Here is a 54,759-nt window from a genome sequence, read left to right as displayed (position 1 = left end):
CCAGGAACGCCGCGCGCGGCCACGCCGACGCCGCCCTGTTCGAGATCGGCCCCATCTATCTGGGCGACGGCCCGGCGGATCAGCGCACCGTCGTCGCCGGTCTGGTCGCGCCGCATCCCGCCCGTCACTGGGCCGGCGCGGGCGAGGACGCCCTGTTCACGCTCAAAGGCGATCTGACCACCCTGCTGGAAGAGATCGGCGCCCCGGTCGCCGCGCTGCAACTGGTTCAGGGCCAGAACCGCGACTGGTGGCGCCCGGGCCGTTCGGCCCGGCTGCAACTGGGCCCCAAGAATGTGATGGTCGAGTTCGGCGAACTGCATCCGCGCGTGTTGAAGGCGCTGGACGCCGACGGCCCCATGCTGGCCTTCGAGATCGTGCTGGACAATGTGCCCGAACCGCGCGGCAAGGGATCGAAGGCGCGGGGCTCGGCCGACCTGGCGACCCTGATGCCGCTGACTCGCGACTTCGCCTTCGTGGTCGAGGAGGGCAAGCCCGCAGGCGACCTGGTCCGCGCGGCCGCCGGCGCCGACAAGGCCCTGATCGCCGAGGTCCGCGTCTTCGACGTCTATCGCGGCAAGGGCGTGGAAGACGGCTTCAAGTCCGTCGCCTTGGAAGTCGTGATCCAGCCGCGCGACGCCACCCTGGCGGAAGCCGAGATCGAGGCCCTGACCAGGAAGGTCGTGGCCGCGGTCGAGAAACAGGGCGGCAAGTTGCGGGCGTGACTATCAGAGCGGCTTTGAGACGCGATGTCGAAGCCCGCTTTCGATCCATCGGAGACATTCTGAATGTCGGCTTCGTGATGGCCCATGCTGAAACGCGCGTAGCTTAACGATCGCGCTGACCGAAACCCATGCGCTGGCTTGAGGGAAGATTGAGCGACACGGACGCCTCTTCGATTACATGATTTCGTGAAGCGATAAAGACCCCCATTCCTGAGATCGCCAACACGACCACAAGCCCGAGAACAGGTTCGCCAAAGACAACAAGCGCAAGACCTGCTGGAAGGATACCAGCAGCAAGCGTTGCTGAAATAAGCAGGATAAGCCGCGATGGGCCAGAGGTCGAGTTGGCGCGCTGGACGATGAGCCAAGCACCGAACGAAACAATGGCAGCTATCGCGAGAACCATGAACCAACCAAGCGTAAGTTGCTTGGCAATGATACCGAGAGATTGTTCGACCAATTCCGGCGTGAAGCCACGAAGCAGACAAGTCGCGAGAAACGCGACGATGTGTATCGCAGCGAGGTTCGCCAGAGGGACAGCGAGAGAAAACAAAAGCCCGCGCGCGAACGGCATGCAAAGACTCCCTAGCGGTGGGTTTCAAATTCGCGCGCCTTAGTTACATTTAGGTTTAGACTGCAAACATTTGCGGGCTAATCGCCCATGGCGAATCCACGCAACATTGCATGCTGTTGGCTGGGTGGTGCCTGTTCGGTAAGTTCCCGTTAACCTTGAAGCCGCAAGGCTGCCGCAAAGGTCGGGGACGGTGCGACAAGGACCGGCGCGCCGGCCGGCCGTCCTCTCGCCGACTTTGGAGCGCCCCCCATGCATCGTCGCCAACTGATCCTTTCGGGCCTCGCCACCGCCGCCGGCGCGTCGTCGCTGGGGGCCTGCGCCTCGACCCCGGCGCGCGATCCCAACTATCCCATCGCCTCGGATCAGACGGCCCAGGCCTATAGTTTCGACGAGCTGGTGGCGGCCGGTTCGCGCGAGCTGGGCATCGCGGCCGAGGTCGTGGGCGGCGCCATCGAGCGCGTCTTCGCCGACCAGGGCGACCGTCCGACCGCCTATATCGCGGGCGAGGAGGGGGCCGGCGCCGTCGTGGTCGGCGCCCGCTACGGCCGCGGCGCACTGCACATGAAGGACCTGTCGGCCTCCCAGGAGGTGTTCTGGCAGGGGGCGTCCATCGGCTGGGACTGGGGCGGCAACGCCAGCCGGGTCTTCACCCTGGTCTATGGCCTGTACCACCCCGACATGATCTATCGCCGCTATCCGGGCGTCGAGGGGTCGGCTTATCTGGTTGCGGGCCTGGGCGTGAACTATCAGCGCGCCGACGGCATCGTCCTGGCGCCGATCCGCACGGGCGTCGGCCTGCGCCTGGGCGCCAATGTCGGCACCATGAGCTACAGCCGCCAGCGGAATCTGCTGCCGTTTTAAGCGCGCTATGCTCGCGACGCGGTCGCTCGCGGCTTGAGCGCGCGATCATCGCTTTACGTCAGCCGACCAACCGCAACGGCGGCGGGGCGTCCAGCAGGGCCGCCAGTCCCTCGCGCCAGGTCGGATAGCGCGGCCGCCAGTCCAGTTCGGCCTTGGCCCGGGCGTTGGAGACGCGCTTGGAGTCCAGGTAGAAGCGGCGCATGGCCTCGCTGACGCTGTCGTCGGTCCAGTCGACTTCGGGCGGGCGGGGCAGGCCCATGCGCGCGGCGGTCCATTCCATCACCACGTCGGACGCCGCCGGTTCGTCGTCGGTCAGATTGTAGGCCGCGCCCGGACGCGGCCGGGCCATCGAGGCGAACAGGCCCGAGACGACGTCGTCGACATGGATGCGGTTGAAGATCTGGCCGGGCTTCCTGACCAGCCGTGCGCTTCCGTCGCGCAGCCGCTCGACCACGTTGCGGCCGGGGCCGTAGACGCCGGGCAGGCGGAAGATCTGGACCGTCAGGCCCATGCCCTGCGCCCCGTCCAGCCAGTCGCGCTCGGCCCGCACCCGGCGCGCCCCTTCCAGATTGGCGGCGTTCAGCGGCCCGTCCTCGAACACCCAGCCCCCCGCCCGGTCGCCATAGACGGCGGTGGAGGAGACATAGCCGATCCAGTCGGGCCAGGCGTCGCCGGCCAGAGGGGCCAGCGCGCGCAGGGCAGGGCACCCCTGGGCGTCGGGCGGAGCGGTGATCAGGACGGCGCTGGCCGCCTCAAGCGCCGTCTTCAGGGCGGCGGCGTCGGCGGGGTCCAGGGCGGCGATCCCTTCGGCCTCCAGCGCGCGCCGCCGTTCGGGATCGCGCGCTGTCGCCACGGCCCGCCCGCCGCGCCGGACGGCTTCCAGCGCCGCCGCCTCCCCCAGATAGCCGCCGCCGAAGACCAGCAGATTCAGGGCGGGGGCGTCGGGCATCGGACGGGAACTCAGGCGGCGGAGGAACGGGCGGAAGCGATCGGAACGGGCGCGGCGGCGGCCGATGGCGTCTCGTTTTGCAGCGCCTCGGCCCGGCGTTGGTTCCAGGCCGAGACGCAAGGGACGCGGTCGAGGTCGGCGCGGTCGGCGTAGCGGCGGGCGATGTCGGTCACGTCCTGCATCAGCCCCTCGGCAAGGGTGATGGGCTTCAGCCCCAGTTCGCGGAATTGGTCGTTGGCGACGACAAGGTCGTTCTCGTCGGCCTCCTGGCGCGGATTGGGCACGTTGTGGATTTCCGCCCCGGTCATGTCGGCGACCATCCGGGCCAGGTCGCGCACGCGCCGGCTCTCGGTCATCTGGTTCAGGATCTTGACCCGCTCGCCGCGTTTCGGCGGGTTCTTCAGCGCCAGTTCGACGCAGCGCACCGTGTCCTGGATGTGGATGAAGGCCCGCGTCTGGCCGCCCGATCCGTGCACGGTCAGGGGATGGCCCAGGGCCGCCTGCATCAGGAAACGGTTCAGCACCGTGCCGTAGTCGCCGTCATAGTCGAAGCGATTGATCAGACGCTCGTCCGCCCGAGTCTCGCGCGTCTGGGCGCCCCAGACGATGCCCTGGTGCAGGTCGGTGATCCGCAGCTGGTCGTTCCTGGCGTAGAACTGAAACAGCAGGGCGTCCTGGGTCTTGGTCATGTGATAGATGCTGCCCGGATTGGGCGGGAACAGGATTTCCTGCTCGGCCGGGCCGTGGTCGGTGTCGACCGTGACCTTCAGATAGCCCTCGGGGATGCGCAGGCCGGCGGTGCCGTAGCCATAGACCCCCATCGTCCCCAGGTGGGTCAGATGCACGTCCAGGCCGCTCTCGACGATGGCGGCCAGCAGATGGTTGGTGGCGTTGATGTTGTTGTCGACGGTGTAGAGCTTGTGCCGCGCCGACTTCATCGAATAGGGCGCGGCCCGCTGTTCGGCGAAATGGACGACGCTGTCGGGGGCCAGGTCGCGGATCAGGGCGACCAGGCGGTCGAACTCCTTGCCCGCCGTCATGTTGACGAAACCGATGTCGCGACCGGAAATCTCTTTCCACGCCCTGATCCGCTCGCCCATGGTGCGGATGGGCGTCAGGGACTGGACCTCCAGCTCGTTGTCGATGTTGCGGCGGCTGAGGTTGTCGACGACGGTCACGTCCCAACCTTCGGCCGACAGATGCAGGGCCGTCGGCCAGCCGCAGAAACCGTCGCCGCCCAGAACCAGAACGCGCATGGAATGAAAGCCTCTTCGTCGTCTCGAAGGCCATGCCTAGCCCACCCGCGGGCCCTCGGCAAAGCGGCGCCGTTGACAGGCGGGTGCGACGCTTTGACGAATCCCCCTTGGAAAGGCGTCTCACACAGGCTAAGTCTCGCCTGTCTCCCACTCAAACGCAGCTTTACGGGCGCATACCCGGCTGTTCGCGGCTTGAGCCGATCATGACGGTCGGTCCCGAAAGGACCGGCGCACCATGCGGGCGGCAAGGCATTCCGACAGATCGACAATCGGGGATCGGCCCCGGGCGAAACGGAACCACGAAACGGACGGCGCCGGCCCCAGGGCTCAGGCCCGCCCCTGCACACGGTAGCGCGAATGAGAGATTTCAAGGGCATGAAGCGTCAGCGCGGACGCAATCGGAACAAGGCGGGCGCCAACAACGCCAACAACGCCAATCCGAATCGTTCGTGGGATTCGCAAGGCCCCGAGAACATCAAGGTCCGGGGCAACGCCCAGACCGTCTACGAACGCTATCAGCAGCTGGCCCGCGACGCCTCCTCCGGCGGCGACCGGGTGCTGGCCGAAAACTATCAGCAGCACGCCGAACACTATTACCGCGTGTTGAGGGCGCTGCAGCCCCAGCGGTCCTTCTCCGACATCGCCGCGCGCGAACAGTCGAACCAGGGCTTCGACATCGACTTCGAGGACGAATCCGGCGTCCAGGCCGCCGCCTTCCTGGCCGCCCAGCAGGCCGCCGAACGCCAGGCCCAGGACGCCGCCGAACGCGCCGAGCAGAACCAGGCTCAACCCCGCGACCGTGACCGCGACTACAACCGCGACCGCGATCAGAACCGCGAACCGCGCGAACCCCGCGAGCCGCGCGAGGATGGCGAGGCCCGCGCCGAGGGCGAGGGCGGTCGTCGCGAAAGCCGCCGCGAACGCTGGGAGCGTCGCCGTGAGGAACGCAACCGCCGCTTCGACAACCGCGAGGAGGGGGGCGAGGATGTCGCCGCCCGCGTCGATGCCGCCCGCGCCGATGCCGACAGCGCCGAGACGGCGGCGCCCGCCGTCGAAAGCCCTCCGGCCGAGCCCGTCCCGGAGGCCGGCGAGCCCGTCGCCGAGACGCGCCCGGCCCGCCGTCCGCGCCGCGCCGCCCTGGCCGCTGCGGACGAGGGCGAGGTCCCGACCGCCCTGCCCGGTTTCCTGACCCGTGCGCCCGCTCCCGCCGCCGCGGCGGCCCCGGACGGCGAGGCCGAGCCGCCCGTCCGCCGCCGCGCGCCGCGCCGCAAGGCCGAGGCCGCGACCACCGAGGATTGACGACAACCCAAGCGCGCGTTTTACGATATCGCAACTCTGACGTGTCATCGGTGGCGCGTGGGAGGCGTCATGGATATCGTCTTGCTGGTTCTGTCCCTGGCCCTGGCGGCGATGTGCGCGGGCCTGTGGCTGTGGCTGCACGCCCATGCGGCGGTCGTCCGGCTGACGCAGGACAGGGCGCGGCTGGAGCGTCGCCTGGCCCAGGCCGCAGAGACCCAGCGCCAGGCCCTGGCCGCCGCCGAGGCCGAGGTTCGCCGCCTGACCGCCGAGGACGCCGCCAAGGCCGAGGTCGCCCACGCCCTGGCGCGCGAACTGCGCACGCCCCTGACCACTGTGACGGGCTTCGCCCAGCTGCTGCAGACCCATGCCGAGGCCGATCGGCTGACGCCGCGACAGTCGCAGGGGCTGCGCCGGATCGAGGCCGCGGGCGCCGTGCTGCTGGCCCTGGTGGAGGAGGCGGACGATTTCGTCGCCTCGGGCGACGCCGGCGCCGCGCCCTTCGTCCAGCGCGTCGATCTGCGTCTGGCCCTGCGCCAGGCGTGCGACGGACTGGAGCCTCAGGCGCGGCGGGCGGGGGTGACGCTGGATTGCCCGGCGGCGCAGTGGGGGCTGGCGGTCATGGCCGATCCCGTCGCCGTGCGACGCATCCTGCGCCGTCTCGTCGAAAACGCCTTGGTCCATTCGCCGCGCGGCGGCGCGGTGCGGATGACGGCGACGCGACAGGACGACCATGTCGTCGTCGCCGTGCACGATCCCGCCAAGCCGCCTGAAGAGCCGGCGACCGCGCGGCCGTTTCAGCCCCTTGACGGCCAGGACGCGCGGGGCGGCACGCGCCTGGGCCTGTCGACGGCGCGAAGACTGGCCGAGCGGATGGGCGGGCGGCTGGACGCCGCGCGCGACGCCTGGGGCGCGACGACCTATTCCCTGGCCTTGCCGGCGGCGGGCGCGGGCCTGGCGCCCGATCCCCCGGCGCGGGATCGGCCGACGGCGACGGCGCTCTATGTCGAGGACAATCCGGCCAATGTCGCCCTGATGCGCCAGGCGGCCGGGGCGCTGGGCCTGACGCTGCACGCCGCGACCACGGGGCCGGAGGGGCTGGAGCTGGCGCGGGCGCTGGGGCCGGACGTCATCCTGCTCGACCTGGGCCTGCCCGGCATGGACGGCTATGAGGTCAAGGCGGCGCTGGACGCCGATCCCGTCACGCGCGACACGCCGGTCCTGGCCCTGACGGCGGCGACCACGCCGGCGGATCGCCGGCGCGGACGGGCGGCGGGGTTCGGCGCCTATCTGACCAAGCCGCTGGATCTGAACGCCCTGGCCGACGCCCTGACCCGGGCGTTGTCCGCCCATTCGCCGCGTGCTGGGAACGGCCCCGGCCTTGACGCGCACCCGCGACGAAGGGCCTAAGGGAGCGGTCCCGCCGTCAGGTCCGCCCAAGGTCAGCGTTCTATGCGTCAGTTCGTCCGGTTGGTTTCGTCCCCTCTGCGCGCCCCCGCCCTGCTGCGCCTGGCGGCTCTGGGCGCGCTGGGCGGGGTCGCGGCCTGCGCCGCCACGCCTCCGCCGCCTCCGCCGCCGCCCGCATCGACCGGGACGGCCCTGATGGATTGGCGGGGCGTCATCACCTCGGCCGACCGGGACCGCCACCGCCGCGTCGCTGCGGCCTGGACCCTGGCCCTGCAGCAGGCGCGCCGCCAGCCCGGATCGGGCGACCTGAACGCCCTGGGCGAACTGATCCAGCCCCAGGCGGCCCGGCCGGGCGTCGCCCCCCCGCCCGGCGACTATCGCTGCCGCACCGTCAAGCTGGGGTCGCAGGGCGGCGAGGACGGCCTGGGCTATGTCGTCTACGGCTGGTTCGCCTGCCGTATCGAACAGACGCCGCAGGGGCTGAAATTCTCCAAGCTGACCGGCTCGCAACGGCCGTCGGGCCTGCTGTTCCCCGAGGACGACCGGCATATGGTGATGCTGGGCTCCATGGCCCTGGCGCAGGAGCCGGCCGCCAGCACCTATGGCCGCAATCCCGAGCGCGACCTGGTCGCGGTGCTGGAGCGGATCGGCGAGGCGCGCTGGCGGCTGGTCCTGCCCTGGCCGCAGAACGAATCGAACCTGGACCTGATCGAACTGGTCCCCGGCCGCAGGCCCGGCTGAACCGGCGCCGAGGTCTGAACCCAGGCAGGGGGCGCGGCGTTCATCCTTTGGAACCGAAGGAGACGCCCATGCGCCGCATCCCATCCATCCTGACGCTGACCACCGCTGCCGCCCTGTCCGCCGCCGTGGCGGCGTGCGGGGAAAACAGTCCGTCGACCCCGGCCGAGAGGTCGCCCGCCGTCTCGGCGCCGGCCGAAGGCGTGCCCGGCCAGGCGGCGCCCGAGGCGGCGGCGACGCCCGAGCAGCAGAGCGCCCCGCCGAGGGCTTCGACCCAGGACGGACGGGGCGGGTCTCCCGACTGATCCAGGCCCGCCAGGCCCGCCCTATACCCGCGTCAGCCGCAGGTCCTGATAGTCGTAGGAAAAGTCGATGTCCGGGCTGACCCCCTTCATCGTCGCGGTGGCCGGCTTGGCCGTCTGGATGGCGAAGGTGACGAAGGCGTCCTCCTCGCGCTTGTCCGGGAAGCGGGTGCGGAAGGTTTCGCCGTCATACGGCTCCAGCCAGCCCTGCAGCGCTGGCGTATGGGTGAAGCGCAGCCACAGGCCGCTTTTGCGCCTGCGGCCCCGCCCTTCGGTCCGGGGTTCGACGACGATGTCGCCGTACCAGGGGTCGCGCCAGGTCCCGGCGTAGGCGTCCAGCGGCATGGCGGGCGGGGCGCCGGCCGCCTGTTTGGCGTCGATCTCTATGGCGGCCGCCTGGGACCTGGCCTCGCCCTCGGCCTCAAGCCGCTTGGAATCGGCGATCCAGTCGACGTCGACCTTGCCCATGCAGATGTCGGAGATTCCCGAGCGGAGGGCGCGTAGCAGGAAACTCTCTTCCGCGTTGGAGAAGATGCAGAATCCGGTCTTGCGGCCGGGGATCAGCACCGTCGCCGATATGCCGCCGGGCGAGCCGCCGCCATGGCTGGCGATCCGCTCGCCGCGATAGTCCTGGACCTGAAGCCCCATCGCATAGGTCGAGGCGATGGCTCGGTTGGGCAGTTCCGCCGTCGGCCCCGGCGACGATCCGACGATGATGTTGGGGCGATACATCTCGCGCGCCGCCTCTTCGGAGAACAGGCGCGAGCCGTCCGGCAGCTTGCCGTCGTCCAGGCGCACGGCGATCCATTTGGCCCAGTCGGTCGGGGTGGTGCAGACGCCGCCCGCCGCCGCCGCCGAATCCCAGTTCCAGACCTCGGCGATGGACTGGGCGATCTGGACCATCGGCCCGTGGGTGCGCAGCGGCGGTCCGACGCGGGCGTGGGGCAGGGCGGACCGGCCAGCGTCGGCCAGGCGCGCCAGCGGCACGGTCTCGGTCATGCCGACCCGGTCCAGGATCCGGGTCTGGACGAAGGCTTCCCACGGCATGCCCGACACCGCCTCCAGCACAGCGCCCGCGACCACGAACATCAGGTTGCAGTAATGATATCGCGCCCGGAACCCGTCCTCGATGGGCACGAAGGCGGCCTGGGCCAGCACCTCGGCCCGGGTCCGGTCGCTGTTGGGCCAGAACAGCAGGTCGCCGGCGCCCAGGCCGAACCCGGCCCGGTGGCTGAGGGTGTCGCGCACCGTGATGTGGTCGGCGACATAGGGGTCGGACAGCGCGAAGCCGGGCAGATAGGTCTTGACGGGTTCGTCCCACTTGACCTTGCCCTCGTCGACCAGGATGGCCAGGGCGGCGGCGGTGACGTTCTTGGTGTTGGAGGCGATGGCGAACAGGGTGTGTTCGTCGGCCCGCGCCGGCCGGCCCTGAACCTTGACGCCGTATCCGCGCGCCAGGACGGTCGCCCCATCCTTGACCACCGCGACGCCCAGGGCCGGCTGATCCGGCCAGGCCGCCATGCATTTCGCCACATAGGCGTCCACCGCCTGCGCCAGCGAGGCGTCGTCGTTCGCGGCCGTCTGGGCGAACGCCGGCCGCGCCGCCAGCGCCGCCGCGCCTCCCGAAGCGAACAGGGAACGGCGCGAAAGGCGAACGGTCATGGGGCAGGCTCCGGCGAACGGGAAAGCGCGACGCTAGCGCCCGGAAGAGACGCGGCCAAGGGGCGCGTGGTGCGGACCGACGACAAGCAACCTTTTCGCCGGCGTCAGAGTTGGGGATGGGCAGCCGGAGACCGCGACCATGTCCTCTTCCGTCCTCATCATCGGCGAAGATCCCAGCCTGATCGACTTCGACGCACCTGACGCCCCGCCTGACATGTCGGCCGCAAAGGTCATGGAGGGGTTGGAGGGATCGCGCGATCGATTGCGAGCGCGGGGTTTCGAGGCCGACATCCTGTTGACCGGCGAGGAGGACGCTCTGGAGACCCAGGTCGGCGCCGCCCTGGCCAGGCGCGATTGGACCGTCATCGTCATCGGCGCAGGGCTGCGGGTCCTGCCGCCCATGGCCCAGCGGTTCGAGCAGCTGATGAATCTGCTGCACGAGCAGGCGCCGGCCGCGCGTTTCGCCTTCAACTCCCAGCCAGACGATTCCGACATCGCGGCTTTGCGGCGGCTCTGATTTCCGCCGGACGCTCTTGTGCGGCAAATAGGCGACACCATCTCGTTTGCGAAAGCTCAAGGCGCCGCTTCCTGAAAGGACGCATTGAGAGACCATCCGCCTTACGAGGGGAATCGAACAAGTGAATCTCGAACTCTATTCCGACCGCGCCAAACAGGCCGTCCAGTCGGCCCAGTCGCTGGCGCTCGCCCGCCGTCACCAGCAGTTCGCGCCCGAGCATCTGTTGAAGGTGCTGCTGGAGGAACGCGACGGCCTGGCCCGCAATCTGATCGCCGCCGCCGGCGGCGACGCCCGCCGCGCCGAGGCCGACGTCGAAACCGCCCTGAAGAAGCGCGCCCAGGTCACGGGCGGCTCGGGCCAGCTCTATCTGGACGGCGACACCGCCCGCGTCTTCGCCGCCGCCGAGGAAGCGTCCAAGGCCGCCGGCGACGCCTTCGTCACCACCGAACGCCTGCTGGCCGCCCTGGCCAAGGAGGGCGGGGTCGCCGCCGAGGTGCTGAAATCGTCCGGCGTCACGGCCGACAAGCTGGACGCCGCCATCGCCGAGGTCAGGAAGGGCAAGACCGCCGACTCGGCCGGCGCCGAGGACGGCTACGACGCGCTGAAACGCTACGCCCGCGACCTGACCCTGGCCGCCCGCGACGGCAAGATCGACCCGGTCATCGGCCGCGACGAGGAGATCCGCCGCACCATCCAGGTCCTGGCCCGCCGCACCAAGAACAACCCCGTCCTGATCGGCGAACCCGGCGTCGGCAAGACCGCCATCGTCGAGGGCCTGGCCCTGCGCATCGTCAACGGCGACGTGCCTGAATCCCTGCGCGACAAGACCGTCATGGCGCTGGACATGGGCAGCCTGATCGCCGGCGCGAAGTACCGCGGCGAGTTCGAGGAGCGGCTGAAGGCCGTCCTGTCCGAGGTGTCGGCCGCTGAGGGCGGGATCATCCTGTTCATCGACGAGATGCACACCCTGGTCGGCGCCGGAAAGGGCGACGGGGCTATGGACGCCTCCAACCTGCTGAAGCCGGCGCTGGCGCGCGGCGAACTGCACTGCGTCGGCGCCACCACCCTGGACGAATACAGAAAGCACGTCGAAAAGGACGCGGCCCTGGCCCGTCGCTTCCAGCCGGTCTTCGTCTCCGAGCCGACGGTGGAGGACACCGTCTCCATCCTGCGCGGCCTGAAGGAGAAGTACGAGGTCCACCACGGCGTGCGCATTTCCGACAGCGCCATCGTGGCGGCCGCCACCCTGTCGAACCGCTACATCACCGACCGCTTCCTGCCGGACAAGGCCATCGACCTGATCGACGAGGCCGCCAGCCGCGTGCGCATGGCCGTGGACTCCAAGCCCGAGGCCCTGGACGAGATCGACCGCCGCTTGGTCCAGCTGAAGATCGAACGCGAGGCCCTCAAGAAGGAGACCGACACGGCCTCTCAGCACCGTCTGGAGAAGCTGGAGGACGAGATCGCCGACCTGGAAGGCCAGTCCGACGACCTGACCGCCCAGTGGAAGTCGGAAAAGGCGAAGGTCGGCCAGGGGGCGCAGCTGCGCGAGACCCTGGACCGTCTGCGCCTGGAACTGGCCAACGCCCAGCGGGCCGGCGACCTGGGCCGTGCGTCCGAAATCGCCTACGGCCAGATTCCGCAGATCGAGAAGCAGCTGGAAGAGGCCGAGGCGAACCAGACCTCGGCCAAAGGCCCGTTGACGCCGGAAGTCGTCGACGCCGAACAGATCGCCGCCGTCGTCAGCCGCTGGACCGGCGTGCCCGTCGACAAGATGCTGGAGGGCGAGCGCGAGAAGCTGCTGAAGATGGAGGACGCCCTGGCCGCCCGCGTCGTCGGCCAGGACGAGGCCCTGGCCGCCGTCTCCGACGCCGTGCGCCGCGCGCGCGCCGGGCTGAACGACCCGAACCGTCCCCTGGGCAGCTTCCTGTTCCTGGGGCCGACCGGCGTGGGCAAGACCGAACTGACCAAGGCCCTGGCCGAGTTCCTGTTCGACGACGAGGCCGCCATCACCCGGCTGGACATGTCGGAATATATGGAGAAGCACTCGGTCAGCCGCCTGATCGGCGCGCCTCCCGGCTATGTCGGCTATGACGAGGGCGGCGCCCTGACCGAGGCCGTGCGCCGCCGTCCCTATCAGGTCGTCCTGTTCGACGAGGTCGAAAAGGCCCACCCCGACGTCTTCAACATCCTGCTCCAGGTGCTGGACGACGGCCGCCTGACCGACGGGCAGGGAAGGACCATCGACTTCCGCAACACCCTGATCATCATGACCTCCAACCTGGGCAGCCAGTATCTGGCCGATCAGGGCGAGGGGGACGACGTGGAGGCCGTGCGGCCCTTCGTCATGGAGGCCGTCCGCGCCCACTTCCGGCCCGAGTTCCTGAACCGGATCGACGAGATCATCCTGTTCCGCCGCCTGGGCCGCGACCAGATGGGCGGCATCGTCCGCATCCAGCTGTCACGCTTCGAGAAGCTGCTGGCCGACCGCCGCCTGACCCTGGACCTGGACGACGCAGCCCTGGCCTGGCTCGCCGACCGCGGCTACGACCCCGCCTATGGCGCACGGCCGCTGAAGCGGGTGATCCAGAAGGACCTGGTCGATCCGATCGCGCGCAAACTCCTGGCCGGCGAGATCGAGGACGGCGGCGTGATTGCCGTCACCGCCGGCGAGGGCGGATTGGAGATCGGGAAGGTGCGGGTGCATTGAGATTATTCTAGCTGCAGCGATAGAGGCCACCCTCTGCCTATGGGCTTTAGGGTGGCCCACCCGCTCGTATGGTCCAAATTCTCAAGTTTGCAGTTATTGAACTGAGCCCAGGCATCGATCATTTGACCCATCATAAACCGCTCCATTTCCGAGCGACGACCGGCACGCCAGATGCACAGCTCGGGATAACCTAGTTGACCATCTGGCAGCGCGACCTGATGTGCTTCAATAGAAACCCAAACACAGTCGATTTCTCGTAGAGCAGGTTCGTTGGCCTGAAGAGCGACTCGGACCGCGTAAGCCGCGACTGACGCCTCGATCTTTTGAGGTTCGTCGATCAGAACAATCGCTAAGCCGACCGCATTCGGAAGCCCAATTTTTGAACGAGTAGCGCCGATTTGCGGATCTGCTAGTTGAAGCATCTTTCTTACGGGACGACCGCCTATCGTCACCATCATTTCATTGATTTCGATGCCGTTTTTGCGATCCGCTAGGATGCGATTAATTCCCACGGTGCCAAAAACCACTATGCGAGGTTCTTGGCGGAGCGCGTCGTCTAGCAGACGTGTCATTCGTTTGGCGGGATATCCCTCAATCTGTTTGAGTTCCGCGATGAACTGACGGTTCCAGAGAAGATAGTCGGCTATCTTCCCAGTCCTGTGGTGAGCAGAAAACCGCTTGTCGTCGAGAGGCTCAGTCCCTTCTCCGGTCAGAAGGAAATTCTTCATTCTAAGATCAAGGGATTGATTCGGTTTGCTACTTGCAGGACGCACGAAAACAAGGATTCTGCAGTCGTCGCTAGGTTCACCCACGCTTGATGATCTCCCTTTCGTCATCCTCGGCAAGCCGCGTCTTCGCGGCGCAGACCGGGGAACCCAGCGGCGCCGAAGGCGAAATCTGTCCGACTTCCGATCAACACTTCGTCCCGGCAGGTTCGCGCTCTCGCGCGCCACTTGATCCCCCGGTTCCGCTGCGCGGCCCGGAGGATGACGAAAGGAGAAGCGGGTTTGTCGGATAGAACCGCTTACGAGTTTTTGGTGTCCCTGCCGTCCGGCTCTTTCGCGACGCCTTTGAACGGTCCCGGAGACGATTTTCGCTCCATGAACTGACCATTGCCTTCGTTGCGCTTTTGCCAGTCGCCGTTCGGCTGCTGGAATTGGGTGCGGCCGCGAACGGCGCCTTGTCGAAAACCTTCGCCTGTATTCTTGCCCATGCAAGCCTCCATCGAACGAAACTAGAACATCGCCGATTCGAGGTAGCGAGTCCATACAGCTAAGATTGTGCGCGAACCTGTCGCGGACGCGATGTCCAAACATCACGAGTCGGATGGATCGCCTTCGGCGCCGCTGGGTCCCCCGGTCTGCGCCGCGAAAATGCGGCTCGCCGGAGGATGACGAAAGGACGGGGGGCCATCCTATTCGCGAGGGATCAGTCGAACGATTTCAACCCCCTGCCGCCCGCCAGCGTCATCTTTCCTCTCATGCCCCGAAACCGTGCGATCCTGTCTTCGCGCGTCCGCATCGAACGCGCGGCAGGAACGGGGAAGGGGATTTCAGACGATTCACACTATTCAGACTCTGTTTTTCACGCCGCAGAGTCTGAAAACCTTCACGCCTGCGGGATCGGGTTGGTCCGGGGGTCGGGGCCGTTGGTGACGACGCGGTCGCGGTCGGCCAGGTCCTTGACGATCTTGACGTCGGTGAAGCCGGCGGCCTCGAACAGGGCCTTGACCTGCGGGCCTTGGTCGAAACCGATCTCGACGGCGAAGACGCCCAGCGGCTTCAGGATGCGTTTCACCTCGGGCGCCAGGTCGCGGTAAGCCTGCAAGCCGTCCGGCCCGCCGTCCAGAGCCAGATGCGGGTCGTGGTCGCGGACCTCGGGGTCCAGGGTCGCGATATGGTCGGTCGGGATATAGGGCGGGTTGGACAGCACCAGATCGAAGCTGGCGTCGCCGAAGCCCGCCGCCCATTCGGTGCGCAGGAAGGCGGCGCGGTCGTTCAGGTCCAGGTTGGCGGCGTTCTCCCGGGCCACGGCTAGGGCCTCGGTCGAGATGTCGGTGCCGACGCCCTTGGCGGCCGGCCGCTCGGACAGCAGCGCCAGGAGGATGGCGCCCGAGCCGGTCCCCAGGTCGATGGCCTCGAACGTCTCGTTGCGGGCGAAGGCCAGCAGGGCCACGTCCATCAGGGTCTCGGTGTCGGGGCGGGGGCTGAGGACGTCGGGGGTGACGTTCAGCATGATCTTCCAGAAGCCCTTCCTGCCGACGATGCGCGACACCGGCTCGCGCTTCAGCCGGCGTTCGACCATGGCCTCGTAGGCGACCAGCTGGTCGGCGGTGACGATGCGGTAGGGGTCGGTCAGGATGTCCATGCGGCTGGCGCCGGCGGCGGCCTCCAGCAGCAGGCGGGCGTCGATGGCGGGGCTGTCGATGCGGCCGGTCTTCAGCCGCGCCTGCGCCGCCTTCCAGGCCGCCAGCAGGGTCGGGGCGTCGTCAGCCTGATCGGGGGCGGGCTTTGGAGAGATCGGGTCGGTCATCGGCGTTGATTGGCCCCGGCGGACGACGATTTCAAGCCTTCGCGGAACGGGTCGCCAGCTATACCGTTCGCCACATCATGTCCAAGCGCTCCGCCTTCCTGTCCCGTCTGACCGCAAACGTCTCGGCCCGTTCGCCGATGGGGCGCGGCCGGGCGAGAGGCGGCCTGTGGCGCTATCTGGCGGCCGTCTTCGGCGGTCTGGCGGCGGGCGCAGGCGCGGCGCATCTGCTCTACAGCCAGGGGCACAAGGTGGGGGTGGAGCTGCGCGCGCCCCGGCCCGAGATCCTGCCGCCCCCGCCGCCCACGCCGGCCGACTACGACGCCAAGGAGCCGGGGCGCGGCCGGCTGGCCGACCGGCCGCACCGCATTCCGCGCAAAGGCTGGACCGACATCGTCTGGCGCGCCGGGGCCTCCTATTTCGGCGACCGGGTGGGCTTCGTGGCGGGGGGCGTGACCTTCTTCACCCTGTTGTCGCTGTTTCCGCTGCTGGGCTCGTTCGTCACGGTCTACGGCCTGTTCGCCGATCCGTCCGACGCCTGGGGGCGGCTGCAATTCCTCTCGGCCATGATGCCCGCCACCATCGCCGAGTTCCTGGGCGCCCAGATGCAGCGCCTGGCCGAGAATTCCAGCACCCAGCTGACCCTGACCCTGATCTGGACCCTGGCCCTGTCGCTGTGGGCCGCCAACGGGGCGATCAAGATGCTGTTCTACGGGCTGAACGTCGCCTACCACGAGACCGAGAAGCGCAACTTCATCCGCTACAACCTGGTCTGCCTGGCCTTCACCGTCGGGGGGCTGCTGGCCGTGCTCGTGACCTCGGGCCTGGTGGTCGGGGTGCCGGTGGTGGTGCGCCTGTTCGGCCTGGAGGAGGAGTGGGGCCTGTTCGCCCCCCTGCGCTGGCCGCTGCTGTTCGCGGGCTATGTGCTGGCCCTGATGGTCATCTATCGCTATGGGCCGTGCCGCCAGAACGCGCGCTGGCGCTGGCTGACGCCGGGGGCGATCTTCTCGGCGACGCTGAGCGTCAGCCTGTCGCTGGTCTTCAGCTGGTATCTGTCCAACTTCGTTCGGACCGACAGCTATGGGCCGCTGGCGGCCATGATGGGTTTCCTGCTGTGGACCTGGCTGTCGGTGCAGGTGATCCTGCTGGGCGCCGCGCTGAACGCCGAGATCGAGCACCAGACCGCCATAGACACCACCACCGGCAAGCCCCTGCCGCTGGGCGAGCGCGGGGCCACGGTCGCCGACAGCGTCGGGCCCCGGCGCGGCAATCCGGCGGCCCTGGCCTTCACCCAGCGCCAGGCCGAGGCGGTGGCGGACAAGCTGCTGAAACGCCGCCTGAAGCGGGATCGCTGAGCCAGCGGCTCAGAGGATGAACCGGCTCAGGTCTACGTCCTTGGTCAGGGCCTCCATGCGGCCGCGCACGGCCTCGGCGTCGAAGGCGACGGTCTGGCCCGACAGGTCGGAAGCCTTGAAGCTGGTCTCCTCCAGCACCCGCTCCAGCACGGTCTGGAGCCGGCGCGCGCCGATGTTCTCGACCGCGCTGTTGGCCGCCACGGCCGCATCGGCCATGGCCTCGACCGCGTCGTCGGTGAAGACCAGGGTCACGTCCTCGGTGGCCAGCAGCGCCTGGTTCTGACGGATCAGATTGGCCTCCGGCTCGGTCAGGATGCGCTTGAAGTCGTCGCGCGTCAGGGCCTTCAGCTCGACCCGGATCGGCAGCCGGCCCTGAAGCTCGGGCAAGAGGTCCGACGGCTTGGCCACGTGGAAGGCGCCCGAGGCGATGAACAGGATGTGGTCGGTCTTGACCGGCCCGTATTTGGTCGAAACCGTGGTGCCTTCGATCAGGGGCAAGAGGTCGCGCTGGACCCCCTCGCGCGACACGTCGGCGCCGGATGCGCCCTGGCGCGCCGCCACCTTGTCGATCTCGTCCAGGAAGACGATGCCCTCGTTCTCGGCCAGCAGCAGGGCCTCCTGGGTCAGGCTGTCCTGATCCAGCAGCTTGTCGCCCTCCTCGGCGATCAGGGGCGTGGTCGCGTCGCGGACGCTCAGCTTGACCGTCCTGGTGCGCCCGCCGCCCATCTTGCCCAGCATTTCCGACAGGTTCAGCAGGCCGACGTTGCCGCCGCCCGGCAGGTCCAGCCCCTGGATCGGCGAGGCGTTGTCGGCCAGGGATATCTCGATCTCCTTGTCGTCCAGTTCGCCGGCCCGCAGCTTCTTCCTGAAGCTGTCGCGCGTCGTCGGCCCCGCGCCCGGCCCGACCAGGGCGTCCAGGATGCGGTCCTCGGCGGCGGCTTCGGCCCGCGCCCGCACGTCGCCGCGCCGGCGCTCGCGCACCATGACCAGGGCGCTCTCGACCAGGTCGCGCACGATCTGGTCCACGTCGCGGCCGACGTAGCCGACCTCGGTGAACTTGGTCGCCTCGACCTTCAGGAAGGGCGATCCGGCCAGCTTGGCCAGGCGTCGCGCGATCTCGGTCTTGCCGACGCCGGTGGGGCCGATCATCAGGATGTTCTTGGGCGTCACCTCGTCGCGCAGATCCGCCGGCACGCGCTTCCTGCGCCAGCGGTTCCTCAGGGCGACGGCGACGGCGCGCTTCGCGTCGTCCTGGCCGACGATGTAGCGATCCAGTTCCGAGACGATCTCGCGGGGGGTCAGTTCAGTCATGCCGACCAGATAGGAGGCCGCAAACCGTTGCGGGAGGGGCCACGGCGTCGCGGCGCCGCATCCCCCGCATTTACCTGCAAGAAAGGCGTCCCCCGAACCGGGGGACGCCTCGGTGCGTCGTGCGTCCGCGCCGGGATCAGGCGGCGTCGGCGGCCTTCTTCTTGGCCAGCTTGTCCTGATGGGCCTTCATCCCGGCCTCGATCAGGGCGGCGGCCTCGCCCGCGTCGCCCCAGCCCTTGACCGTTACCGACTTGCCCTTCTCCAGGTCCTTGTAGCGGGTGAAGAAGTGCTCGATCTGCTCGATCAGGATGGCCGGCAGCTGACGATAGCTGGCGATCTCGGTGTAATAGGGGTTCAGCTTGTCGACCGGCACGGCCAGGATCTTCTCGTCGCCGCCGGCCTCGTCCACCATCATCAGCACGCCGATGGGGCGCGAGCGGATGACGCAGCCCGGCACGACCGGCGTGGGGTTCAGCACGATCACGTCGCAGGGATCGCCGTCGTCCGACAGGGTGTGCGGGATGAAGCCGTAGTTGCCCGGATAGTACATGGCGGTGTGCAGGAAACGGTCGACGAACAGGGCGCCGGATTCCTTGTCCATTTCGTATTTCACCGGAAGCCCGCCCTGCGGGATCTCGATGACGACGTTGATGTCCCAGGGGGCGTTCGGACCGACGGGGATGGCGTCCAGGTTCATGGCGGGTCTTTGCTGCGACTGCGAAATTCCGAAAGGCGAAGGGTGATAGGCCGTGGGCGCGCCCGCGGCAAGCGCGACCTGTGGCGAACGGACTTGCACAGGGTCGGCGGATCGCGGACATCATGGGCCTATGAGCTGGATCGACTGGGCGGCGCTTGCGCTGTTTTTCATCTGCTGGCTGGGCTACGGCCCCATCCTGTCCTTCATCGGCAAGAAGGGCGGCTCGCTGAACGACGACATGGCCCATGTGCGCGCCGTATGGATGCGGTCCATGGCCCATCGCGAGATTCGGCTGGTGGACAGCCAGCTTATGGGCCATTCGATCAACTCGGCGTCCTTCTTCGCCTCGACCAACCTGCTGCTGATCGCGGCGGTGGGCGGCATCCTGTTCGGGGGCGAGAGCGCGTTGCAGGGGTTCGCCGCTGTCGGGGCGGAGACCGTGCCGATGAAGATCCTGGAGGCCAAGCTGGCGCTGGTGATCGTCTGTCTGACGCGCGGCTTCCTGGATTTCATCTGGGCGCTGCGCCAGATGAACTACACCCTGGCCCTGATCGGCTCGGCCCCGGAAGTGCATTCCAGCACCGATCGCAGAGCATTCAGCGCGGCGGCCGGCCAGTTGCTGAACCCGGCGCTCAGCGCCTTCAGCCAGGGGGTGAGGGGCTATTACTTCGCCCTGGCGGCGGCGGCCTGGCTGTTCGGGCCGCTGTGGCTGGCGCTGGGGGTGGCCTCCGCGTTCGGCCTGCTGATCTATCGCCAGGAGGCCTCGCCGGCTGCGCGCGCCATACGCAATGCGCGGCGGCTGCTGGAACAGTGAGGCGCGGCTTCGCAGGTGCGAAACCGCCCAGGATCGCGACCCGGTCCAAGGCGGCTCACCGTCGCAACTGCGTAACACGGCGTGACCTGAGCAAATTCACCGAGGGTCTTGACCCATTGTGCATCGCAACCTAGATTGATCTTCGACGCCTCCGGGCGTCTTGCCCTTCCTGGGCGTTTCCTCCCTATAGACTTCAAACGCCGCACCCTCGGGTGCGGCTTTTTTTTGATCTGATCGCCGATCAGTCACACCTTGCGCCTGCGTCCGGCGCCCAGGGCTCCGAACACAGGGCGGCGATCACCCGGGCCAGCGCCTTTTCCGTGCGGCGAAAGCCGAGGCCGGGCGCCAGGGTGGTCTCGTCCAGATACAGGCCCCGGCTGATCTCGATCTGGATCGCCTCATAGCCCTCCTCCGGCCGGCCCCAGCGCTGGGTGGACCAGCCCCCGGCGTAGGGACGGTTCAGCGACACCCGCCAGCCCACGCCTTCGAACAGGGCGCGCAGCCGCCGGGTCAGACGCGCTCCGCAGGCCGAGCCGTAGCGGTCGCCCAGCACCACCTCGGCCCCCGTCGCCCGCGTGGGCATGGAATGCCAGTCGATCAGCACCGCTCGCCCCTGCCGGTCCCGCGTCGCCTGCATCAGTTCCCCCAGCGCCTGATGATAGGGCTGGTGGACCGCGGAGATCCTGGCCCTGGCCTCGTCCAGCGTCAGCCGACGGGCGTAAAGGGGCGTCCCGTCCCCGGCCAGACGCGGCAGGACGCCATAGCCCGCGGCCGTCTTGGCCCCCGTCGGTCCCTCCAGCCCCGCGATCAGGGCGGGGTCCAGTTCGTCGGGGTCGCGGTTCAGATCGACATAGGCCCGGCCGATCCGCCCCTCGATCAGGGGCGCCCCCCGTCGCGGCCCCTCGGCGACCAGCCGCCCGACCAGGGCGTCCTCGGCGCTTCTCAGGCTGGCGGCGCTCAGACCGGGCGCCGCGCCCATGTCCTCGGGGTAGCGGTCGCCCGAATGGGGCGAAGCGAAGACCAGGGCCGTCGCGCCCGCCGCCGGCGACGCCGCGGTGATCGTAAAGATGTCGCCGCCGTCGGTCATGCCCCGGCATAGCGGGTTTCGCTGTGGAAGGAAGTCGGCTGATCGTTGAATTTCATGGGCGGTTTACCGTTGCAGCCTTAAGGCTGACCCGCTGTTTCAAGGGTGTTTTCCATGGCGCGTATCCTTCTGGCCGAAGACGACGGCTCCTTGCGCGGGTTCCTGACGCGGGCGCTGGAGCGCGCGGGCCATCAGGTGATCGACTGCGAGAACGGCGACGACGCCATCGACGCGCTGGAGCACGGCCCCTACGACCTGTTGTTGACCGACATCGTCATGCCGGGCGCCGACGGGATCGAGGTGGCCCGCGTCGCCGCCGCCCGCCAGCCCGGCCTGCGCATCATGTTCATCACCGGCTTCGCCGCCGTGGCCCTGACCGCCGCCCAGGCCTCGCCCGACGCCAAGGTCCTGTCCAAGCCGGTGCACCTGCGCGACCTGGTCAACGAGGTCGAGCGGATGGTCGCCGCCTGAGCCGTTGATCCGCCAGGGATTTCTCAGAAATCTCGCCCCCGCGGCCAAAGGCGCTTGATGCAGGCGGATCGTGCCGCTATACGACCGCCCTTCCCGCTCTCGAACCATCGAGAGCCGCCACGGCGGACGCGTAGCTCAGCGGGAGAGCACTACGTTGACATCGTAGGGGTCACAGGTTCAATCCCTGTCGCGTCCACCATCTTCTCTCTGAAATCGTGAGGATTTTTCAGCCGCTGTCCCGGCCTGCTGGGCTGTTTGCGCGCGTCTGTTGCCGAGTCGTTGCCAGTTTGATCTAGGCTCAGGACCATGGAGGGCCTGTCCGGGGTCCAGACCGAACGCCGCACGGTCATGATCGACGCGGCCCATCTCAAGGCGCGCCGCACGGCTTCCCGTCTTCCTCTCCGCCATAGCCCTCGCCGCTACCGTGCCTTCTGGCTATGAGCCCTGAGCCTGGACCGGCCCCATTGCCTTCTCACCGCATACCCACGCAACCCCAAGCGGAGGCGCCTTCCTTTCACGATGAGTGCCGGCGCGCGAGCGCCGGTGAACCGCGATGGCGTCGCGGCGGGATGGTGGGTTGATGGGGATGGTCTGGAGCGGGTCAGGCCCGCGTGGCCCCGGAGACGGTCGCCTGTGCGCCTTGAAGATGCGAGCAATCATTCACCAAGACGATAGGAGCGTTGCGTGTTTCCGCCGATGAAATTCGACTACATGAGCTGGGAAGCAGCTGCCACCTTGGTCACCGGCCTGCTCGCGGTCATCGGTGCGGCAACCGTGGCCTGGAGGCAAGTCGGCATCCAGGAATCCCAGCATCGCGTCGAGAAGCTAAAAGCGAAAACCGATCTGTTCGATCTGCGCTACCGGGTCTTTGTAGAGTTCGGAGTGTTTCTTGACACAGCGGCGGAGGGGACCGCCCAGCTTCAGACCATAATCGAAGGCACTCGTCAGAACGTGGACCGCGCCAAGTTTTTGTTTGGCACGGAAGTGTACGACGAGCTGTCTGAACTATTCGAACTAGGACAAAAGCAACTAATCAATCGAGACGCCGATCGCTCTGCGAGCCTACTGTCAGCGAGGGTTACGCCTCAACATAGGCTGTCGCTCCGACCAGGCGAGTCACGTTGGCTCGACCGATCAAGAGATCGCCGGCACGCACCTCTAGCGCGGGGCGCGGCGTCAAGGTAACAGGCAGCGCCTTGTTCTCGTGAGGGTTGTAGGTCCCGGCTGAGATTGCCCCGACCTTCAACACTCCCCATTCCTCGCCATCAGCAGGGCGAGATAGGCATTGGGGACTCCAGCCGTTTTCAAGATCAGCGATCACATCTTCAAGCGCGACTATGGGATGTGGGCTGGGCGGCGGTTCGGTGCCGGTGACATGGCGGAGGACGGATTCGCGACTCCACCTCCCAATATCCGAAAAGCGCGCCACAAAGAGTGGGCGATCCGGTAGCGGCGGGGGAGCCACGATCCCGAGCGCTGCCTCGAAAGCGCGCAAGCCTTCGGCTTCCAGGATCGTCGCCTCCGCTTCAAGCGTCGCTGCCTGAGCAAGCGCAGCCTGATATGTGTCAACAAGCGATCGCTGGTCTTCGATCTCGGGACACGCCACGCGTGCCGTCAGGAACTTCTCGGGTGCGACGCGCTGTTTCGTGGTGTTGCCGGTCGGACGCAGCTCGGCCAGCGTGGCAGATGAACGAAGAGCGAGTTCAAGAAACTGCCGATCGATAAGCGACGTGTCGATTTCGAACGTGGGGTATTCGGGGCTGAGGGCTAACTCGCCCATCTCGTCCGATATAATGGCGAACGAACCCTGGAGAACTCTGATCTTTGAGATGATGAGTTGGCCCGGGGCCGCACGGAACAACGGGCCTTTGTAGCCGACAAGTTGCTCCGGAGAACGAATCTGCACTCGCCCACCGAAAGTGATCTTCTCAATTACCGTAGAGAATCAAAGTCGCGCTCCTCTGCCGCGATAGGGTTGATAATCGGCGTGAGGAGCTTGCTCAACTTGATGGCCGGCAAGGCTCCGCCACCAGCCTGCCCTCCGTCTAGCTCTACGTTCCATTCGTCCAGCTCCCCCCACCGCCGGATCAGGCAGCGAGGGGTACTCGAAAATCCGGCAGGTCCTCCGCCTTTGCTCCCGCGTCCAGCCAAGCATGGAACGCGCGCCATGCCTCAAGCACCTGCGGCAGCTCGTTCGGCACATTCTCGCCCGTGTCGCCGGTCGAACTGATTCCGACAGCCTTCGGCGCGGCGAAAAACACCGGATAATCGAACGCAGAGCGCACATGCTCCCAGAGCGCGGCAGTTTGCTCTGAATCGATCTTCTTCAGCCTCCGCGCCAGGGCGCGGCCAGCCTCAGCAGCAACGGCCTTCGCACTCGCCTTGCCTTCCCAAGCCTCCGAGAGCGCTGCCCGTGCCAAGCGCAGTTGTTTGGCGTCCTTGCCTTCCTTGCGCCAGCGCGTCTTCGTTACGCGGGACGGCGTGGCCATGCGCGGATAGGTCGGCGGAACTCCGGCGCTCCATCCCGGCCCTACTTGATCCTCACCCAACGAGGCGAGGTCGGCCAACGCCTGCGCCACGTCCGCATCGCCGCCGGTCAAGATGGCATCGCGCGCGGCGGCGCAAGCGGCATCGCGCTCCGCGTCATAATAGCCGTCCAGCGCGGCGTGGGCCCCCGTCCAAGCGGCTTCCCAAGCATCCTCCTCCTCGGTGGTGAATCGGCGGAGCGTCACGACGGAACATTTGGCCGTCGCCTTACTAGAGCGGAAAGTCTCTTCCGGCAGGCTGATCACGCCCAGCAGTTTGGCCCGCCCCTCGCACCAGCGGCGAAGCCAGTTCAGCGACGGATTGTTGAGGTTGCCGTCGGGAAGCACGATGTTTAGCAGACCGCCCGGCTTGAGCAGTTGAAGGCACCGCTCGACGAAGATTACTTCTGTGTCGCGGCTGGCCTTGTCACGCCCGATCTCAAACAGGTCGAGTACCGGAGTGCGCTCTTCCTGCGCCTTCAATAAGCGCGCGTGGTTCTCTTTCCACACTTCGCCGTAACGGCTCTGGTGCTTCTTGATGAGGTCGTCATCAGTGGTGATCTGCGTCTCGTCACTGTCGCCTAGGCGTTGATCGCGTCCGACCGTTGAGCCGAACGGCGGGTTGGTGACGATCAAATCAAACCTGTCCGGGAAAATACCATTCACATCAACCAAGCCGTCGTGGTGGTGAATGCCGCCGTGCCCGTCCCCGTGCATGATCATGTTCATTTTTGCGGTCCGCGCCGCGCGCGGCTCCGCGTCTGTGCCGAAGATGCAGCGCCATGCAAGCCGCCCCAGACGAGTATCGACGGGCTTGTTGTCGTCAGTGGAAGGCAGCAGTTCCCGATTGATCTCCATAAAGGCCGCTTCGATGGCGTCGGCTTCCGCTTCGGGATCAAGCTTCAGCGCTTCAATCTCCGCCCGCTTCGCGTCCTTCTGCGATTGGAGATCGGCTTCGATATCGTTGCGGACGTGTTCGAATGCGCGGATCAGAAAACCGCCTGATCCAGCGGCCGGGTCGCAGATGAGTTGCCCTTCTCGAGGATTCAGCATCTCGACCATAAAATCCACGACAGGACGAGGAGTGAAGAACTGGCCTAGTTCACCCCGGAACGTGGCGCCGAGGAACCTCTCAAAGGCGATGCCCTTGATGTCGTCGCCCGTCTTGGCCAGGTCGAAGGTCTGCAGCGTCTCGACGATGCGGCGGAAGGTCGCCTCTGAAATGTCGAGCGTGTCCCTCTCCGTGAAAAGACTGTCGGCTTTGTAAAAGTTCTTCGTTTGATCGAAGAGCTGCTGGTGAACCGGCGGATCACCCGGTAAGGCCAGCTTCTTGCGATTGTCGAGGTATTCGGTCGTGAACGTGCCGTGGAGGCCGGATCGCTCGACGAACATTTTAATGAACAGAACTTTGGAGATCGCGTCAAATGCGGCTGTGGGGTCCTTCTTGTGAACATCACGAATAATGTCGTGACTGGTTTGCAGCAGTCGAGTGAACTCCACTCTATTAAAGGCACGCTGGGCGCTCTTTATCGCCTTGATCTTCTTCGCGTCACCCCAATCGTTAGCTGCCGGAATGCGGGCAACTGATTTGAATTTGCCCGGCGCGGCGGGGACCACTTCAAAAGGCTCGGTGAAGCGACGGTTGTGAGCCACGAAGAACTCAGCACCCATCGACCGAGCATAGCTCTCGCCCTGATAGTAATCCTTCAGATTGAGGCTGACACTTTCCGCCTTGCATTCGACCACGATTTTGGGGGACGCGGAGTCAGCTTTTTCGTCAGCAGATCCCCAGACGACAATATCCGCGCGCACAGACTTAGTGCCTGATTGCGTCCGCATTTCCTGGCCCATCTGCGCAAGGCTGTAGCCCAACGTGAGGTGGAGATGGCGGATGAATTCTTGCCGCACCTCCTCCTCTGGCTTCCCCGTAACGTCACGCCATTCGTGTTTCAAAGGTACCCACACGAGGGACCCGACACGGTGAAGGCCTTCAAGTGGAAATGAGGTCGCGGGGGCGGCAGGCTTCTTGGGCATCCGTAACCCCTAGCTTAGATATTGGCTACCGTCAGCCAGAAGACGCTCCGCAAGTGATGAGCTCAAAACCAGCCGTAAGGCCCTCCCACTGCATACCCACGCAACTCCCAAGCGGAAGCGCCTTCCGGCTTATCCCGACCGGGCGTCAAAGCTAGTGGTGCTCTGGAAAGGTGGTGCCGCTTGCGTGACTCGAACACGCGACCCCATCATTACGAATGCCGCTACGGATCAACGCGCTTCCCACTGGGTACCCACTGAACTAGCGAGCGGAAGGGCCTCTAGCCTTGGCGGCCGGCCGGTCCCTCGTCAGCGTGGCTCTGGGGTGGTGGTGCCGCTTGCGTGACTCGAACACGCGACCCCCTCATTACGAATGAGGTGCTCTACCGGCTGAGCTAAAGCGGCTCCGGTCGCGAGGGGCTTGGGGCGCCTGCGCGAGAGGGGGTCTTTATACGGACGGGCCGCGCTTGCCAAGCGCCGGTTTCAAGATCGCGAGCAGGGCGTCCTCGTCGGGCGTGGCGGCGGCCAGGGGGGCCAAGCCCATGACGGCGAGGGGGGCGGCGAGCGGGGCCGCGGCGGCGGGTGAGATGCAGACGACGGCGACGCCGTCCAGTCGCGCCGCATGGCGGTCGGCCAACAATTCGCCCGCGCGCGGGGAATGAACCAGGACGGCCTCGAAGGCGTCGGGCGCCGCCTGGGCCGTCGGTCGGGTGCGGTAGACGGGCAGGCCGTGGACGACGATGTGGGGGGCGCCGGCCGCCGTGAGCGCGACGGCGAGGTCTCCGGCGGGTATTTCGGCCTGGGGGACCAGAAGGGCGCCGCCGGACATCCGGGTCGCGATCAGCCGGGCGAGGGCGGCCAGGTCGCCCTGGGCGGAGCGGACCGCGACGAAGCCCGCGTTCCGCGCCGCCTGGGCGGTGGCGTGGCCGACGGCGAAGACGGGCCGGTCGCGCATCGACGTCAGGGCGGAAAAGGCGGCCACGCCGTTGGGACTGGTGAAGGCCAGGGCGTCGAATCGCGCCAGGTCGGGCAGGGCGGGCCTCAGCGGCTGGACCGCCAGCAGAGGAGCGACGAGGGGCGTCAGCCCCATGTCGCGGATGCGCGCGGCGGTGCGCGCGGCGCCCGGCTCTGCGCGGGTGATCCAGACGCGGGCCGGGCGGGGCGGGATCATCCGTCCAGCGTTGCGGGATCGACGTCCTGATCGCCGGCGACGGCGCGGACCTCGGCGCCCAGCCGCTGGCCTAGAGACCGGGCGTCGGCCAGGGCAGGTTGCGGCAGTTCGCCGACGCGCCGCCAGCGGGCGGAGCCGTCCGGACTGAGCATTTCGGTGGTCAGGCGCAGCATGTCGTTTTCGATGCGGGCGTAGGCGCCGACGGCGGTGCGGCACGACCCCTCCAGCGCCGTCATGGCCCCGCGCTCGGCGGCGACGCACAGGGCGGTCTCGGCGTGGTTCAGGGCGTCGACCCAGGGCGCGTTCCGGGCGGCGTCGGCGTCCGCCGTGCGGGTCTGGATCGCCAGCGCCCCCTGGCCCGGGGCGGGCAGGAAGGCGTCCAGCGACAATTTCTCGCGGATGGGGTCGGTCACGCCCAACCGCGTCATGCCCGATACAGCCAGAAGGATGGCGTCGAACTCTCCCTCGGCGGCGCGACGCAGCCGGGTGTCGATGTTGCCCCGCAGCATCTCGACCTTCAGGTCGGGGCGCAGGGCCAGGGCCTGGGCCTGGCGACGCAGGCTGGCGGTGCCCAGGCGCGCGCCGATCGGCAGTTCGGCGAAGCTGGCGTAGTTCCGGCTGACGAAGGCGTCGCGGGCGTCCTCGCGTTCGGGGATGGCGGCGATGCACAGGCCGTCTGGCTGAACGGCGGGGACATCCTTCATCGAATGGATGGCCAGGTCGATGCGCCCGTCCAGCAGGGCCTCCTCGATCTCCTTGGTGAACAGGGCCTTGCCGCCGATCTCCAGCAGACGGCGGTCCTGCACCCGGTCGCCGGTGGTGACGATCTCGACCAGGGGCACGGCGGTCTCGATCTCGGCCTCGGGCACGCCCAGGGCGCGGCCGACGGCGCGCTGCATCATGCCGGACTGGGCAAGCGCCAGCTTGGAGCGGCGGGTGCCGATGCGGAGAGGAAAGGTCATGAGCGTTGCGTACCGGACGCCGGGTCGCTACCTCGACCCGGATGGAGAAGTCCGCCGAGTATAACAGCGTCGACAAGTCGGCAACTGGGGCGGCGCCGGGACCGGATGCCCGACCGCTGACCGTTCTGGGGCTGGAGACCAGCTGCGACGAGACGGCCGCCTCGGTGGTGCGTCTGCATCCTTCCGATCTGGGCGGGCGCGCCCAGGTCCTGTCCTCGGTGATCCACAGCCAGATCGACGATCATGCGGCCTATGGCGGGGTGGTGCCGGAAATCGCGGCGCGCAGCCATGTCGAGATGATCGCCGATGTCGCGCGCCGCGCCATGGCCCAGGCGGACATGGCCTATGAGGCGCTGGACGGGATCGCGGCGACCGCCGGGCCGGGCCTGGTCGGCGGGGTCATGGTGGGCCTCAGCTTCGGCAAGGCGGCGGCCCTGGCGCGCGGCCTGCCGCTGGTCGCGGTCAATCATCTGGAGGGGCACGCGGTCTCGGCCCGGCTGGGGGCGGAGGTCGCCTATCCCTTCCTGTTGCTGCTGGCCTCGGGCGGGCACTGCCAGCTGCTGGAGGTGCGCGGCGTCGGCGACATGAGCCGGATCGGCGCCACCATCGACGACGCGGCCGGGGAGGCCTTCGACAAGATCGCCAAGGCCCTGGGCCTGGGCTACCCCGGCGGTCCGGCGCTGGAGAAGCTGGCGGTCAGCGGCGATCCCACGCGCTACGAACTTCCCCGCGCGCTGCTGGGCCGCAAGGACTGCGACTTCTCCTTCTCGGGCCTGAAGACCGCCGCCTTCCGCATCGCCCAGACCTGCCAGACCGAACAGGACAAGGCCGACCTGGCCGCCGCCGTCCAGGCCGCGATCGCTCGGCAACTGTCGGATCGGTCCGAGCGGGCGATGAAGGACTACGCCGAGACGAGCGATCACAGGCTTTTCGTGGTGGCGGGCGGGGTCGCGGCCAACAAGACGATCCGCGCCACGCTTCAGGCGGCTGCGGCGAAACACGGCTTCGACTTCCTGGCCCCGCCGATGGCCTATTGCACCGACAATGCGGCCATGATCGCCCTGGCGGGCGCAGAACGGCTGGCGCTCGGCCTGACCAGCGACATCGACGTGGTCGCCCGGCCGCGCTGGCCGCTGGACGAAGCGCGCGCCCTGGCCGATCCTTCGCACAGGCCGGGTCGCAAGGGCGCGAAAGCATGACCAAAGAAACCGCCACGGGAGGGCGCATGGAATTCCGCACGGCAGGGGTGATCGGCGCCGGCGCGTGGGGCACGGCCCTGGCCCAGGTCTGCGTCCGGGCGGGTCTGGACACGACGCTTCAGGCGCGCGAGCCGCAGTTGGTCGAAACCCTGCGGGCCACGCGGGCCAACGACCTCTATCTGCCCGGCGTGCCCCTGGCCGACGAACTGAAGTTCACCTCCGATCTGGCGGACCTGGGCGGCTGCGACCTGATCCTGGCCGTGCCGCCGGCCCAGCATATGCGCGCCACCCTGACGGCCTTCGCGCCCCATCACCGAGGTGGCGCGCCGGTGGTGCTGTGCTCCAAGGGGGTCGAGCGCGGCACGATGAAGCTGATGACCGAGGTGTTGGCCGAGACCCTGCCGGACGCGCCGGCCGCCGTCCTGTCCGGCCCCAGTTTCGCCGGCGAGGTGGCGCGCGGCCTGCCCACCGCCGTGACCCTCGCCTGCGCCGACGAAGCCTTGGGGCAGGCCTTGCTGAACACCCTGTCGGCGCCGGGATTCCGGCCCTATCTGGCGACCGATCTGACCGGCGCCGAGGCGGGCGGGGCGCTGAAGAACGTGCTGGCGATCGCCTGCGGCATCTCCGAAGGGCGTCAGCTGGGCCGCAGCGCTCACGCCGCCCTGATCACGCGCGGCTTCGCCGAAATGACCCGGCTGGCCGTCGCCATGGGCGGCCAGGCCGAGACGGTGGCGGGCCTGTGCGGCCTGGGCGACCTGGTCCTGACCTGCTCCAGCCCCCAGTCGCGCAACATGAGCCTGGGTCTGGCCCTGGGCCAGGGACAGACGGTCGAACAGGCCCTGGCCGGAAAGCGGTCGGTGGCCGAGGGGTATGAGAGCGCGCCGGCGGTGCGCGAACTGGCTGGGCGGCTGGGCGTGGAAATCCCCATCTCCGAAGGGGTCGCCGCCCTGCTGGCCGGCGAGATCACGGTCGACGGCCTGATCGACGGCCTTCTGTCGCGCCCGCTGAAGGTCGAGCGTGTCTGAGGACGTCGCGACAGAACGCAAACGGGTCTGGAAGACGCCGCCGGGCGTCGCCCTGTGCGCCGAGGCCGACATCGCCGACCCCGGCTCGCGCGGCTTCGTGCTGCAGATCGGCGAGGCCTTCTTCCACGGTTTCGTGGTGCGAAAGGACGGGCGGGTCGCCGGCTGGGTCGACCGCTGTCCCCATGCGGGCTTTCCCATCGCCATGGAGATCGACCGCTATCTGACGCCCGACGGCGCGCTGATCCTGTGCGGCTGGCATGGGGCGGTGTTCGAGCCGCTGACCGGCGAGTGCAGGGGCGGCCCCTGCGCGGGCGGGCGGCTGACGCCCTGGCCGGTCGCGGCCTCGGGCGGGATGGTCCGCACCGCCTGACCGGCGGATCAGCGCGCCAGCCGACCCTTGGCCTTTTCGGCCGCGAAGACCACGTTCGGGTCCGGCTTCTTGATCGGCAGGTCGGTGTGTTTCAGCACCGACAGCACGAACCGGCCGATGTTCAGCCGCGCGGTCTTCTTGTCGTCGGTGGCCACCACGGTCCAGGGCGCATAGTCTCGGTCGGTCTCGTCCAGCATCCGGTCGCGGGCGTCGGAATAGGCGTCGAACCGCGACTCCGCCTCGGCGTCCAGCGACGATAGCTTGAACTTCTTCAGGGGATCGGTGCGCCGTTCCTTCAGACGCTTGGCCTGCTCCTGGCGCGAAATGTCCAGCCATATCTTGATCAGGATGACGCCGTCGTCGGTCAGCATCCGCTCGAAGCGCGGGGCGTCGGTCATGAACTGGGCGTATTGCTCGGGCGTGCAGAAGCCCATCACCGGCTCCACCCCCGCGCGATTGTACCAGGAGCGGTTGAAGATCACCGTCTCGCCCGCCGCCGGAAGGTGCGGGACATATCGCTGGAAATACCACTGGCTGGTTTCGCGGTCGCTGGGCTTGGGCAGGGCGACGACGCGGGTCTGGCGCGGCGACATATATTCGGTCAGCCGCTTGATGGCCCCGTCCTTGCCGGCCGTGTCGCGGCCTTCCAGCACGATGACCACGCGCGAGCCGTGTTCGATGCTCCAGGCCTGGGTCTGGACGATGGCCAGCTGAATCTGCGCCAGTTCGGCGTCATAGGCGTCGGATTTCTTTCCCATGACGGGAGAGTGGGCCGGATGCGCCATGGGGGCAAGCGGCGGACGATACGATCTCCACGCCGGGGCGCGGTTTCGCGCTAAGGTCGGAGGACTTCGGAGGAGAACCGCATGGCGCCGAATCGTCGAGACATGATGGCCGCAGGGGCCGCGACCGTCCTGTTGGGCGCGCGCCCGGCCTTGGCGCGGGACGCGACACGATATGACGATGTCCTGGACGCCGCCTTCGCCGACCAGGCGCCCGTCGCCTTGGCCGGGGCGGTGACGACGCGCGAGGGGCTGATCTGGTCGGGGGTGCGCGGCGTGCGACGCTTGGGGGGAGACGATCCGGCGACATTGGATGATCGCTGGCACCTGGGGTCCAACACCAAGGCCATGACGGCTGCCCTGTTCGGTCGGCTGGTCGAACAGAGGCGAGCGCGGTGGGACGCCCCTCTGGACGAACTGTTTCCCGGCGTCACGATCCATTCCGGCTGGGACGGAACGACGGTCCGGGACTTCATGGGCCATAGGGCCGGTGTGAAGGACGCGGCGGCCCTGGGCATGCCCTTCTTCATGACTGCGCGCGCCGATCCGCGATCCCTGCCGGAACAGAGGGCGGCCCTGGTCGAACGGGTGCTGGGCGCGCCGCCGGCGGGCGCGAAAGGCGTCTATGACTACAGCAACGCCAGCTACATGATCGTCGGCGCCGCGATCGAAAGGATCGTCGGCGTCGCCTGGGAAGAGGCGATGCAGGCCGAGGTTTACGCCCCGCTGGGTCTGGCCAGCGGCGGGTTCGGCGCGCCGCGCGAGAATGCGGCGGGCGGGCCCAACGCCTGGGGGCATCGGGGCGCCGGCGCCGGACGGGTCGCGATGGACCCTGCCGATCCGGGCGCGGACAATCCGCTGGCGCTGGGCCCGGCGGGCACGGCGCACATGACGCTGGATGACTACGCCAAATGGCTGGGGGTGTTTCTGAACGACGGCGCCGGCTGGATCGCGCCGTCGACCCTCGCCGCCCTGACGACGCCCTTGGCGGGCGAGGGCGCGCCTTACGGCTTGGGCTGGATCGTGTCGCCGCAGCGGGCCTGGTCGAAGGGGCCGGTCCTGACCCACGACGGGTCGAACACCCTGTGGTATGCGACGGCGGCGGCGGCGCCGGAGTTGGGCGCGGCCTTCGTCGCCCTGACGAACCAGGGCGACGGCGCGGCGGCGACCGGGCTGATGTCGGGACTGGTCCGCGCATTCGCGGCGTGAACGCATTCCGCCGAGCAGCGTTTGCCAGCGGGGCCGTTTCCGGCCGTGACGGGGCGCAATGAAACGCGATCTGGCCGAGATGTGGAACCTGGTCTGGGAGATCGGCCTGCTGCTCTGCGCCGGTTTCGCCCTGCTGAACGTCTTCGCCCCGCCCCAGGACCTGCCTTGGAAACCGCTGGACCTGAACCGCCCGGTGGGCGGGGCGACGGCGGCCAAGGTCGCGGCCTTCGAGGTGGACGCCGCCGCCCCCGCCGAGACCCTGGAACAGGCGACAGAGGCCTGCATGAAGGCGCTGCGCGACGCGGGCGTCCGGGTGGAACGGGCCGCCGACCGCGACGACGGCGGCTTTTGCGTGGTGCGCGGCGCGGTGCGGATCGCAGGCGGAGCGGTCACGCCCCTGGCCCCCGCCAATGTGGTCATGCAGTGCCCGCTGGCGGTGCGCTACGTCATCTGGGATCGTCAGGTGCTGCGGCCCGCGGCGCGCGATGAAATGGGGTCGGAACCGGCGCGGGTCCTGAACTATGGGACCTACTCCTGCCGCCGCATCTACGGCTCCCAGGACGAAGGCGAGCGGCCCAGCGAACACGCGCGCGCCAACGCCTTGGACGTCGCCGCCGTCACCCTGAAGGACGGGCGCACGATCAGCGTGCTGGACGACTGGCGCGGCGAGGGGCCGGCGGGCCAGTCGGGGTCCCGCTTCCTGCATCGGGTCCGCGACGGGGCGTGTCGCCTGTTCTCCACGGTGCTGACGCCGGACTACAACGCCGCCCACGCCAATCACCTGCACATCGACGGGGCTTCGAGGGGCGTCTGTCGTTAAGGCTGAATGCGGCGCGCGCGAATCGCTTTCGCTGTTGACCGTCTGGAAAAGCCGGGTGACAACATTGGGGCAGTCCGGATTTCGCGTGGGGTCCACACCCGCGTTTCGCTCCTTCGCCTGAACGAGCTGTCCAGATGGATTGTCGGATCACCTTGAGAGGGATCCGCCTGGAAAAGCGCGTTTACGGAGACGCAGACATGGCGACCGGCACGGTCAAGTGGTTCAACCCCACCAAGGGCTACGGCTTTATCCAGCCCGACAGCGGCGGCTCGGACGTGTTCGTTCACGTCACCGCCGTCCAGAAGGCTGGCCTTCAGGGCCTCGATGAAAACGCCAAGGTCGAATACGAGCTGGAAAACCAGCGCGGCAAGACCTCGGCCGTGGACCTCAAGCTCCTCTAAGTCGAACGGCCTTCAAAAGGCTGGAGACAGGCGCGGCGGCCTTGGCTTCCGCGCCTGTTTTTATTCGGCCTTCGGGCTCGCCCCGACCCGTTGCGAGCGCTGGGCCAGGACGACGGCGCCCAACACCAGGACCCCGCCCAGGGCCTGGATCGGCGTCAGGGTCTCGCCGAACACCCACCAGCCCAGCAAGGCCGCGACCACCGGCTGGATCAGGATGGTGACGGCCGTGACCGAGGCGGGCAGGCGGCCCAGGGCCCAGGCGACGCCTCCCTGGCCGAACACGTGCATCACCCCCATGGCGATGCAGGCGCCCCAGCCGGCCAGGCTGGCGGGCGCGATGTCCTCGCCCAGCGCCAAGGCGACGATCAGCAACAGGGGCGCGCCCAGCAGGGTGGCCCAGAAGGTGATGCGCATGGCGCCGGCGGTGGCGCGCGCGGCCTTCACCGCCAGGAAATAGCCCGAATACCAGACCGCGACCGACAGGGAGAAGACGTCGCCCAGCGGCGGATTGGTCCCCTGGCCCCCGTCCGCCCCCGCCGCCATCGCCAGGGCGCCGCCCATGGCCAGGGCCAGGGCGACCAGGAACAGCCGGCGCGGCCGTTCCTTCAGCACCACCCAGCCGAACAGCGTCACCACCACCGGCGTCAGGTTGCACAGCACGGTCGCATTGGCCACCGAGGTCATGACGATGCCGTAGTGCCAGAAGCTGAGATCCAGGGCGAAGAACAGGCCGGCCAGCAGGGTCCATTTCGACGGCGTCGCGATCCCGCCCGGCTCGCGTGCGGCCAGCACCGTCAACAGGGGCAAGGCGAACAGGAAGCGCCAGAAGCCGGCGGCGGCCGGCCCCGTCTCGGTCAGACGCACCAGGATCGGCGCCAGGCCCAGAACGCAGGCGGCGATCAGCAGGACGATTAGGGCGAAGGCGCGCGCAGAGGGGCGCAGGAACGAAGGCCGGGAAGATCGCGGGGGCGGGGCGGACATGGCCGGGCTCTTACGCCGCCCTGCGACCCGACGCCACAGCCCGCCGGTCAAATCAGCGGGTCGATCCGCGCCTTCAGGGTGACGGTCAGGCCGGGGTCGCGATCCCGATAGTCGATGGCGCCTTCCAACTGGCCGACCAGGCTCTGGATCATCATCGAGCCGAACCCCTTGCCGGCCAGATGGCCGCCGCCGCCTTCGTCCTCGACCGTCAGGCTGAAGTTGGCTCCATCCTCCGCCAAGGCGATGCGCAACGGGCCGGACCTGCCCCTATAGGCGTATTTCTGGGCGTTGATGATCAGTTCGGTCAGGATCAGGCCGATGGTCACGGCGCGGCCGGCCTGGATGTCGACCGGCGCCAGTTCCGTCTCGGCGGCGGCGGCCCAGTCCGGTCCCATGCTGGCGGTCAGGTCGGCGACCATCTCGCCGATATAGCGGCCCATGTCGATGGTGGCGGCGTTCTCGCCGATGTACAGCAGGCTGTGCACGGCCGAGACCGCCCGCACCCGCCGCCGCGCCTCGTTCAACGCCGTCGCCGCCGGCCCCGTCTGCTCGCGCGCCTGAAGTCCCAGGAAGCTGGACACCAGGGTCAGGCTGTTCTGGACCCGATGGTTCACCTCGCGGATCAGATACTGCTGCTGCTCCAGCCGCAGGTCGCGCTCGGAAAGGCTGTCCTGCAACGAACGGTTCAGCCGCCGCAGTTGGTCGATGGCGGCGTAGTCGGCCAGGGCGTCGCGCAGCCGTGCGGCGGATTCGACGGCGGCGGGCGACCAGCGCCGTGCGCGACCCGCCACCTCCTCCGACCAGCTCTCGAACGAGGCGCGCGGCGTCAGGACGGCGTTGGGGCCGGTCTTCCGCGCGGTTTCCGGATCGCCGGCCCAGCGCACCGTCTCCAGCACCTCTGCGCGGAACCACAGGATCGACAGCGGATGCTCGACCGGCGGCGCGACGGCCAGCAACCCGCTGCCGTGGGTGGTCCAGGCCTCGGCGTCGGGCAGGACGGTGGACAGGGCGTGCGTGAACACGGGGCCGACGCCCGGCAGTTCCGCCGCCCAGGCGGCGATGCGGCGAACGCCGTCGACCGGCGGCGTATGGCCGAAGGTCCTGATCTCGCCCTCGGACACGATGGCCAGACCGTCCGCACCGGTCAGCTGCATCAGCGGTTCGGCGCGCTCGGCCAGGGCGACGTCCAGCGGCCTGTCGGCCGGCAGGCGCGCGATCAGTTCGTCCTCCAGCCGGCGCAGGCGCGTCCGGTCCCGATAAAGCTCGGCGTCGCCCTTGGCCTTCAACTGGCGCGCCAGATTCCGCGCCAGGGTCGTGCAGCCGACGCGCAGTTCGAACGGCAGCAGCTTGGGCGAGGCGTTGTGGCAGGCGACCAGCCCCCACAGGGCGTCGTCGACGATGATGGACACCGAGGCCGAGGCCCGCACGTCCATGTTCCGCAAATACTGAAGATGGACCGGCGACACCGACCGCAGGCCGCTGTCGCTCATGTCCAGCGGCGGTTCGTCGGGCAAGACCGGGCGCAGCGGCTGGGGGACGTAGCGGCTGTCGGGTATGACGCGCACGGGATTGCGCAGATAAAGGGCGCGGGCCTGGCGCGGAATGTCCGTGGCGGGAAAATGATGGTTCAGGAACGATCCGGCCCCCTCGGCGCGGGATTCGGCCACCACACGGCCGGCCTCGTCGTCCTGGAACCGATAGATCATCACCCGGTCGAAGCCGGTCAGGCGGCGAAACGCCTCGGCCGCCCGGTCGCACAGGCCCTGAACGCTCGCCGCCCGTTCCACGGCTGCTCCTGCGGTGTCCAGACCGGCGACCAGTTCGACGCCCAGCCGGGCCTGCTGCGAGCTTTGCTCGACCTCGATGATCATCAGATCGCCGGGCGGGCCGGACCTGTCGCCCGGCGCCCTATGGACGACGACGTCGTACTCCAGCCGATTGGCCGCCCGCCACCGGCAAGCGAACCCGGCTTCCTGCAGGGCCGCCATCGCGCGGATGCGGCGATCCAGCGCGTCGCCTAGGATGTCTCCTACCGAGGCGCCGATCCAGGCGTCGCGTCCGGTCAGCTGTTCGATCGGACCGGCGCCCTGGCGAACGGTCAGCGATCGCAGGTCCAACACCAGCAAGAAGCCGTGCGGCTGGATCGACCCCGGAACATGGATCGGCTCCCGGTCGCACTGGGTCAGGTCCGGCCCGGCCTGATCGAGAGTCTCGGTCATGCGGCCTCCCGGGCGGAAACGCGCAGGGTGTGGCGCGCAAAGGCGAAGCCGTCGACACCGCCCTTGACGATCTGGTCGATGTCGGCGCGCCCGGCGGCGCAGGCCGCGTCCATCAAGGTCATGAAGGCGCGCCAGCGTGCGCCCGTCTCTTCGCCATAGGGATCGAGAAAATCCAAACCGTCCAGGCCACGGCCATCGGCCGCAAGCCGCCGACGGATGATCCGTCCGCCCAGCATGGAGCCTTCAGCCACATAGACCCAGCCCAGGGCTTGTCCCGCCGTGCCGGGGATTTCGGCAGAGGCGGCAGAGGGCGGCGTCAGGCCCAGCGCCGCCAGATCCCGCACGATCCCGTCTGCGCGGGAGCGGGGTTCGAAATCGCCGCCGACCGCGGCGTTCAGCCGGGCGACCTGGATATGGCTGACGGGCTCCAGCCCCGCATGAAAACGATAAAAGGCCGCGACCGTAGCCGGCCGTGTGCGAACATCGGCCAGACGCGCCTCGATCCGGGCCTCGAATTCGAGCTTGTCGTGGGCGGCGGCGGTGGCTTCCCGAAGGGCGAGGAGAACAGGGGAAGCACTCATGGGTTCAGATTAACACACTGTGTTGTCTTGTCGATTTTCTCGGAAGCGCGGGCGCGCTAGAAGGCGTGATGCTGGACGGAACGGCTCAGGTCGCCTGACGTTCAGCAGCGTCTCTCTTTTTATCGCTGGCTGGACCGGTCGCCCTCATGAAACTGCGTGTGCGCGCCGAGCTCGTCTATCGCTTCGATCCGCCGACGGACGCCATCTACAAGATCCAGGTGGCCCACTGGCCCGGTCAGGACATCCTGGAGGAAAGCCTGACCTTCGATCCGCCGGTCCAGTTTCACGAGGACGAGGACGTCGATTTCGGCGCGCGCACCTTGCGCTGCCATGTCTCGGGCGAAGTGACGCTGACCTATCAGGCCCTGGTCGACAACGGCGTGCTGAAGGGCCTGCCGCCCGAGGTGTCGCAGCACGACTGGGGCGAACTGCCGGCCGAGGTTCTGCCCTATCTCCAGCCCAGCCGCTATTGCCCCTCGGACCAGTTCGGCCGCTTCGTGGCGCGCGAGTTCGGCGACACCGCCGGCGGGGCGCGGGTGCTGGCCATCCTGAACTGGATCACCGAACACGTGGATTACGAGCATGGGGTGTCGGACACCGAAACGACGGCGGCGCGCACCTTCATCGACCGCGCCGGGGTATGCCGCGACTTCACCCACCTGGGCATGACGCTGTGCCGAGCCTCGGGCATCCCGGCGCGCGCGGTCAGCGCCTTCGCCCACCAGCTGGAGCCGCCCGATTTCCACGCCATTTTCGAGGTCTGGCTGGACAACGGCTGGTGGCTGGTCGACGCGACGGGTCTGGCGCCGGTCGAAGGCCTGGTGCGGATCGCCTGCGGCCGGGACGCCGCCGACATCGCCTTCCTGACCACCCAGGAGCGCTGTCAGATGGTGCGTCAGTCGGTGACGGTGGAGGCGGCCTGAGGATCCTGTCTGCGGTCATCCCCGCGAAAGCAGAGACCCGCTTCGCGGGCTAGAGGATGAAAGACGGCGTCAATCGTCCAGGCGGCCGATCAGGAACAGGGCGCCGACGGCGGCGAGGGCGCCCAGGGTGAATGCGGCGACGACGGCGCCGGCGGCGACGGCGGTGGAGACGGTGACGGGGCGGGCTTCGTACCATTCGACGATGTCGGCCTCGTGCAAGTCGTCGTCGGCATAGCCTTCGGCTTCGTAGATGGTGTCGTCGGCGGTCATGACTTTACGCTCCGTCTGTCTCGTCGGGATCAATACGCGCAAACGGTCGAGGTTCCACCCCTGCGACCCATCGTGACAGGATGCCGCCCATCGTTTAGGAGGCGCGGCTCAAGGTTTCAGAACGCGCAAAAGACGATCCCATGGCCGGCCATTCGAAATTCAAGAACATCATGCACCGCAAGGGGCGCGCCGATGCGCAGCGCTCCAAGCTGTTCTCCAAACTGTCGCGCGACATCACCGTGGCGGCCAAGTCGGGCCTGCCCGATCCGGCGGCGAACCCGCGCCTGCGCCTGGCGGTCAACAACGCCAAGGCCGAAAGCCTGCCCAAGGACGTGATCCAGCGCGCCATCAACAAGGCCGCCGGCGGCGACGTCGATACGATGGAGGAGGTCCGCTACGAGGGCCGGGGTCCGGGCGGGGTCGGCATCATCGTCGAAGCCCTGACCGACAACCGCAACCGCGCGGCGTCCAACATCGGCACGGCGTTCAAGAAGAACGGGGGGGCGCTGGGCGAGATGAACTCGGTCGCCTTCATGTGGGACAAGGTCGGCAAGATCGTCTATCCGGCCGAGGCAGGCAGCGAGGACGCGGTGATGGAAGCCGCCATCGAGGCCGGCGCCCAGGACGTCGAGAGCGACCTGGTCAAGCCCGACATCTACGAGGACGCGCCGGGCCATGTGATCTGGACCGCCTACGAGGACCTGAACGAGGTGGCCGAGGCCATGTCCAAGGTGCTGGGCGATCCCAAGTCCACCGCCATCGTCTGGAAGCCCCAGTCCGAAGTGCCGATCACGGGCGAGGCGGTCGGGACCCTGTTCAAGCTGCTGGACGCGCTGGACGCCGAGGACGACGTCTCGGCCGTCTATTCCAACGAGGACGTGTCAGACGAGGACGCCGCCAAATACGCGGGGTGATGGGCGGCGCGGCCGATCTGATCGCGGCGGCTGACGCGGCCTTGGGCGAAGAGGCCTCGCGCGAACACATCCCCAAATAGGGCGCGAGTCGTTCTCACGGAACCGGGTCTGGCGCCGGGCGTAACGAGGCTTCACCGTTACGCCCGGAGCGACCCATGGACATCACCCAGCTGATCCTCGACGACCATGCCGAACAGCGTCGGCTGTTCTCGATCATCGAGCAGATCGACCCCAAGGACACCGAGGCGTTGAGCGCGGTCTGGCTGAGGCTGTCGGCCTTTTTGGACGTCCACGCCGAGGCCGAGGAGCGGTTCTTCTATCCCGAACTGCTGAAACAGGGCGAAGGCGCCAACGACGCCGAGGACGGCACGGTCGAGGGCGAGACCGAGGACGCCATCGAGGACCACAATAAGCTGCGCAATGCCGTCAAGGCGGTGGAAAATCACGCGGTCGGGACCAAGGCCTGGTTCGAGGCGGTGGGCGAGGCCAATGTGGTCAACTCCAAACATATGGGCGAGGAGGAGCGGCAGGGCCTGACCGACTTCCGCATCAACGCCGACATCGCCACGCGGCACGCCCTGGCGGTCAAGTTCGCTGCCTTCGAGGCCGAGCACATCACCGGGGTCAAGCCGGTCAACAAGGACCCCGAAACCTATGTCGAGGAACACGACTGATCATCCGGGTGCGGAACGTGACGCCTGGCCGCGTCGTTGAAGGCGGATGAATCTGGGCAGTCTTGAAGGCGCGGTCCTGCCGATCCTGGGCGCGCTGGTCGCGGGCGGGGTGATCGGCTTCGAACGCGAATGGCGCGGGCGGGCGGCGGGCCTGCGCACCCATATCCTGGTCAGCCTGGCCTCGGCGCTGCTGATGGTGGCGGCCATGTCGCAGGCGGACTGGGCGTTCCGCGCCCTGCCGGACGAGAACATCGTCACCGATCCGACGCGCATGGCGCACGGGGTGCTGACCGGCATCGGCTTCCTGTGCGCGGGGGTGATCTTCCGCACCGGGTTTTCGATCCACGGCCTGACGACGGCGGCGTCCCTATGGATCACCTCGGCCATCGGCCTGCTGTTCGGCGCGGGTCTCTATGCGTTGGGCGCGGCGGCGACGGGGGTGACGGCGGCGATCCTGGTCGGACTGCGGCTGATCAGCGGACGGCTGCCGGCGCGGACGGTGGTGGATGTCGAAATCTGTTGGGAGCGGCGCGAGGCGTCGCCCGAACCGGCCGTCGAGACGGCGCTGAAAGCCATAGACGCCGACGCGCGCCACGACCGTTTCGAACTGTTCGACGACGGCGCGAAGGTGCGGCGCAGCTGGCGGCTGAAAGCGGCGGAGGAGGGCCAGCTGAAGCGGCTGGCCGAACAGCTGTGCGCCATCCCTGGCGTGGTCGCCTATCGGCTGGACCCGCGCGACGACTGAAACCGTTCATTGCCCGCTAACCCTCTTTGCGGCATGAGGGGAACGGATGGCGAACGAACCGATCAGAATCATCGGCCTGGACCCGGGCCTTCGGCGCACCGGATGGGGGGTGATCGCGGCCGAAGGGTCACGGCTGCGCTGGATCGCGCACGGGGTGGTGACGCCGCCCGAGACGGCGCCCTTCGCCGAACGGCTGGTGCATCTGCTGGACCGTGTGGGGGCGGTCTGCGCCGACCACGGCTGCGAGGAGGCGGCGGTGGAGGAGGTGTTCGTCAATGTGAACCCATCCTCGACCCTGAAGCTGGGCCATGCGCGGGCGGCGGTGATGCTGGCGCCGGCCAAGGCGGGGCTGGCGGTCGCGGAATATTCGCCGAATCTGATCAAGAAGGCGGTGGTGGGCGCCGGCCATGCTGACAAGAGCCAGATCGCCTTCATGGTCAAACGCTTGCTGCCGACCGCCGGCGACGTGAAGGCGGACGCTGCGGACGCTTTGGCCGTGGCCATCACCCATGCGCAGTTGAGGAAACGGTCCTTGCTGGAAGCGATGACGCGGGGCGCGGCGTGATCGGGCGTTTGAGAGGGGTGCTGGCCGAGGTCGGGGAGGCGGACTGCCTGATCGACTGCGCGGGCGTGGGCTATGTGGCGACGTGCGGGACGCGGACCCTGGGGCGGCTGCCGGCGCCGGGCGACGAGGCGACGCTTCACATCCATTCGCAATGGAGCGAGGACGCGGGGCCGCGTCTGTACGGCTTTCTGACGCGCGACGAACGGCGGGCCTTTGCGACCCTGCTGGCCATCCAGGGGGTGGGCCCGAAGGCGGCGCTGGCGGTGCTGGACGTGCTGCCGCCGGGCGAGCTGGCCGGGGCGGTGGCGCGCGAGGACAAGGCGGCGGTGGCGCGGGCCAACGGCGTGGGGCCGAAACTGGCGCTGCGGATCGTCACCGAACTGAAGGGCAAGGCGCTGGGCGAGGTCAGCTTTGCTACCCATGCGCCGGGGATGCACGTCGAGGTCGCGCCGCCCCCGCCGTCGCTGACCGGCGAGGCGGTCTCGGCCCTGCTGGGCCTGGGCTTGGTCGAGGTCAATGCGCGCCGGGCAGTCGACCAGGCCCTGATCCGGCTGGGCGAGGAGGCCGATCTGTCGGCGGTGATCCGCGCGGCCCTGCAGGAGTTGGGGCGGTGATTTTGGAGTGGCGAGTGGCGAGTGGCGAGTGGCGAGACGTGAAAAGTGCGAGTGAGCAAGGAGTGAACCTGGCGTCGGTGCGCGTCGCGCCAATTCGCTCGCTGCTTTGCTCACTTTTCACTCGTCACTCGCCACTCGCCACTCGCCACTCGGGCGCCCGATGACCGAAGACCGCATCATCTCCCCTGCGTCGGCCCCCGGCGAAGCCTATGACCGGGCGCTGCGGCCGCAGACGCTGGCGGAATTCGTCGGCCAGTCGCAGGCCAAGGGCAATCTGAAGGTTTTCATCGACGCCGCCCGGAACCGGGGCGAGGCGCTGGACCATGTGCTGCTGTTCGGCCCTCCCGGCCTGGGCAAGACGACCCTGGCCCAGATCGTGGCGCGCGAACTGGGCGTCGGGTTCCGGGCGACCTCGGGACCGATCCTTGCCAAGGCGGGCGATCTGGCGGCGATCCTGACGAACCTCGAGCCGCGAGACGTCCTGTTCATCGACGAAATCCACCGGCTCAGCCCCCAGGTCGAGGAGATTCTTTATCCGGCGATGGAGGACCATGTGCTGGACCTGATCATCGGCGAGGGTCCGTCGGCGCGTAGCGTGCGGATCGACCTGGCGCCCTTCACCCTGGTCGGGGCGACGACGCGGGCGGGCCTCTTGGCCACGCCGCTGAGGGACCGGTTCGGCATCCCGCTGCGGCTGGAGTTCTACAGCCCCGAAGAACTGACCGCCGTGGTGCGGGGCACGGCGAGAAAGATGGGGGCCGGCATAGACGAGGGCGGCGCGCTGGAGATCGCGCGCCGGGCGCGGGGCACGCCGCGCATCGCCGGGCGGCTGCTGCGCCGGGTGCGGGACTTCGCCGACGCCGACGGCTGCGAGACGATCACCAGGGCGGCGTCGGCGCGCGCGCTGGCGCGGCTGGAAGTGGACGAATCCGGGCTAGACAGCCTGGACCGCCGTTTCCTGAAGGCGCTGATCGAGAACTATGGCGGGGGGCCGGTGGGGATGGACACCCTGGCCGCCGCCATCGCCGAGGCGCGCGACGCCGTCGAGGACGTGATCGAACCCTATCTGCTTCAGCAGGGCTTCATCATGCGAACGCCGCGCGGCCGGGTCGCCTGCGCCAAGGCCTATGCCCACCTGGGACTGAGCGCGCCGCCGCCGCCCGTCGCGGGGCCGGTCCCCGGCGACCTGTTCGAATAGGCGTTGCCAAGGCGGGGCGGATCGGCGTTTGCTCGGGCGATAGCGGAGCGCCCCATGATCTTTCGTCCTTTCGCGGCATTGGTTCTGAGCCTTGGATTGTGGAGCGGCGGAGCGGCGTTGACGCCGGCCCGGGCGGCCGATCCGGTCTTCACCGAAAAGCCCTGTCCCGCCGATTGGCCCGCAGGCGTGCGCGAGGTGCGGTGCGGCGCCCTGACGGTGGACGAGGCGCGGGGCGCAGCCAGCGACCGGCGCATCGACGTGGCGGTGGTGGTGCTGAAGGCCAGTCAACCCTATCGCGACGCGTCGGGTGGGACCCTGCCGCCGGTCTTCATGTTCCATGGCGGACCGGGCGGGGCGATGACGCCGGGGGCAGGCGCCATCCTTCGCGCCCTGTCGCAGCGGCCGGATCTGATGGCCGTGGATCAGGACGTGGTTCTGTTCGACCAGAGGGGCGGCGGGGCGGGCGATCCGTCGATGGACTGTCCGGGCGTGCAGCTGACCGATGCGGGGCCGCCGTCGGACAAGGACCGCGACGGGCTGATCGCCTGTCTGAAGGCCTATCAGGCGCAAGGGATAGACCTGAACCAGTACAACGCCGCCGTCATCGCCGACGACGTGCGCGATCTGGCCCAGGTGCTGGGATACGACAAGATCGACCTGTGGGGCGGCTCCTATGGCCCGCGCATCGAGGCGGCGGTCATCACCCATCAGCCGCAGATCGTGCGGGCGGCGGTGATGGACAGCCCCTGGCCGCCCGAGGGCAACTGGGCCGTCGGCACGCCCGAGCAGGTCTCGGCGGCGGTGAAGACCATTCTGGGCAAATGCCAGGCGCAGGCCGCCTGTGCGGCGCGGCATCCGAATCTTCAGGCCCGGTTCGAGGCCGAGGCGCGCAAATGGCTGGCGGGGCCGGTGCGGGCAGGGACGGGACGCGGTTCACCGTCGACGACCTGTCGGCCTTTCTGATGGACACCACCTACGATCGGATGGGGGTGCGGCGTCTGCCGGCCGATCTGGAGAAGATCATCGCCCGCGACCTGTCGCCCGTCGCCGCCATCGCCGAGGACAGCACCTATTACACCGAGGGCCAGCATATGGCGCATCTGTGCAAGGAGGAACTGCCGTTCGAATCCAGGGCGCGGCTGGCGGCGGGCGCGGCCGGCGATCCGGTGGCGGAGGTGCTGGTCCCGTCCCTGTCGCGTCTGTTCGACGTGTGCGAGGCGGTGGGCGAGACCCCGGCCGCGCCCATCGAGAACCTGCCGGTCAAGACCGACATCCCGACTCTGTTCGTCGCCGCCGAGATCGACCCGGGCTGTCCGCCGCCCCTGACCGAGGCGGCGGCCAAGGGCTATTCGAACAGCCAGGTGGTGATCGTGACCAACGCCACCCACGGGGTCATCAACGCCAGCCCCTGCACGCGAAAGATGGCGCGCGACTTCCTGCGCGATCCGTCCAAGCCGGTTGACCGAAGCTGCCTGCCGGCGGCGGATGCGCCGCTGGACTTCATCGAGACCGCAGAGGCGGGCTGAGGCGATGCGCGACCCGTCCCTGCGCCGGCGACGGACATTGGCCCTGATCCTGGCCGCGGGTCTGCTGGGCCTGTGCGCGATCGGGGTCTGGCTGATGGCGTGGCCCGAGGGCGCGCCGCCGCCCGAGCCGGCGGACCAGCGCGTGATGCGACAGATCCGTCTCCAGGCGGGACCGGGCGCTGAACTGCGCTATTCCGAGCCGGGACAGAGGCGGGCGGTGTGCGGCTATATCGGACGCGGACCCGGCGCCCCGGCGACCGCCTTCGTCTCCATTCCCAACCGCATCCTGTTCAGCGACGATCCCCTGCCGACCGAGTTCCGCGAGATGCGGGAGCGGTATTGCCCCGGCTTCATGGCCGCGCCGACCCGGACGGCGGGAGGCGCGGAGGGGCGTTTGGCGGGGGCGCGCTGAGCCGCGCCTTGCGCTAGATTGGCGTCATGACCCAGGACCAACCCACGGCTGGCCGATTCGACGGGCGAGAGCACCTGCTGCCGGTGCGCGTCTATTACGAGGACACCGATTTCACCGGCCTGGTCTATCACGCCAACTATGTGCGCTATTTCGAGCGGGGGCGGTCCGACTTCCTGCGCGCCATAGGGGTGGGGCACGCCGACCTGCTGGAGGAGGCCGAGCCGCTGGCCTTCGTAGTGTCGGAGTTAAATATCAGATACCTCAAGCCCGCGCGCATCGACGACGCCCTGGTGGTGCGCACCGTCTATGAGCAGGTGAAGGGTGTGCGGCTGATCATCCGCCAGAGCGTGGAACGGGCGGGCGAGGTCTTGTGCCGGGCCGAGGTGACGGCCGTGTGCATCCATCTGGACGGCCGGCCGCGCAGACCGTCGAAGGGGCTGGTCGAGAAGGTGACGCCGTGGCTGGCGGCGAGCGGGATCGCCGACTAGGATCGTCCGAACGGGGAAAAGATCATGACGACGCAGAACTATAATATGTCGGCCAGCGCGGTGACGGTTTCGGTGCTGCTGGTGCTGCTTTTGGTCGGCGGCGGCCTGGTGGGTTGTCCCTATTACAAGGTCTGGGAACGCAAGATGGCGGGTCAGGCCGAGCTGCAATACCAGCAGGGCGCGCGTCAGGCCCTGATCGCCCAGGCGGCCGCCGAAGACGAGGCGGCGATCAAGCGGGCCGAGGCGGCGACGCGCCGGGTGCTGGGCTGGACCGATGCGGCCAAGCGCGGCTGCGCCGAACTGGGCCGCGCAGGCGACCGGGTCTGCGAAGAACAGCTGCTGAAGGACGCCGCCACCTACTCCATCGCCAAGGAAGGCCACGAGGGCGTCATCATCAGCGTCGGCGCCCCGGTGTCGGTGGCGGTCGATCCGAACGCGCGGCGGACGGGCGCGGAATAGGGCGGGCCGGCCTCAGGAGGCGCTGACGGAATAGACCTTCTGCACCACGCCATCTCGGGTGCGGTAGGTGCGGAAACCCAGAGCCTGATAGTAGGCGAGCGCACCTGGATTATCGGCGCGGATATAGGCGTCGATCTTCTCCAGCCCCGCATTCCGGGCCGCCTCCAGGCTGGATTGGAACAGAGCCGTCCCGACGCCTTGGCGGTGCGCGCGGGGGCTGACGTGGGAGCCGATGACGCCCCAGCCCGCCGGCACGTCGTAGGGGTTGCACGCCACGGCCCGGATCAGCGACTGGAAACCCAGAATCTCGCCCGAGGGACGGACGGCGACCGTGCAGCGGACGCCGGTCGGATTGGCGATATAGGTCCGAAGCACGAAGGCTTCGTCGTTCGGCCGGTCTCGACCCGTCTGTTCGATGATTTCGCGCAGCACGCGGCTCAGGCCGGGGGCGTCGTCGATGTCGGCGGTTCGCGCGTGCATGAAACCCCAGGCGTCTGTTCGGTCCAGCTTACGAACCGCGCAGGCGGGCGCAAGCGGCGGTTTCGGCTGATCCCTGGCGTCGGAGTAACTCGCTGTTAACCGTTATGACGCGCCTGTCAGGTGACGCGCGGTCGGGTCGTCGCTAAACGGGCCGGACGCCACACAATGGTCACGCCCGCTGGTTCGAACAGGCGTGAACGATCCCGATTCCGCCCGGAGCGCCTGAATGACCACGCCCGTCGACGCCGCGATGATGAACCCGGTCGAGCTGTTCATGACCGCCGACTGGGTGGTCAAGAGCGTGATGATCGGGCTGGCTGCGGCCTCGATCTGGTCGTGGACCATTATCATCGACAAGGCGGTGCGGTTCACCGCCCTGAACCGGCAGGCCGACGAGTTCGAAAAGGCGGTCCAGTCGGGCCGGTCGCTGGAAGAGGTGGCGACCCAGGCCGGGCCGGAACCCGGTCACGCCCTGCCGCGAATGCTGGTGATCGCCGTGTCCGACTGGCGTGAGGCGCGTCAGCGCGGGGTGCTGAACGATCATCAGGGCGACCTCCTGCTGGTCCGCATCGACAAGGCGATGAACAGCCTGATCGCGCGCGAGAGCCAGCGGATCGAGAACGGGCTGGGCGTGCTGTCGGTGGTGGCCACGGCTTCGCCCTTCATCGGCCTGTTCGGCACGGTGTGGGGCATCATGAATGCGTTCGGGCGGATCGCGGCGGCGGGCAACACCAATCTGACCACGGTGGCGCCGGCCATCGCCGAAGCCCTGTTCGCCACGGCCATCGGCCTGGCGGCGGCCATCCCGGCCTATATCGCCTACAACAAGTTCTCGATCGACGCGGGCAAGTTCGCCGGCCGGCTGGAGGCGTTCGCCGACGATCTGCAGGCGGCGGTGGCGCGCCGGCTGGGCGCGCCGTCGGCCCCGCCGCCTCCGCCCCCGCCCGCCGCCGACCTCAGCCTGAAGCGGGGCGGCTGAGCCGTGGCGCTGGGCGGCGGTGGAAGCGGCGGCGGGCGTCGCGGACGGCGGGGGCGCAAAAGGCCCCTGACCGAGATCAACGTCACGCCCCTGGTGGACGTGATGCTGGTGCTGCTGATCATCTTCATGATCTCGGCGCCCCTTCTGACGGTGGGGGTTCCGGTCGAACTGCCCAAGACCGAGGCCAGCGCGGTCGAGATCAAGTCCGAACCCCTGTCGGTCAGCATCGACCAGCAGGGCGCCATCTTCGTGGGCGACAGCGAGACGGCGTTCGACGCCCTGTCCGAAAGGCTGCTGACCGAGGCGGGCGGGGCGGACAAGGCGTCGGAACGGCCGGTCTTCGTGCGGGCCGACGGGCGCGCCCCCTATCAGGCGGTGGCGCGGGTCATGGCGCGGCTTAGCGCCTCGGGCTTCACCAAGCTGAACCTGATCACCGACACGGCGCCGGAGGCCTGAGCCCCTTGCGCCGTCCGAGCCCGGCCATCCTCGGATCCCTCGCCCTGCACGCTGGGGTGGTCGCGCTCGCCTTCGTGACGGTGTCGCACACGGTCGAGGAGCCCAAGCCGCTGGTCGCCTCGGTGCCGGTGACCATTGTGTCGGAGGATGTGGTGCAGGCCGCGCCGGCCGACAATCCCCAGCCCGAACCCTCGCCCGACGACGCCGCGACCGCGCCGGTGCTGCAGCCCGATCCGGTTCCGCCGCCGCCCGAACCATCGCCGCCGCAACCGCAACCCCGTCCGACGCCTGCGCCCCCGCGCCCCACGCCGCCGCGCCCGGCCCCGACGCCCACGCCGACGCCGAAGCCCACGCCGACCCCGACGCCGCCGCGTCCGACGCCTCGACCCCAGCCGCCGACGCCTGCGCCGCCAACCAAGGCTCAGCCGACCCCGCGCCCGGCGACGCCCGCGCCCGCCCGCCCGGCGCCCCAGCGCACAGAGCCGAGCCTTGACCTGGACGCCCTGGCCGGACCGACGCGCCCGACCAACAATCGCGGCCGCCCGGCGACGGGGCAGCAGGGGGCGGGCACGGCGGCCCAGGCGACGGGACCGCAGATCACGGCCATCTTCAATCAGGTCTATCCGAACTGGATCCTGCCCTGCGACATCCCTGGCGCGGACCAGCTGCGCATCCAGGTCGAGTTGACCTTGTCGGCCGACGGGCGGATCACGCGCGGGCCCAGCCTGATCAACGCCCAGTCATCGAACGTCTATCGGGCCGCCGCCGACGGCGCCCTGCGCGCCCTGCGCCAGACCGCGCCCTTCGACGTGCCGCAGGGCTTCCCCGGCGGGGTCTATCGTCCGACGTTCAATACCGAACGGGCGTGTCGCAATCGCTAGGTTCGATCGCCATTCAGCCCGTGAACGTCATTCCGGGGCGTCCGCAGGACGAACCCGGAACCCAGGAGGCGGGCGTCGGGCATTGGAGGCTTTCAACAGCGCGACCGTGGCCCTGGGTTCCGGGTTCTTCGCTCCGCTCAGCCCCGGAAGGCCGCCCCGTCCCGAATGTCGCCCCATTCCCCGTGAAGCTGGCGAAAGTCGAACGGCCTGGCGATAAGGGGCGGCGATCCTTAGAGACTTATGGGAGCATCTGATGCGTCTGAACCTTCTTCTGGCCTCCGTGGCGGCTGTCGCGATGGCGGCCCCTCTGACGACGGCGGCCCAGACGTCGCAGGCCGCGCCGGCTCAACAAACCCAGCCGGTCGAGGTCGAGATCGACCAGGGCGTGTTGCGACCGCTGCAGATCGCGGTCGTGCCGTTCGCGGGGACGCACGGCGCGGACATCTCCGGCGTGGTCAGCGCCAATCTGCGGCGCTCGGGCTTCTTCGAGCCGCTGAACCCGTCCAGCTTCATCGAAACCGGCCTGACCCTGGCCAATGCGCCGAACTTTCCCCAGTGGACACAGATCGGGGCGCAGGCGGTGCTGTACGGCGGGGTGACGATGCGCGGCGACGGGCGGATGGACGTGGGCTTCCGCCTTTACGACCCCTATCGCCAGTGCCAGCTGGTCAGCTATCAGTTCACCGCGACCCAGGAACAGTGGCGCCGGATCGCGCACAAGATTTCCGACGTCATCTATCAGCGGATGACGGGCGAGGCGGGCTTCTTCGATTCCCGCGTGATCTTCGTGTCCGAAGAGGGCACGCAACTGAACCGGATCAACCGTCTGACCATCGCCGATCAGGATGGGTTCAACCCGACCTATCTGACGCAAGGCGACGAGGTGATCATGTCGCCGCGCTTCTCGCTGTCGCAGCCGGACGAGATCACCTACGTCGCGCTGGGCAAGGATTACAGCCGCATCTACCTCTATAATCTGACGACCGGCCGGCGCGAGAGCCTGGGCGAGTTCGACGGCCAGGTGCTGGCGCCGCGCTTCTCCAACGACGGCAACAAGATCGCGTTTTCGATCATCCGGGGCGGCAATACCGACGTCTATGTGATGGATCTGAGAAGCCGCCAGATCACGCGCCTGACCAGCGATCCCGGCATCGACACCTCGCCGTCGTTCAGCCCGGACGGGAGCCAGATCGTCTTCACCTCGGACCGTTCGGGTTCGGCGCGGCTGTATGTCATGCACGCGGACGGATCGGGCCAGCGGCCGATCTCGCGCGGGGGCGGGGTCTATACGGCGCCGTCATGGAGCCCGACCGGCAATCTGATCGCCTTCACCAAACAGGGCGGCGGCCGGTTCTCGACCGGGGTGATGAACGCCGACGGCTCGCGCGAGCGCATCCTGTCCTCCAGCTATTTCGAAGAGGGTCCGAACTGGGCCCCCAACGGTCGCTACGTCATGTTCGCGCGCCAGACGCCGGGCGGCGACACGCGTCTATGGACCGTGGACCTGTCGGGGCGGGTGGTGTCGCAGGCAGGCTATAACGGGCGCGGCACCGACCCGGCCTGGTCGCCTCTGCTGGACCGGCCGCCGACCAATCTGGGCCTGAACGCGGGCGCGGACAGTTGTCCGGCCTGAGGCCCCCAATAGCGGCGGAGCAATAAGCTCAACAGTGCGTTATCGCCCCTGGCGTCCGACGGGCGCCCAAGGCAGAGAGTAAAGCCAAGCTTGAGGCCCGCCCCCTCGCAAGAACGATACGTCAGGAGACGACCCCATGAAGACTTCACGCATTTTCAAGCTGGCGATGGTCGGCTGCGCCGTGGCGGCCATGGCCGCCTGCACCCGTAAGCCCCCTGTCGAGACCGGCGTGCCCGGCCCGAACGACGGAACCTCGACGGCGCCGACCGGCCCGGCCTATCCGACCGCGCCGACAGGCCCGGTCACTGGCGGCGGCCTGGGTTCGGCCCAGCCGGGCTCGGAACAAGACTTCGTCGTCAACGTCGGCGATCGCATCTATTTCGACCTGGACTCTTATGAGGTCCGTCCCGAGGCCATGCCGCGCCTGGACGCCCAGGCCCAGTGGCTGCAACGCTATCCGTCCGTGACCGTCCGCATCGAAGGCAACGCCGACGAACGCGGCACGCGCGAATACAACCTGGCCCTGGGCGCCCGCCGCGCGGAATCGGTGCGCGCCTATCTGATCAACCGCGGCGTTCCGGCGGGCCGGATCGACACCATCAGCTTCGGCAAGGAACGGCCGATCGCGGAAGGCTCCACCGAGGACGCCTTCGCCCGCAACCGCAACGCCCATACCGCCATCGTCTCGGGCGCGCCGCGCTAGGATCAATGGGTCCGTCATCCGGCGCCTCGCTATGCTTGGCGCGGATGACGAAGCTTGCATGGCATGGGGAGAGGCGTCGGCCGCCGGGGCCGGCGCCTTTTTCGCGGGAGGGCCGTGCCGGACAGCGACGCAACGACGGCCTTGCGGCGGCCCCAAATCGGTGAAAGCTAGACGCATGACCAAGCTCTCGATCTCTCGCGTTCATCTCCTCGCCGCCGCCGCCCTTGGCGTCCTGTTGATCGGGGGCGGCGCGGTCGCCCAGCAGGCCCAGCCCAACATCATGGAGCGGACCGAGTGGGACAACCGGCGCCTGGACCAGCTGGACCGCAATGTGCGGCGGCTTGAGCGCGCCCTGACCCAGAGAAACGCCGCCGGCCAGCCCGTACTGGTCGAGCCGGACCCCGAGGTGGTGACGCTGCAGGGGCAGTTCGCCCTGATGGATCGGCGGCTGGGCGATCTGGAGGCCACGGTGCGCCGGATCAACGGCGACAATGAGCGGCTGACCTTCCAACTGGACGAGGCCACGCGCGACAACCAGGCCCTGGTCGCCCGCCTGACCGACGCCGAGAACCGCATCCAGAAGCTGGAGACCCAGGCCGAGCTGAACGCCCCGATCGAAGCGACCTCGCCCACCGGCGACGCCGCGCGCGACCTGGCGGCGGCGGTCGCCTTGCTGTCCAGCGACAGGCCGCGCGGCGAGCGGGCGCTGGAGACGGTGATCGCGGCCTGGCCCGACACGCCCCAGTCGCGCGAGGCCAACTCGCGCCTGGGCGACCTGCGCGTCGCGGCCAACGACAAGGCGGGGGCCGTGCCCTATTACGCCGCCGCGCTGAAGGACTGGCCGCGCATCGGTTGGGCGGCGGACACGACGCTTAAACTGGCTGACGCCCTGTTCGCGACGCAGAGGAAGCCGCAGGGGTGTGCGGCCCTGGCCGAGTTCACGCGCCGCTATGCGCCGACCGCCGCCGATCCGCAGAAGGCCCGCGCGGCGCAGTTGCGGACCACGGGCGGGTGCGCCGCCTGACCCTGCGGGGCGGGGAGGAGGCGGGGCTTCAGGCCCGCATTTTCGCGCGGCTGGATCGGCGGCTGAGCCGGAACACGGATCGGCCCCTGGCCCTGGCCCTGTCGGGCGGAGGGGATTCCGTGGCCCTGCTGCGGCTGGCGACGGACTGGGGGCGGTCGAGGGGGCGGCGGATCGTCGCCCTGACCGTCGATCACGGACTGAATCCCGACAGCGCCGTCTGGAGCGCCTTCGCCGAACGGACCGCGAGGGCGGCCGGGGCGGACTGGCGCGGCCTGGCCTGGGCCGGCGACAAGCCGACGACGGGGCTGACGGCGGCGGCGCGGGCGGCCCGGCACGGGCTGATCGCCGAGGCGGCGCGGGCGGCCGGGGCGCGGGCCGTGTTGTTCGCCCATACCGCCGACGACATCGCCGAGGCCGAACTGATGCGCCGCGAGGGGGCGAACCTGGGGCGGGTGCGGGAGTGGGCGCCGTCGCCGGTCTGGCCCCAGGGACGGGGGCTGATGCTGCTGCGGCCCCTGTTGGGCGAGGGTCGCGAACCGCTGCGCGCCTGGCTGGCCGGGCAGGGCGCCGACTGGATCGAAGACCCCGCCAACGCCGATCCCCGTTTTGGCCGCAGCCGAGCGCGCCAGGCCCTGGCTGCGGGGACTCTGGCGCCCGAGACCCTGGCGTCCACGACGGGGACGGGCGGCCGGTCCGGCTCCGAAGGCCTGATCGCGGTCGGGGAGGCGGCGGTGGAGGCGTCGCGAGGCGTTACGGCTCGGACGTTGGCGGCCGCCCTGGTCTGCATCGGCGGGGGGGACAGGCCGCCGCGCGGCGGTCGGTTGCAGGGCTTGCTGAACCGGCTGAGGGACGGCGAGGATTTCACCGCCACCCTGTGCGGGGCGCGGATCACCGCGGCGGGCGCGGCCGTGACCCTGGTCCGCGAGGCGGGCGAGATGGCGCGCACGGGGGCGGCGCCTCCAGGCGCGCGCCTGACGCTGACGCCCGGCGTGGAGACGGTGTGGGACGGGCGGTTCGCCTTCACCGCCGCCGAGCCGGGCTGGTCGGTCACGGCGGGGCGAGGGCGAATATCGCAGCTGTCGGATGCGGACCGGGCGGCGCTGGCGGCCCTGCCGCCCGCCGCCCGCGGGGCCTGGCCCGTCCTGGTCCGGGACGGGGGAGCGGGGCTGGTTCTTGCAGGACCGGGGGTCGAACGGCGCGCGCTTGTGTCGGAACGGCTCAGGCTGGCGCTGGACGAAACGACGCATGAAGACGACCTGATTTCCGCCCCGCGATGGCGTAACGCCATGGAACCTCCTATTTTCCCAGACAGACACATCCAGACCGCCGGCCCGAGCGGGGCGGCGGACGACCGAGGACCTCAATGAACCTGCGTAATCTGGCGATCACCGGCGTGATCATTCTGGCGCTGCTGGCGGGCTATGCGGCCCTGTCACAGGGCGGCGCCATGACCGGCATGGCCGGACAGCCGGCCGGCGGCCGTCCCGAGCCTGTCAGCTATTCAGAACTGGTCAAACGGGTCGAGAATGGCGACGTCAAGAAGGTGACGGTGCGCCTGGACAAGGTGAACGGCGAGTTCAAGAACGGCCAGCGCTTCACCTCCACCACCGTCTATCCCAACGAACAACTGATGAACGCCATGCTGGCGTCCGGGGTCGAGATCGACGCCAAGTCGGGCGGCCAGTCGGTGTGGATGAGCCTGCTTCTGGGCATCCTTCCCATCGCGCTTCTGGTCGGGGTGTGGATCTTCTTCATGCGGCAGATGCAAGGCGGGGCGCGCGGGGCCATGGGCTTCGGCAAGTCCAAGGCCAAGCTGCTGACCGAGCACAAGGGCAGGAAGACCTTCGACGACGTGGCCGGCGTCGACGAGGCCAAGGAGGAGCTGACCGAAGTGGTCGAGTTCCTGAAGGATCCCGGCAAGTTCCAGCGCCTGGGCGGCAAGATCCCCAAGGGGGCGCTTCTGGTCGGCCCTCCCGGCACCGGGAAGACGCTGCTGGCCCGCGCCGTGGCGGGCGAGGCGGGCGTGCCCTTCTTCTCGATCTCGGGGTCGGACTTCGTGGAAATGTTCGTCGGCGTCGGCGCCAGCCGGGTGCGCGACATGTTCGAACAGGCCAAGAAGAACGCCCCCTGCATCATCTTCATCGACGAGATCGACGCCGTGGGCCGTCATCGCGGCGCGGGCCTGGGCGGCGGCAACGACGAGCGCGAACAGACGCTGAACCAGCTGCTGGTCGAGATGGACGGCTTCGAGGCGTCCGAGAACATCATCCTGATCGCCGCCACC

General features: G+C 68.6%; 57 protein-coding genes and 3 tRNA genes (1 of these 60 only partly in view). 38 read left to right on the top strand and 22 right to left on the bottom strand.

The genetic code is table 11. The features are described 5' to 3' along the window. Positions 1-722: the 3' portion of a phenylalanine--tRNA ligase subunit beta gene (pheT, locus tag DI624_RS05580; RefSeq protein ID WP_291536547.1), read on the top strand. It extends 1,702 nt beyond the left edge of the window; 722 of the gene's 2,424 nt are visible here — the last part of the coding sequence; its start codon lies off the left edge, out of view; the stop codon is at positions 720-722. A 103-nt stretch (positions 723-825) separates the two neighbouring features. On the opposite strand, the gene DI624_RS05575 is transcribed toward pheT, so the two are convergent. Continuing rightward, positions 826-1,296, bottom strand: coding sequence for a hypothetical protein (locus DI624_RS05575; protein WP_291536545.1), 471 nt, complete (start codon positions 1,294-1,296; stop codon positions 826-828). A 249-nt stretch (positions 1,297-1,545) separates the two neighbouring features. On the opposite strand from DI624_RS05575, the gene DI624_RS05570 reads away from it, so the two are divergent. After that, a complete protein-coding gene (locus tag DI624_RS05570) occupies positions 1,546-2,157 on the top strand; it encodes a DUF1134 domain-containing protein (RefSeq protein WP_291536544.1) in 612 nt (203 codons plus the stop codon). Between the two features lie 58 nt (positions 2,158-2,215). Here the strand turns inward: DI624_RS05570 and DI624_RS05565 are convergent, their stop codons facing one another. Together DI624_RS05565 and DI624_RS05560 are read right to left on the bottom strand one after the other, a co-directional pair. Then, positions 2,216-3,106 carry an SDR family NAD(P)-dependent oxidoreductase gene (locus tag DI624_RS05565; RefSeq protein ID WP_291536543.1) on the bottom strand — a complete coding sequence of 297 codons (891 nt, stop codon included), beginning with the start codon at positions 3,104-3,106 and terminating at the stop codon, positions 2,216-2,218. A gap of 11 nt (positions 3,107-3,117) precedes the next feature. Next, complete coding sequence (locus DI624_RS05560) at positions 3,118-4,362, bottom strand: NAD-dependent epimerase/dehydratase family protein (RefSeq protein WP_291536542.1); 1,245 nt, start codon at positions 4,360-4,362, stop codon at positions 3,118-3,120. Positions 4,363-4,719: 357 nt separating this feature from the next. Here DI624_RS05560 and DI624_RS05555 point away from each other — a divergent pair, with 357 nt between their 5' ends. From DI624_RS05555 to DI624_RS05540, 4 genes are all read left to right on the top strand, one after another. Beyond that, positions 4,720-5,661, top strand: coding sequence for a DUF4167 domain-containing protein (locus tag DI624_RS05555; protein WP_291536540.1), 942 nt, complete (start codon positions 4,720-4,722; stop codon positions 5,659-5,661). Positions 5,662-5,730: 69 nt separating this feature from the next. Next, positions 5,731-7,068 carry a hybrid sensor histidine kinase/response regulator gene (locus DI624_RS05550; protein ID WP_291536538.1) on the top strand — a complete coding sequence of 446 codons (1,338 nt, stop codon included), beginning with the start codon at positions 5,731-5,733 and terminating at the stop codon, positions 7,066-7,068. A 42-nt stretch (positions 7,069-7,110) separates the two neighbouring features. Further along, positions 7,111-7,806, top strand: coding sequence for a DUF4893 domain-containing protein (locus DI624_RS05545; protein WP_291536537.1), 696 nt, complete (start codon positions 7,111-7,113; stop codon positions 7,804-7,806). A gap of 68 nt (positions 7,807-7,874) precedes the next feature. Next, positions 7,875-8,108 carry a hypothetical protein gene (locus DI624_RS05540; RefSeq protein ID WP_291536536.1) on the top strand — a complete coding sequence of 78 codons (234 nt, stop codon included), beginning with the start codon at positions 7,875-7,877 and terminating at the stop codon, positions 8,106-8,108. A gap of 21 nt (positions 8,109-8,129) precedes the next feature. On the opposite strand, the gene DI624_RS05535 is transcribed toward DI624_RS05540, so the two are convergent. After that, the gene (locus DI624_RS05535; protein WP_291536534.1) at positions 8,130-9,767 is read right to left on the bottom strand and encodes a serine hydrolase; all 1,638 of its coding nucleotides are present in this window, start codon (positions 9,765-9,767) and stop codon (positions 8,130-8,132) included. A 139-nt stretch (positions 9,768-9,906) separates the two neighbouring features. On the opposite strand from DI624_RS05535, the gene DI624_RS05530 reads away from it, so the two are divergent. Next, a complete protein-coding gene (locus tag DI624_RS05530) occupies positions 9,907-10,284 on the top strand; it encodes a hypothetical protein (RefSeq protein ID WP_291536532.1) in 378 nt (125 codons plus the stop codon). A 121-nt stretch (positions 10,285-10,405) separates the two neighbouring features. Then, the gene (gene clpB, locus DI624_RS05525) at positions 10,406-12,994 is read left to right on the top strand and encodes an ATP-dependent chaperone ClpB (protein ID WP_291536530.1); all 2,589 of its coding nucleotides are present in this window, start codon (positions 10,406-10,408) and stop codon (positions 12,992-12,994) included. Positions 12,995-12,996: 2 nt separating this feature from the next. On the opposite strand, the gene DI624_RS05520 is transcribed toward clpB, so the two are convergent. The 3 genes from DI624_RS05520 to prmC all read right to left on the bottom strand — a co-directional run bounded on the left by DI624_RS05520 (position 12,997) and on the right by prmC (position 15,526). Further along, complete coding sequence (locus DI624_RS05520) at positions 12,997-13,722, bottom strand: hypothetical protein (protein ID WP_291536528.1); 726 nt, start codon at positions 13,720-13,722, stop codon at positions 12,997-12,999. 296 nt (positions 13,723-14,018) lie between these two features. Continuing rightward, positions 14,019-14,207, bottom strand: a complete 189-nt coding sequence (locus DI624_RS05515) for a hypothetical protein (RefSeq protein ID WP_291536526.1) — start codon at positions 14,205-14,207, stop codon at positions 14,019-14,021. Positions 14,208-14,602: 395 nt separating this feature from the next. Further along, positions 14,603-15,526: a peptide chain release factor N(5)-glutamine methyltransferase gene (gene prmC / locus DI624_RS05510; RefSeq protein WP_291536524.1), complete on the bottom strand. Its 924-nt coding sequence runs from the start codon at positions 15,524-15,526 to the stop codon at positions 14,603-14,605. Between the two features lie 77 nt (positions 15,527-15,603). Here prmC and DI624_RS05505 point away from each other — a divergent pair, with 77 nt between their 5' ends. Beyond that, positions 15,604-16,878, top strand: coding sequence for a YihY/virulence factor BrkB family protein (locus tag DI624_RS05505; protein WP_291536522.1), 1,275 nt, complete (start codon positions 15,604-15,606; stop codon positions 16,876-16,878). Positions 16,879-16,887: 9 nt separating this feature from the next. Here DI624_RS05505 and hslU read toward each other — a convergent pair whose 3' ends face one another. Together hslU and ppa are read right to left on the bottom strand one after the other, a co-directional pair. After that, positions 16,888-18,189 carry an ATP-dependent protease ATPase subunit HslU gene (gene hslU / locus DI624_RS05500; RefSeq protein ID WP_291536521.1) on the bottom strand — a complete coding sequence of 434 codons (1,302 nt, stop codon included), beginning with the start codon at positions 18,187-18,189 and terminating at the stop codon, positions 16,888-16,890. 136 nt (positions 18,190-18,325) lie between these two features. Continuing rightward, entirely contained in the window at positions 18,326-18,886 is a 561-nt protein-coding gene (ppa, locus tag DI624_RS05495) for an inorganic diphosphatase (protein WP_291536520.1), read from the bottom strand. A 130-nt stretch (positions 18,887-19,016) separates the two neighbouring features. Between ppa and DI624_RS05490 the strand changes: the two genes are divergently transcribed. Further along, positions 19,017-19,700 carry a DUF599 family protein gene (locus DI624_RS05490; protein WP_291536519.1) on the top strand — a complete coding sequence of 228 codons (684 nt, stop codon included), beginning with the start codon at positions 19,017-19,019 and terminating at the stop codon, positions 19,698-19,700. Positions 19,701-19,941: 241 nt separating this feature from the next. Here the strand turns inward: DI624_RS05490 and DI624_RS05485 are convergent, their stop codons facing one another. After that, complete coding sequence (locus tag DI624_RS05485; RefSeq protein ID WP_291536518.1) at positions 19,942-20,787, bottom strand: N-formylglutamate amidohydrolase; 846 nt, start codon at positions 20,785-20,787, stop codon at positions 19,942-19,944. A gap of 111 nt (positions 20,788-20,898) precedes the next feature. Between DI624_RS05485 and cpdR the strand changes: the two genes are divergently transcribed. Next, on the top strand, positions 20,899-21,255 hold the full coding sequence (cpdR, locus tag DI624_RS05480) for a cell cycle two-component system response regulator CpdR (protein ID WP_291536517.1): 357 nt from the start codon (positions 20,899-20,901) through the stop codon (positions 21,253-21,255). Positions 21,256-21,379: 124 nt separating this feature from the next. After that, a tRNA-Val gene (locus DI624_RS05475) sits at positions 21,380-21,454 on the top strand. An 879-nt stretch (positions 21,455-22,333) separates the two neighbouring features. Here DI624_RS05475 and DI624_RS05470 read toward each other — a convergent pair. The 6 genes from DI624_RS05470 to hemC all read right to left on the bottom strand — a co-directional run bounded on the left by DI624_RS05470 (position 22,334) and on the right by hemC (position 27,944). Then, positions 22,334-23,161, bottom strand: a complete 828-nt coding sequence (locus tag DI624_RS05470) for a hypothetical protein (RefSeq protein ID WP_291536516.1) — start codon at positions 23,159-23,161, stop codon at positions 22,334-22,336. A 181-nt stretch (positions 23,162-23,342) separates the two neighbouring features. Further along, on the bottom strand, positions 23,343-25,814 hold the full coding sequence (locus DI624_RS05465; RefSeq protein WP_291536514.1) for an N-6 DNA methylase: 2,472 nt from the start codon (positions 25,812-25,814) through the stop codon (positions 23,343-23,345). A gap of 171 nt (positions 25,815-25,985) precedes the next feature. Next, positions 25,986-26,082 (bottom strand) — tRNA-OTHER (locus DI624_RS05460). A 58-nt stretch (positions 26,083-26,140) separates the two neighbouring features. After that, positions 26,141-26,216, bottom strand: a tRNA-Thr gene (locus tag DI624_RS05455). A 43-nt stretch (positions 26,217-26,259) separates the two neighbouring features. Further along, positions 26,260-26,982 carry a uroporphyrinogen-III synthase gene (locus tag DI624_RS05450; protein ID WP_291536512.1) on the bottom strand — a complete coding sequence of 241 codons (723 nt, stop codon included), beginning with the start codon at positions 26,980-26,982 and terminating at the stop codon, positions 26,260-26,262. Further along, entirely contained in the window at positions 26,979-27,944 is a 966-nt protein-coding gene (gene hemC, locus DI624_RS05445) for a hydroxymethylbilane synthase (RefSeq protein WP_291536510.1), read from the bottom strand. The genes DI624_RS05450 and hemC overlap by 4 nt, the downstream gene beginning before the upstream one ends. A 5-nt stretch (positions 27,945-27,949) precedes the next feature. Between hemC and tsaD the strand changes: the two genes are divergently transcribed. From tsaD to DI624_RS05430, 3 genes are read left to right on the top strand one after another with little or no spacing between them, the layout of a single operon-like run. Further along, positions 27,950-29,143: a tRNA (adenosine(37)-N6)-threonylcarbamoyltransferase complex transferase subunit TsaD gene (gene tsaD, locus DI624_RS05440; RefSeq protein WP_291536508.1), complete on the top strand. Its 1,194-nt coding sequence runs from the start codon at positions 27,950-27,952 to the stop codon at positions 29,141-29,143. A 26-nt stretch (positions 29,144-29,169) separates the two neighbouring features. Next, positions 29,170-30,168, top strand: a complete 999-nt coding sequence (locus DI624_RS05435) for an NAD(P)H-dependent glycerol-3-phosphate dehydrogenase (protein ID WP_291536562.1) — start codon at positions 29,170-29,172, stop codon at positions 30,166-30,168. Further along, complete coding sequence (locus DI624_RS05430) at positions 30,161-30,538, top strand: Rieske (2Fe-2S) protein (RefSeq protein WP_291536506.1); 378 nt, start codon at positions 30,161-30,163, stop codon at positions 30,536-30,538. Before DI624_RS05435 ends, DI624_RS05430 begins: the two co-directional genes overlap by 8 nt. A gap of 8 nt (positions 30,539-30,546) precedes the next feature. On the opposite strand, the gene ppk2 is transcribed toward DI624_RS05430, so the two are convergent. Further along, complete coding sequence (ppk2, locus tag DI624_RS05425) at positions 30,547-31,296, bottom strand: polyphosphate kinase 2 (RefSeq protein ID WP_291536505.1); 750 nt, start codon at positions 31,294-31,296, stop codon at positions 30,547-30,549. A 108-nt stretch (positions 31,297-31,404) separates the two neighbouring features. Here ppk2 and DI624_RS05420 point away from each other — a divergent pair, with 108 nt between their 5' ends. The 3 genes from DI624_RS05420 (at position 31,405) to DI624_RS05410 (ending at position 33,750) form a co-directional block, all read left to right on the top strand. Next, entirely contained in the window at positions 31,405-32,529 is a 1,125-nt protein-coding gene (locus DI624_RS05420; protein WP_291536504.1) for a serine hydrolase, read from the top strand. A 58-nt stretch (positions 32,530-32,587) separates the two neighbouring features. Beyond that, positions 32,588-33,349, top strand: coding sequence for an extensin family protein (locus DI624_RS05415; protein WP_291536503.1), 762 nt, complete (start codon positions 32,588-32,590; stop codon positions 33,347-33,349). A 197-nt stretch (positions 33,350-33,546) separates the two neighbouring features. Continuing rightward, a complete protein-coding gene (locus tag DI624_RS05410) occupies positions 33,547-33,750 on the top strand; it encodes a cold-shock protein (protein WP_291536502.1) in 204 nt (67 codons plus the stop codon). 60 nt (positions 33,751-33,810) lie between these two features. Here DI624_RS05410 and DI624_RS05405 read toward each other — a convergent pair whose 3' ends face one another. The 3 genes from DI624_RS05405 to DI624_RS05395 are packed head-to-tail and all read right to left on the bottom strand — an operon-like array spanning position 33,811 to position 37,531. After that, a complete protein-coding gene (locus DI624_RS05405) occupies positions 33,811-34,731 on the bottom strand; it encodes a DMT family transporter (RefSeq protein WP_291536501.1) in 921 nt (306 codons plus the stop codon). Between the two features lie 47 nt (positions 34,732-34,778). Beyond that, positions 34,779-36,950, bottom strand: a complete 2,172-nt coding sequence (locus DI624_RS05400) for a histidine kinase dimerization/phosphoacceptor domain -containing protein (RefSeq protein WP_291536499.1) — start codon at positions 36,948-36,950, stop codon at positions 34,779-34,781. Beyond that, a complete protein-coding gene (locus DI624_RS05395) occupies positions 36,947-37,531 on the bottom strand; it encodes a biliverdin-producing heme oxygenase (protein WP_291536498.1) in 585 nt (194 codons plus the stop codon). Before DI624_RS05395 ends, DI624_RS05400 begins: the two co-directional genes overlap by 4 nt. A gap of 146 nt (positions 37,532-37,677) precedes the next feature. Here DI624_RS05395 and DI624_RS05390 point away from each other — a divergent pair, with 146 nt between their 5' ends. Then, positions 37,678-38,454 carry a transglutaminase family protein gene (locus DI624_RS05390; RefSeq protein WP_291536497.1) on the top strand — a complete coding sequence of 259 codons (777 nt, stop codon included), beginning with the start codon at positions 37,678-37,680 and terminating at the stop codon, positions 38,452-38,454. Positions 38,455-38,523: 69 nt separating this feature from the next. Here the strand turns inward: DI624_RS05390 and DI624_RS05385 are convergent, their stop codons facing one another. Further along, positions 38,524-38,724, bottom strand: a complete 201-nt coding sequence (locus DI624_RS05385) for a hypothetical protein (protein WP_291536496.1) — start codon at positions 38,722-38,724, stop codon at positions 38,524-38,526. 140 nt (positions 38,725-38,864) lie between these two features. Here DI624_RS05385 and DI624_RS05380 point away from each other — a divergent pair, with 140 nt between their 5' ends. The 11 genes from DI624_RS05380 (at position 38,865) to DI624_RS05330 (ending at position 46,319) form a co-directional block, all read left to right on the top strand. Further along, the gene (locus DI624_RS05380) at positions 38,865-39,638 is read left to right on the top strand and encodes a YebC/PmpR family DNA-binding transcriptional regulator (protein WP_291536495.1); all 774 of its coding nucleotides are present in this window, start codon (positions 38,865-38,867) and stop codon (positions 39,636-39,638) included. Positions 39,639-39,793: 155 nt separating this feature from the next. After that, the gene (locus DI624_RS05375; RefSeq protein ID WP_291536493.1) at positions 39,794-40,312 is read left to right on the top strand and encodes a hemerythrin domain-containing protein; all 519 of its coding nucleotides are present in this window, start codon (positions 39,794-39,796) and stop codon (positions 40,310-40,312) included. A gap of 46 nt (positions 40,313-40,358) precedes the next feature. Then, positions 40,359-41,057: an MgtC/SapB family protein gene (locus tag DI624_RS05370; RefSeq protein ID WP_291536492.1), complete on the top strand. Its 699-nt coding sequence runs from the start codon at positions 40,359-40,361 to the stop codon at positions 41,055-41,057. Between the two features lie 46 nt (positions 41,058-41,103). Beyond that, the gene (ruvC, locus tag DI624_RS05365; protein WP_291536491.1) at positions 41,104-41,622 is read left to right on the top strand and encodes a crossover junction endodeoxyribonuclease RuvC; all 519 of its coding nucleotides are present in this window, start codon (positions 41,104-41,106) and stop codon (positions 41,620-41,622) included. Beyond that, on the top strand, positions 41,619-42,236 hold the full coding sequence (ruvA, locus tag DI624_RS05360; protein WP_291536490.1) for a Holliday junction branch migration protein RuvA: 618 nt from the start codon (positions 41,619-41,621) through the stop codon (positions 42,234-42,236). Before ruvC ends, ruvA begins: the two co-directional genes overlap by 4 nt. A 160-nt stretch (positions 42,237-42,396) precedes the next feature. Further along, positions 42,397-43,434, top strand: coding sequence for a Holliday junction branch migration DNA helicase RuvB (gene ruvB, locus DI624_RS05355; protein ID WP_291536489.1), 1,038 nt, complete (start codon positions 42,397-42,399; stop codon positions 43,432-43,434). Between the two features lie 54 nt (positions 43,435-43,488). Continuing rightward, positions 43,489-44,397 carry an alpha/beta fold hydrolase gene (locus DI624_RS05350; protein WP_291536488.1) on the top strand — a complete coding sequence of 303 codons (909 nt, stop codon included), beginning with the start codon at positions 43,489-43,491 and terminating at the stop codon, positions 44,395-44,397. Further along, on the top strand, positions 44,397-44,960 hold the full coding sequence (locus DI624_RS05345) for an alpha/beta hydrolase (protein ID WP_291536487.1): 564 nt from the start codon (positions 44,397-44,399) through the stop codon (positions 44,958-44,960). Before DI624_RS05350 ends, DI624_RS05345 begins: the two co-directional genes overlap by 1 nt. 4 nt (positions 44,961-44,964) lie before the next feature. Next, positions 44,965-45,372 (top strand): hypothetical protein, encoded by a 408-nt coding sequence (locus DI624_RS05340; protein ID WP_291536486.1) that lies wholly within the window; start codon positions 44,965-44,967, stop codon positions 45,370-45,372. A gap of 26 nt (positions 45,373-45,398) precedes the next feature. Continuing rightward, positions 45,399-45,860 (top strand): tol-pal system-associated acyl-CoA thioesterase, encoded by a 462-nt coding sequence (gene ybgC / locus DI624_RS05335; RefSeq protein WP_291536485.1) that lies wholly within the window; start codon positions 45,399-45,401, stop codon positions 45,858-45,860. Between the two features lie 24 nt (positions 45,861-45,884). After that, the gene (locus DI624_RS05330) at positions 45,885-46,319 is read left to right on the top strand and encodes a hypothetical protein (protein WP_291536484.1); all 435 of its coding nucleotides are present in this window, start codon (positions 45,885-45,887) and stop codon (positions 46,317-46,319) included. Positions 46,320-46,331: 12 nt separating this feature from the next. Here the strand turns inward: DI624_RS05330 and DI624_RS05325 are convergent, their stop codons facing one another. Then, positions 46,332-46,799, bottom strand: a complete 468-nt coding sequence (locus DI624_RS05325; protein ID WP_291536483.1) for a GNAT family N-acetyltransferase — start codon at positions 46,797-46,799, stop codon at positions 46,332-46,334. A 226-nt stretch (positions 46,800-47,025) separates the two neighbouring features. Between DI624_RS05325 and tolQ the strand changes: the two genes are divergently transcribed. The 8 genes from tolQ to DI624_RS05285 form a co-directional block, all read left to right on the top strand. Further along, positions 47,026-47,778, top strand: a complete 753-nt coding sequence (tolQ, locus tag DI624_RS05320; protein ID WP_291536482.1) for a protein TolQ — start codon at positions 47,026-47,028, stop codon at positions 47,776-47,778. Between the two features lie 3 nt (positions 47,779-47,781). Beyond that, a complete protein-coding gene (locus DI624_RS05315; RefSeq protein WP_291536481.1) occupies positions 47,782-48,234 on the top strand; it encodes an ExbD/TolR family protein in 453 nt (150 codons plus the stop codon). Between the two features lie 5 nt (positions 48,235-48,239). Further along, complete coding sequence (locus DI624_RS05310; RefSeq protein ID WP_291536480.1) at positions 48,240-49,115, top strand: hypothetical protein; 876 nt, start codon at positions 48,240-48,242, stop codon at positions 49,113-49,115. 253 nt (positions 49,116-49,368) lie between these two features. After that, positions 49,369-50,748: a Tol-Pal system beta propeller repeat protein TolB gene (gene tolB, locus DI624_RS05305; RefSeq protein WP_291536479.1), complete on the top strand. Its 1,380-nt coding sequence runs from the start codon at positions 49,369-49,371 to the stop codon at positions 50,746-50,748. 136 nt (positions 50,749-50,884) lie between these two features. Further along, positions 50,885-51,451, top strand: coding sequence for a peptidoglycan-associated lipoprotein Pal (pal, locus tag DI624_RS05300; protein ID WP_291536478.1), 567 nt, complete (start codon positions 50,885-50,887; stop codon positions 51,449-51,451). A 175-nt stretch (positions 51,452-51,626) separates the two neighbouring features. After that, entirely contained in the window at positions 51,627-52,475 is an 849-nt protein-coding gene (locus DI624_RS05295) for a tol-pal system protein (RefSeq protein ID WP_291536477.1), read from the top strand. Beyond that, entirely contained in the window at positions 52,463-53,842 is a 1,380-nt protein-coding gene (tilS, locus tag DI624_RS05290; protein WP_291536476.1) for a tRNA lysidine(34) synthetase TilS, read from the top strand. The genes DI624_RS05295 and tilS overlap by 13 nt, the downstream gene beginning before the upstream one ends. Further along, a partial coding sequence (locus DI624_RS05285) for an ATP-dependent metallopeptidase FtsH/Yme1/Tma family protein (protein ID WP_291536475.1) occupies positions 53,839-54,759 on the top strand: 921 nt, incomplete at its 3' end. The genes tilS and DI624_RS05285, both read left to right, overlap by 4 nt.

This window comes from Brevundimonas sp. (genome assembly GCF_003248455.1).
Taxonomy (GTDB): domain Bacteria; phylum Pseudomonadota; class Alphaproteobacteria; order Caulobacterales; family Caulobacteraceae; genus Brevundimonas.
This window is presented reverse-complemented; position numbering and strand designations above follow the sequence as displayed.

Excerpts from the sequence above, each read along its gene's own strand:
- ruvB (WP_291536489.1), top strand. The coding sequence starts at position 42,397 with ATGACCGAAGACCGCATCATCTCCCCTGCGTCGGCCCCCGGCGAAGCC.
- DI624_RS05535 (WP_291536534.1), bottom strand. The coding sequence starts at position 9,767 with ATGACCGTTCGCCTTTCGCGCCGTTCCCTGTTCGCTTCGGGAGGCGCG.
- DI624_RS05330 (WP_291536484.1), top strand. The coding sequence starts at position 45,885 with ATGACGACGCAGAACTATAATATGTCGGCCAGCGCGGTGACGGTTTCG.
- DI624_RS05400 (WP_291536499.1), bottom strand. The coding sequence starts at position 36,950 with ATGACCGAGACTCTCGATCAGGCCGGGCCGGACCTGACCCAGTGCGAC.
- DI624_RS05295 (WP_291536477.1), top strand. The coding sequence starts at position 51,627 with ATGACCAAGCTCTCGATCTCTCGCGTTCATCTCCTCGCCGCCGCCGCC.
- DI624_RS05420 (WP_291536504.1), top strand. The coding sequence starts at position 31,405 with ATGGCGCCGAATCGTCGAGACATGATGGCCGCAGGGGCCGCGACCGTC.
- tolB (WP_291536479.1), top strand. The coding sequence starts at position 49,369 with ATGCGTCTGAACCTTCTTCTGGCCTCCGTGGCGGCTGTCGCGATGGCG.
- DI624_RS05385 (WP_291536496.1), bottom strand. The coding sequence starts at position 38,724 with ATGACCGCCGACGACACCATCTACGAAGCCGAAGGCTATGCCGACGAC.
- ppa (WP_291536520.1), bottom strand. The coding sequence starts at position 18,886 with ATGAACCTGGACGCCATCCCCGTCGGTCCGAACGCCCCCTGGGACATC.
- DI624_RS05325 (WP_291536483.1), bottom strand. The coding sequence starts at position 46,799 with ATGCACGCGCGAACCGCCGACATCGACGACGCCCCCGGCCTGAGCCGC.
- prmC (WP_291536524.1), bottom strand. The coding sequence starts at position 15,526 with ATGACCGACCCGATCTCTCCAAAGCCCGCCCCCGATCAGGCTGACGAC.
- DI624_RS05565 (WP_291536543.1), bottom strand. The coding sequence starts at position 3,106 with ATGCCCGACGCCCCCGCCCTGAATCTGCTGGTCTTCGGCGGCGGCTAT.
- ppk2 (WP_291536505.1), bottom strand. The coding sequence starts at position 31,296 with ATGGGAAAGAAATCCGACGCCTATGACGCCGAACTGGCGCAGATTCAG.
- DI624_RS05415 (WP_291536503.1), top strand. The coding sequence starts at position 32,588 with ATGAAACGCGATCTGGCCGAGATGTGGAACCTGGTCTGGGAGATCGGC.
- hemC (WP_291536510.1), bottom strand. The coding sequence starts at position 27,944 with ATGACCTTTCCTCTCCGCATCGGCACCCGCCGCTCCAAGCTGGCGCTT.
- DI624_RS05345 (WP_291536487.1), top strand. The coding sequence starts at position 44,397 with ATGGACACCACCTACGATCGGATGGGGGTGCGGCGTCTGCCGGCCGAT.
- DI624_RS05540 (WP_291536536.1), top strand. The coding sequence starts at position 7,875 with ATGCGCCGCATCCCATCCATCCTGACGCTGACCACCGCTGCCGCCCTG.
- tolQ (WP_291536482.1), top strand. The coding sequence starts at position 47,026 with ATGACCACGCCCGTCGACGCCGCGATGATGAACCCGGTCGAGCTGTTC.
- DI624_RS05505 (WP_291536522.1), top strand. The coding sequence starts at position 15,604 with ATGTCCAAGCGCTCCGCCTTCCTGTCCCGTCTGACCGCAAACGTCTCG.
- DI624_RS05340 (WP_291536486.1), top strand. The coding sequence starts at position 44,965 with ATGCGCGACCCGTCCCTGCGCCGGCGACGGACATTGGCCCTGATCCTG.
- DI624_RS05450 (WP_291536512.1), bottom strand. The coding sequence starts at position 26,982 with ATGATCCCGCCCCGCCCGGCCCGCGTCTGGATCACCCGCGCAGAGCCG.
- DI624_RS05350 (WP_291536488.1), top strand. The coding sequence starts at position 43,489 with ATGATCTTTCGTCCTTTCGCGGCATTGGTTCTGAGCCTTGGATTGTGG.
- DI624_RS05520 (WP_291536528.1), bottom strand. The coding sequence starts at position 13,722 with ATGAAGAATTTCCTTCTGACCGGAGAAGGGACTGAGCCTCTCGACGAC.
- DI624_RS05410 (WP_291536502.1), top strand. The coding sequence starts at position 33,547 with ATGGCGACCGGCACGGTCAAGTGGTTCAACCCCACCAAGGGCTACGGC.
- DI624_RS05575 (WP_291536545.1), bottom strand. The coding sequence starts at position 1,296 with ATGCCGTTCGCGCGCGGGCTTTTGTTTTCTCTCGCTGTCCCTCTGGCG.
- hslU (WP_291536521.1), bottom strand. The coding sequence starts at position 18,189 with ATGACTGAACTGACCCCCCGCGAGATCGTCTCGGAACTGGATCGCTAC.
- ybgC (WP_291536485.1), top strand. The coding sequence starts at position 45,399 with ATGACCCAGGACCAACCCACGGCTGGCCGATTCGACGGGCGAGAGCAC.
- cpdR (WP_291536517.1), top strand. The coding sequence starts at position 20,899 with ATGGCGCGTATCCTTCTGGCCGAAGACGACGGCTCCTTGCGCGGGTTC.
- DI624_RS05490 (WP_291536519.1), top strand. The coding sequence starts at position 19,017 with ATGAGCTGGATCGACTGGGCGGCGCTTGCGCTGTTTTTCATCTGCTGG.
- DI624_RS05380 (WP_291536495.1), top strand. The coding sequence starts at position 38,865 with ATGGCCGGCCATTCGAAATTCAAGAACATCATGCACCGCAAGGGGCGC.
- ruvC (WP_291536491.1), top strand. The coding sequence starts at position 41,104 with ATGGCGAACGAACCGATCAGAATCATCGGCCTGGACCCGGGCCTTCGG.
- DI624_RS05405 (WP_291536501.1), bottom strand. The coding sequence starts at position 34,731 with ATGTCCGCCCCGCCCCCGCGATCTTCCCGGCCTTCGTTCCTGCGCCCC.
- DI624_RS05570 (WP_291536544.1), top strand. The coding sequence starts at position 1,546 with ATGCATCGTCGCCAACTGATCCTTTCGGGCCTCGCCACCGCCGCCGGC.
- DI624_RS05550 (WP_291536538.1), top strand. The coding sequence starts at position 5,731 with ATGGATATCGTCTTGCTGGTTCTGTCCCTGGCCCTGGCGGCGATGTGC.
- DI624_RS05465 (WP_291536514.1), bottom strand. The coding sequence starts at position 25,814 with ATGCCCAAGAAGCCTGCCGCCCCCGCGACCTCATTTCCACTTGAAGGC.
- DI624_RS05375 (WP_291536493.1), top strand. The coding sequence starts at position 39,794 with ATGGACATCACCCAGCTGATCCTCGACGACCATGCCGAACAGCGTCGG.
- pal (WP_291536478.1), top strand. The coding sequence starts at position 50,885 with ATGAAGACTTCACGCATTTTCAAGCTGGCGATGGTCGGCTGCGCCGTG.
- DI624_RS05485 (WP_291536518.1), bottom strand. The coding sequence starts at position 20,787 with ATGACCGACGGCGGCGACATCTTTACGATCACCGCGGCGTCGCCGGCG.
- DI624_RS05545 (WP_291536537.1), top strand. The coding sequence starts at position 7,111 with ATGCGTCAGTTCGTCCGGTTGGTTTCGTCCCCTCTGCGCGCCCCCGCC.
- DI624_RS05395 (WP_291536498.1), bottom strand. The coding sequence starts at position 37,531 with ATGAGTGCTTCCCCTGTTCTCCTCGCCCTTCGGGAAGCCACCGCCGCC.
- DI624_RS05390 (WP_291536497.1), top strand. The coding sequence starts at position 37,678 with ATGAAACTGCGTGTGCGCGCCGAGCTCGTCTATCGCTTCGATCCGCCG.
- DI624_RS05515 (WP_291536526.1), bottom strand. The coding sequence starts at position 14,207 with ATGGGCAAGAATACAGGCGAAGGTTTTCGACAAGGCGCCGTTCGCGGC.
- DI624_RS05530 (WP_291536532.1), top strand. The coding sequence starts at position 9,907 with ATGTCCTCTTCCGTCCTCATCATCGGCGAAGATCCCAGCCTGATCGAC.
- DI624_RS05435 (WP_291536562.1), top strand. The coding sequence starts at position 29,170 with ATGGAATTCCGCACGGCAGGGGTGATCGGCGCCGGCGCGTGGGGCACG.
- DI624_RS05560 (WP_291536542.1), bottom strand. The coding sequence starts at position 4,362 with ATGCGCGTTCTGGTTCTGGGCGGCGACGGTTTCTGCGGCTGGCCGACG.
- DI624_RS05555 (WP_291536540.1), top strand. The coding sequence starts at position 4,720 with ATGAGAGATTTCAAGGGCATGAAGCGTCAGCGCGGACGCAATCGGAAC.
- DI624_RS05370 (WP_291536492.1), top strand. The coding sequence starts at position 40,359 with ATGAATCTGGGCAGTCTTGAAGGCGCGGTCCTGCCGATCCTGGGCGCG.